This window comes from Parendozoicomonas haliclonae (assembly GCF_900174585.1).
Taxonomy (GTDB): Bacteria; Pseudomonadota; Gammaproteobacteria; order Pseudomonadales; family Endozoicomonadaceae; genus Sansalvadorimonas; species Sansalvadorimonas haliclonae.
This window is the reverse complement of the sequence record NZ_FWPT01000017.1, coordinates 1-48,762: the sequence shown is the minus strand read 5'-3', so window position 1 is coordinate 48,762 and position 48,762 is coordinate 1. Positions and strand designations below refer to the sequence as shown.

41 protein-coding genes are annotated in these 48,762 nt (G+C 51.4%); 28 read left to right on the top strand and 13 right to left on the bottom strand.

What is annotated here, in order from left to right:
- Nucleotides 1-126: 126 nt before the first annotated feature.
- From EHSB41UT_RS23380 to EHSB41UT_RS23320, 13 genes are all read left to right on the top strand, one after another.
- Entirely contained in the window at nt 127-1,848 is a 1,722-nt protein-coding gene (locus EHSB41UT_RS23380; protein WP_133060645.1) for a RodZ family helix-turn-helix domain-containing protein, read from the top strand.
- A 70-nt stretch (nt 1,849-1,918) separates the two neighbouring features.
- Nucleotides 1,919-2,542 (top strand): TetR family transcriptional regulator, encoded by a 624-nt coding sequence (locus EHSB41UT_RS23375; RefSeq protein ID WP_133060644.1) that lies wholly within the window; start codon nt 1,919-1,921, stop codon nt 2,540-2,542.
- Between the two features lie 468 nt (nt 2,543-3,010).
- Nucleotides 3,011-4,360, top strand: coding sequence for an OprD family outer membrane porin (locus tag EHSB41UT_RS23370; protein WP_087113289.1), 1,350 nt, complete (start codon nt 3,011-3,013; stop codon nt 4,358-4,360).
- 209 nt (nt 4,361-4,569) lie between these two features.
- Nucleotides 4,570-5,337, top strand: coding sequence for a helix-turn-helix domain-containing protein (locus EHSB41UT_RS23365; RefSeq protein ID WP_087113288.1), 768 nt, complete (start codon nt 4,570-4,572; stop codon nt 5,335-5,337).
- Nucleotides 5,338-5,559: 222 nt separating this feature from the next.
- Nucleotides 5,560-6,933, top strand: coding sequence for an OprD family outer membrane porin (locus EHSB41UT_RS23360; protein ID WP_087113287.1), 1,374 nt, complete (start codon nt 5,560-5,562; stop codon nt 6,931-6,933).
- Nucleotides 6,934-7,311: 378 nt separating this feature from the next.
- Nucleotides 7,312-8,661, top strand: coding sequence for a reductive dehalogenase (locus EHSB41UT_RS23355; protein ID WP_087113286.1), 1,350 nt, complete (start codon nt 7,312-7,314; stop codon nt 8,659-8,661).
- A gap of 22 nt (nt 8,662-8,683) precedes the next feature.
- Complete coding sequence (locus tag EHSB41UT_RS23350) at nt 8,684-8,986, top strand: hypothetical protein (protein ID WP_087113285.1); 303 nt, start codon at nt 8,684-8,686, stop codon at nt 8,984-8,986.
- A gap of 177 nt (nt 8,987-9,163) precedes the next feature.
- The gene (locus EHSB41UT_RS23345; protein ID WP_165767384.1) at nt 9,164-9,931 is read left to right on the top strand and encodes a response regulator transcription factor; all 768 of its coding nucleotides are present in this window, start codon (nt 9,164-9,166) and stop codon (nt 9,929-9,931) included.
- A gap of 285 nt (nt 9,932-10,216) precedes the next feature.
- Nucleotides 10,217-11,608 carry an OprD family outer membrane porin gene (locus tag EHSB41UT_RS23340; protein ID WP_087113283.1) on the top strand — a complete coding sequence of 464 codons (1,392 nt, stop codon included), beginning with the start codon at nt 10,217-10,219 and terminating at the stop codon, nt 11,606-11,608.
- 276 nt (nt 11,609-11,884) lie between these two features.
- Complete coding sequence (locus tag EHSB41UT_RS23335; RefSeq protein ID WP_087113282.1) at nt 11,885-13,237, top strand: reductive dehalogenase; 1,353 nt, start codon at nt 11,885-11,887, stop codon at nt 13,235-13,237.
- Nucleotides 13,238-13,254: 17 nt separating this feature from the next.
- Nucleotides 13,255-13,548 carry a hypothetical protein gene (locus EHSB41UT_RS23330; RefSeq protein ID WP_087113281.1) on the top strand — a complete coding sequence of 98 codons (294 nt, stop codon included), beginning with the start codon at nt 13,255-13,257 and terminating at the stop codon, nt 13,546-13,548.
- Between the two features lie 162 nt (nt 13,549-13,710).
- Nucleotides 13,711-14,190 (top strand): GNAT family N-acetyltransferase, encoded by a 480-nt coding sequence (locus EHSB41UT_RS23325; protein WP_087113280.1) that lies wholly within the window; start codon nt 13,711-13,713, stop codon nt 14,188-14,190.
- Nucleotides 14,187-15,053 (top strand): LysR family transcriptional regulator, encoded by an 867-nt coding sequence (locus EHSB41UT_RS23320; RefSeq protein ID WP_087113279.1) that lies wholly within the window; start codon nt 14,187-14,189, stop codon nt 15,051-15,053. Before EHSB41UT_RS23325 ends, EHSB41UT_RS23320 begins: the two co-directional genes overlap by 4 nt.
- 50 nt (nt 15,054-15,103) lie before the next feature.
- Here EHSB41UT_RS23320 and EHSB41UT_RS23315 read toward each other — a convergent pair whose 3' ends face one another.
- Nucleotides 15,104-16,792 (bottom strand): carboxypeptidase regulatory-like domain-containing protein, encoded by a 1,689-nt coding sequence (locus EHSB41UT_RS23315; protein ID WP_087113278.1) that lies wholly within the window; start codon nt 16,790-16,792, stop codon nt 15,104-15,106.
- A 164-nt stretch (nt 16,793-16,956) separates the two neighbouring features.
- Here EHSB41UT_RS23315 and EHSB41UT_RS23310 point away from each other — a divergent pair, with 164 nt between their 5' ends.
- Complete coding sequence (locus EHSB41UT_RS23310; protein WP_087113277.1) at nt 16,957-18,954, top strand: pyrroloquinoline quinone-dependent dehydrogenase; 1,998 nt, start codon at nt 16,957-16,959, stop codon at nt 18,952-18,954.
- Here EHSB41UT_RS23310 and EHSB41UT_RS23305 read toward each other — a convergent pair.
- Nucleotides 18,951-20,000, bottom strand: coding sequence for an AraC family transcriptional regulator (locus EHSB41UT_RS23305; RefSeq protein WP_087113276.1), 1,050 nt, complete (start codon nt 19,998-20,000; stop codon nt 18,951-18,953). The genes EHSB41UT_RS23310 and EHSB41UT_RS23305 overlap by 4 nt on opposite strands.
- Nucleotides 20,001-20,104: 104 nt before the next feature.
- Here EHSB41UT_RS23305 and EHSB41UT_RS23300 point away from each other — a divergent pair, with 104 nt between their 5' ends.
- From EHSB41UT_RS23300 to EHSB41UT_RS23285, 4 genes are all read left to right on the top strand, one after another.
- On the top strand, nt 20,105-21,859 hold the full coding sequence (locus EHSB41UT_RS23300; protein ID WP_087113275.1) for an alkyl sulfatase dimerization domain-containing protein: 1,755 nt from the start codon (nt 20,105-20,107) through the stop codon (nt 21,857-21,859).
- A gap of 36 nt (nt 21,860-21,895) precedes the next feature.
- Complete coding sequence (locus EHSB41UT_RS23295; protein ID WP_133060643.1) at nt 21,896-23,767, top strand: DUF1302 domain-containing protein; 1,872 nt, start codon at nt 21,896-21,898, stop codon at nt 23,765-23,767.
- 57 nt (nt 23,768-23,824) lie between these two features.
- Nucleotides 23,825-25,174: a DUF1329 domain-containing protein gene (locus EHSB41UT_RS23290; protein ID WP_087113273.1), complete on the top strand. Its 1,350-nt coding sequence runs from the start codon at nt 23,825-23,827 to the stop codon at nt 25,172-25,174.
- A gap of 115 nt (nt 25,175-25,289) precedes the next feature.
- Nucleotides 25,290-27,221, top strand: coding sequence for an outer membrane protein assembly factor BamB family protein (locus EHSB41UT_RS23285; protein WP_087113272.1), 1,932 nt, complete (start codon nt 25,290-25,292; stop codon nt 27,219-27,221).
- A gap of 73 nt (nt 27,222-27,294) precedes the next feature.
- On the opposite strand, the gene EHSB41UT_RS23280 is transcribed toward EHSB41UT_RS23285, so the two are convergent.
- Nucleotides 27,295-28,395 carry a polyamine ABC transporter substrate-binding protein gene (locus tag EHSB41UT_RS23280; RefSeq protein WP_242667400.1) on the bottom strand — a complete coding sequence of 367 codons (1,101 nt, stop codon included), beginning with the start codon at nt 28,393-28,395 and terminating at the stop codon, nt 27,295-27,297.
- A 28-nt stretch (nt 28,396-28,423) separates the two neighbouring features.
- On the bottom strand, nt 28,424-29,458 hold the full coding sequence (locus tag EHSB41UT_RS23275) for a histone deacetylase family protein (protein ID WP_087113270.1): 1,035 nt from the start codon (nt 29,456-29,458) through the stop codon (nt 28,424-28,426).
- 244 nt (nt 29,459-29,702) lie between these two features.
- On the opposite strand from EHSB41UT_RS23275, the gene EHSB41UT_RS23270 reads away from it, so the two are divergent.
- Nucleotides 29,703-29,861, top strand: coding sequence for a YqaE/Pmp3 family membrane protein (locus EHSB41UT_RS23270; RefSeq protein WP_087113269.1), 159 nt, complete (start codon nt 29,703-29,705; stop codon nt 29,859-29,861).
- 30 nt (nt 29,862-29,891) lie between these two features.
- On the opposite strand, the gene EHSB41UT_RS23265 is transcribed toward EHSB41UT_RS23270, so the two are convergent.
- Genes EHSB41UT_RS23265 through EHSB41UT_RS23255 form a run of 3 tightly spaced genes read right to left on the bottom strand, consistent with a single transcriptional unit; the run spans nt 29,892 to nt 31,778 of the window.
- Nucleotides 29,892-30,251 carry a hypothetical protein gene (locus EHSB41UT_RS23265; RefSeq protein WP_087113268.1) on the bottom strand — a complete coding sequence of 120 codons (360 nt, stop codon included), beginning with the start codon at nt 30,249-30,251 and terminating at the stop codon, nt 29,892-29,894.
- A 34-nt stretch (nt 30,252-30,285) separates the two neighbouring features.
- Nucleotides 30,286-31,203, bottom strand: a complete 918-nt coding sequence (locus EHSB41UT_RS23260; protein WP_207626742.1) for a metallophosphoesterase — start codon at nt 31,201-31,203, stop codon at nt 30,286-30,288.
- Nucleotides 31,203-31,778, bottom strand: coding sequence for a hypothetical protein (locus EHSB41UT_RS23255; RefSeq protein ID WP_087113266.1), 576 nt, complete (start codon nt 31,776-31,778; stop codon nt 31,203-31,205). The genes EHSB41UT_RS23260 and EHSB41UT_RS23255 overlap by 1 nt, the downstream gene beginning before the upstream one ends.
- A gap of 180 nt (nt 31,779-31,958) precedes the next feature.
- Between EHSB41UT_RS23255 and EHSB41UT_RS23250 the strand changes: the two genes are divergently transcribed.
- Nucleotides 31,959-32,435 carry a hypothetical protein gene (locus tag EHSB41UT_RS23250; RefSeq protein WP_087113265.1) on the top strand — a complete coding sequence of 159 codons (477 nt, stop codon included), beginning with the start codon at nt 31,959-31,961 and terminating at the stop codon, nt 32,433-32,435.
- A 4-nt stretch (nt 32,436-32,439) separates the two neighbouring features.
- Here the strand turns inward: EHSB41UT_RS23250 and EHSB41UT_RS23245 are convergent, their stop codons facing one another.
- The gene (locus tag EHSB41UT_RS23245) at nt 32,440-33,096 is read right to left on the bottom strand and encodes an aspartate/glutamate racemase family protein (RefSeq protein WP_087113264.1); all 657 of its coding nucleotides are present in this window, start codon (nt 33,094-33,096) and stop codon (nt 32,440-32,442) included.
- Nucleotides 33,097-33,126: 30 nt separating this feature from the next.
- A complete protein-coding gene (locus EHSB41UT_RS23240) occupies nt 33,127-34,098 on the bottom strand; it encodes a LysR family transcriptional regulator (protein WP_087113263.1) in 972 nt (323 codons plus the stop codon).
- 293 nt (nt 34,099-34,391) lie between these two features.
- Here EHSB41UT_RS23240 and EHSB41UT_RS23235 point away from each other — a divergent pair, with 293 nt between their 5' ends.
- From EHSB41UT_RS23235 to EHSB41UT_RS23225, 3 genes are read left to right on the top strand one after another with little or no spacing between them, the layout of a single operon-like run.
- Nucleotides 34,392-35,459, top strand: coding sequence for an alanine/ornithine racemase family PLP-dependent enzyme (locus tag EHSB41UT_RS23235; RefSeq protein WP_087113262.1), 1,068 nt, complete (start codon nt 34,392-34,394; stop codon nt 35,457-35,459).
- Nucleotides 35,460-35,495: 36 nt separating this feature from the next.
- Nucleotides 35,496-36,911 carry a YfcC family protein gene (locus EHSB41UT_RS23230; RefSeq protein ID WP_087113261.1) on the top strand — a complete coding sequence of 472 codons (1,416 nt, stop codon included), beginning with the start codon at nt 35,496-35,498 and terminating at the stop codon, nt 36,909-36,911.
- A gap of 57 nt (nt 36,912-36,968) precedes the next feature.
- On the top strand, nt 36,969-38,543 hold the full coding sequence (locus tag EHSB41UT_RS23225) for an N-acyl-D-amino-acid deacylase family protein (RefSeq protein ID WP_087113260.1): 1,575 nt from the start codon (nt 36,969-36,971) through the stop codon (nt 38,541-38,543).
- A gap of 88 nt (nt 38,544-38,631) precedes the next feature.
- Here EHSB41UT_RS23225 and EHSB41UT_RS23220 read toward each other — a convergent pair whose 3' ends face one another.
- From EHSB41UT_RS23220 to EHSB41UT_RS23205, 4 genes are all read right to left on the bottom strand, one after another.
- Entirely contained in the window at nt 38,632-39,324 is a 693-nt protein-coding gene (locus EHSB41UT_RS23220; RefSeq protein ID WP_087113292.1) for an RraA family protein, read from the bottom strand.
- 97 nt (nt 39,325-39,421) lie between these two features.
- Nucleotides 39,422-40,927 carry a tripartite tricarboxylate transporter permease gene (locus EHSB41UT_RS23215; RefSeq protein ID WP_087113259.1) on the bottom strand — a complete coding sequence of 502 codons (1,506 nt, stop codon included), beginning with the start codon at nt 40,925-40,927 and terminating at the stop codon, nt 39,422-39,424.
- Between the two features lie 12 nt (nt 40,928-40,939).
- On the bottom strand, nt 40,940-41,404 hold the full coding sequence (locus EHSB41UT_RS23210) for a tripartite tricarboxylate transporter TctB family protein (RefSeq protein ID WP_087113258.1): 465 nt from the start codon (nt 41,402-41,404) through the stop codon (nt 40,940-40,942).
- 78 nt (nt 41,405-41,482) lie between these two features.
- Nucleotides 41,483-42,418 carry a Bug family tripartite tricarboxylate transporter substrate binding protein gene (locus tag EHSB41UT_RS23205; RefSeq protein ID WP_087113257.1) on the bottom strand — a complete coding sequence of 312 codons (936 nt, stop codon included), beginning with the start codon at nt 42,416-42,418 and terminating at the stop codon, nt 41,483-41,485.
- Nucleotides 42,419-43,090: 672 nt separating this feature from the next.
- Between EHSB41UT_RS23205 and EHSB41UT_RS23200 the strand changes: the two genes are divergently transcribed.
- From EHSB41UT_RS23200 to EHSB41UT_RS23175, 5 genes are all read left to right on the top strand, one after another.
- Complete coding sequence (locus EHSB41UT_RS23200) at nt 43,091-44,680, top strand: mechanosensitive ion channel family protein (protein WP_242667399.1); 1,590 nt, start codon at nt 43,091-43,093, stop codon at nt 44,678-44,680.
- Between the two features lie 108 nt (nt 44,681-44,788).
- A complete protein-coding gene (locus EHSB41UT_RS23195; protein ID WP_087113255.1) occupies nt 44,789-45,988 on the top strand; it encodes a serine hydrolase domain-containing protein in 1,200 nt (399 codons plus the stop codon).
- Nucleotides 45,989-46,702: 714 nt separating this feature from the next.
- Nucleotides 46,703-47,251, top strand: coding sequence for a hypothetical protein (locus tag EHSB41UT_RS23190; protein WP_087113254.1), 549 nt, complete (start codon nt 46,703-46,705; stop codon nt 47,249-47,251).
- 302 nt (nt 47,252-47,553) lie between these two features.
- The gene (locus tag EHSB41UT_RS23185; protein ID WP_087113253.1) at nt 47,554-47,838 is read left to right on the top strand and encodes a hypothetical protein; all 285 of its coding nucleotides are present in this window, start codon (nt 47,554-47,556) and stop codon (nt 47,836-47,838) included.
- Between the two features lie 419 nt (nt 47,839-48,257).
- On the top strand, nt 48,258-48,626 hold the full coding sequence (locus EHSB41UT_RS23175) for an ankyrin repeat domain-containing protein (RefSeq protein ID WP_087113251.1): 369 nt from the start codon (nt 48,258-48,260) through the stop codon (nt 48,624-48,626).
- The last annotated feature ends 136 nt before the right edge of the window (nt 48,627-48,762 follow it).

Below are 48,762 nucleotides of genomic sequence, written 5' to 3'. Positions count from 1 at the left end.
TTGTTGATTTGTAGTAGTACCACTGACATATAGACCTCTGTATTTGTCGGCAGTGTTAGATTGTTATAAGAAACACCTGCAGTACCTGCCCCGAACCAGACACAGACCAAAACCAATGAACAGATCATGTCACTGTTCCAATCACCACCACTACCTGTTTCATCGACAAACCCATTTGTCGATCCCGGTGCTCAAACGCCACCACCCGTCAGTGACAATCAGCCTGATCCAGTCAATTCTCTGGCGGCACAGCTTAGGCAGTTTCAGCTAAAAAAAACCAACAGTACGCTTTTACCTTCGCAGCAGGGAACCACAGTTCCAGTACCACCAGTAGTGCCATCAGTACCACCTGTATCAACTGTGGGTGCCAGTCAATCAGCAACGCCATCACCTCCTACGATGACGGGTACAACTGTCCCACCCGGTACAGGCAGTATCGTTCAGACTATGGCGGCTCAACTGCAGCAAGGTTCATTAACACCCTTTAATCCGCCCTCTTCGCCACCAACAAATGTCACACCTGACGTCACACCAATTGTAAACCAAAGCGTTCCTTCACCTGCGCCTTCTCAAGCAGTACCTGAACCATCACAGCTACATTCGGATGTCAATTTGCAACTGGCACTAGATGTGCCAACGATCACTCAACGGGTTCAGGCGATTCCTGAGCGGCTATTAACCCGGCTGCTGTTTACTGACTTTAACAATGTTGCGAAATCTGAGCGGGGAAGAGGTGCAACAACACGCCTTGATGCTGATACCGAGCTGATGATTGCCAAGGCGGGCAACCTTTGGTGGGGATTCCTGCACTTTCTGGAATTGATCGAATACAACAGAACAACGAATGGTGCTGAGCCCGATATTCCCTTACTTAGTCATTACCTGCTTAATTTATTTCTGTCCATTAATGTCCTGTTGGAACCACAGACTTTTGACAATTACGACCTTGCCTACAATTACGTATTTACAGATGATTTCCTGACCCGCGATTTTGATACTCAGACGCATGGGGAATTGTTTCGTAAAGACGCCACTACGCTTTCTTTTGAAATCACGCGATTCCAGGCCAATCAATTTGATGGACTGGTTCGCATTCATCAGAATTTTGTTAATTATCTGAGCACCCATACTGATGCTGATGCCCGCGATCTCGCAACCCAGATTGCTAATCACCCGTTGTTGGAAATGAGGCGTGAAGCCAAGTTTTTAAACGATGAACAGCAAACCTATAAAAAATGGATAAGCTTCGACCCTCCTAAATTCTGGCGCGCCAGTGAGGCGATGCCAAACCCTATCCCTCAGACTTCGGTCACGGATAAAATGACCATTGCAACCTATCCTGCGGATCAGATGATTCCCGCGATGCGCTATCTGATTCAGATGGCACTGAGCCGTAAAGCCAGCAATGAAACTGCAATTGATATTTCCACAGACTTCCGCCTGATGATGGAATTTCTGATTCGCCCGTTTCTTAACGAAAGGCAGAACAGCATGAATATCATGACGACCTTCCTGATGATGGCTTTGGGAGATTACCCGATACTATTCCGGGACACGCCTTTCGGTGAAGGAAATTACCACCTGCTGGGAGAATATAATCTTTTAAGAACCCGTATTTCGGCGGGGGCAGATAAACTTTACGACGTTATCATGCAGGATCCCCTGGAGATGGAAGCGACATTGCTTTATCCCAAGGAGAACCAACAGGCTGATGTGGAATACACAGCAACCTTACAGGTACAAAATCCGGCACTGGAAAGAGGCATCATAGCCAATCACAAGAAAAACTTTGGGGCGTTTCAGACTAAAATCCAGAACTTGTCCGCCACACTCAGTTCACCAGAGTAAACATCGAGAGGTATTTGCGGGTTTATTCTCCAAAACCAACTTGGACATATGTTCAAGTTGGTTTTATGATGTGTCATTTCGTGTAGACAATGCTGACGAGCGGTTAATGAGTTACCTGCCCAAAGAGGAAAAGCGTAAAGCGATACTGGATGCCACCCTGCGGCTGGCTGTTGCCCATGGCTTTGCCGGCATTACCGCCCGTAAGGTAGCTGCAGAGATGGGAACAGCTACCGGCACCATTCACCACCATTTTTCTTCGCTGGACAATCTGAAACAGGAAGCGGTCCATTATGCTGTGCAGTCAGCCCATGAATATGATCTGCAGGCTATTGAAGGGCTGTCACCCTACGATGCATTATGCAGACTGTTACTACCATCTAATATTCCCGACCGTGAATTTGATACCCGCATCTGGCTGAGTGCTGCTGATGAGATGTGGCGCAATGAAGGCCTGAAACAGGAATTCTGCCAGGGTATGACCAGTTATACCGACAGCATCGAGTCTCTAATCGAGCAGGGATGCAGTCAGGGGCTGTTCAAGCCAATACTGCCACCTCGCCAGTGTGCATGGAAACTCAGCGGCACGGCTTTTAGCCTGTCCAGTTACACCTATCTGGATGACCCGTCACTGGATCTTCCTGCTGTCGATGCCATTATTCTCAAGGATTTGCAGGTAACACTGGGTATAGCCTGAGTGCTGATTGTTTCCCTTTTCGTACTTACCTTCCCTGCTCTGTCAGGGAGGGGTCGCAATTCAATACCACCTTTAACGCATTTTTAATCTCGCCCAATCCGATTCCACTTCTCACGCCACATTTGTCATTAATCCGTAAATTAATAAATAGAAACAACTGACAAAGCGAACACACAATTCATGCAAAGACAATAACCCGCCAACGCTGAAAACTGACCCATATCAAAATCGGTGCCGTTAACTGAAATAACAGCCGTTTGACTATAATTTTTGATAGTTATTTTTGCCGACGCCCTTCCGATAATCCCCCTCGAAGCCAGACCTTTGTTGCCACGTTATCGCATCAGGCCATAACTCTCTCTACTGACAAACTCCTGGTTTCGGCCTGTCTGATTATTCAGTCTCTCACATCCCGCATTGGCCAGCAGGAAAACAAAGCACACACAGCACAAGGATTGAGTCGTTTCCATGCGTATTCAAAAAACATTGATAGCATTAGCTGTCGGGGCGACCTTTGCCTCGCAGGCAGCCCTCGCCAGCCCATTTGCCCCCCAGGCGAAGAATGATCTTGATTTAATTAACTGGGATACCGGCAGTTCATTTGTTGATGATGCCACCATGGATATTAAATTCCGCTCGGTTACCTATGACCGTGACAGCTATCGCGATCCATCCTTTAAGGAAGGCGTTCCATTTGCCGAGCGTATGGATTCTGCCGTTGCCGTCTGGGCCGATTTCCAGTCCGGCTGGCTGTGGGATTCCATTGGTTTTGATCTGGGTGTTCAGGGCGCCTATGCCCTGGCCAACGATGGTGATTTCAGAACCACCCAGCTTTGGGCCAATAACGATACCCGTAATGCCAGTCAGGTAGGTATTGCCAATATTAAATTCCGCGGTGGCGACAAGGAAGCCGGTTACAATGGCCGTGTTGGTCGCATGATGTTGAACATGCCTTTCGCCAAATCCCGTAATACCCATGCCATGCCAGAAACCTTTCAGGGCGCGCAGGTCAATGGTCATTACAAGATGGTCAGTGGTTATGTGGCCCAGATCGATGGTCACAGCACCCACAAAACCAGTGGCATGAACAAAACCTCCAATTTCTACAACACCCTCAAAACCCCGAACGGTGCAGACTTCCAGCTCGACTTTGCCGGCCTGACCCTCGGACAGAAGGGCAAAACCCCAACCGTCAGCTTCCATTACGGCAATCAGAAAGATTACCTGAAGAAGATGGCGGTCGCGGTAGAAGCCGGTATGCCAATGGGCAAAGGCAACTTTGTTTCTGCTCAAGCGGTTTACCAAAAGCAGGAAGGTGACAAGTACTATGTACAGGGCGACGATCACAAAGCAGAAATGTTTGCTCTGAACCTGATGGTCAAGGTCGGCAAGAACCTGCTGATCAAGGGTGGCTACAGCCAGGTGGGCGATGAGCACTACGACATTCGCTTCAGCGATAACATCAAGAGCGGCCTGAACAACACCACCCAGGGATGGAGTGATTTCAGCCATGCCAATATGAAAGCCGTTTCCATTGGTGGTTCTTACACCCTGACTGAATTTGGTCTGCCGGAACTCTCGCTGATTGCCCAGGGCGCTTATGGCTGGGATGCCGACCTGATGCCGCGCAAGGTGGGCGGCTTTAATGCCCTGACCCGTGACTATGCCTGGGAAGGCGCAGCCGGTATTACCTATGAAGTGTTTAATGGTCCACTGCAAGGCCTGTGGCTGACCACCAGTTTCCAGCGTGACGGCGGCGGTTATACCCACACCCAGGGTGGCCGAATCATTCTCGATTACACCGTTAAACTGTTCTGATAGCCATTGTGTTTCAGGAACCATTCTCTCAGGTTCCTTGCAGTCAGCCGGGCATCGGCTGGCTGCACCCCCGCCTTAAACTGATCGAAAATTGATCTGCGCCTGTCTGTTAATCTTTCTTCTACTGTCTTATATCAAAACCGACGACAGTGTTTTTACGTACTCTCCGCGCCTTGCTGGAAATATGTGTGACAGGAACCCAATCATCAATGTCCATGAATCTATCCGCTGGCTGGATGTCTCAGGAATTTACCCATAAGCGCCCTCTGGACTGCATCAAAGAGAGCCTGATGGCTGAACTTGAGATCATGGGATTTCACTCCTTCACCTACGATGCCATTCCCTTCCGGATCTTTGATGATATCAATGCGCCGGCTGCCGACCGTCTGTTCAAACTCAGTCATATTGCTACCGCCAAAACCTCACTCGCGTCCAGCGAGGATGAGTTCAAGCTGTACAAGCACTACCTTGGCATTATGAAAGAGAGCAATGTCATCCCCAAAAAACAGCAGCTGTTTGAGCGCCCCAATGTGGAATTTATGAACAGCCGTGAAAAAGCCAGACGCGGGCGTGATAACAACTACAACTCCGCTATCACCTGGCCGATCAGTGCCTTCTGCAGCAGCGAATGGGGAGCAACATTCTTCCTGAAAAGCTGGCGTCAGGAAACGGATATGGCACTCTGGTTTGAACATAAAGGCGCAGAGCTGGGCAAACTGCTGTTTGGCTACCATCTTGAGCTGATGCTGCATTACCGGGATCAATTCAACCCTTACCTGCAGCTGGGTGCATTCAGCAAGAAGACCCTCAGCATCATCCGGCTGGCTGCCAATGGTTATTCCGGTAGGCAGATTGGTGAGCAACTCTGCATCACCGAGCGCGGGGTGGATTACCATATTGAACAGTTGAAGCAGAAGCTGCAGGCCAGAAACCGCCTCCACCTGATCAAAATCGCTGAGAAGCTGGAGATCACCTGATCCAGGCTCCCCCTCTCTTTACACAATCCTTTGATAATTTACTGACCTGCATCAACAACACGGAATAGCCGGAAATATCTCTGTGGGATCCTACAGTTTTTTTCCGCCCTGCCCTTTAAATAATGCCTGTGGTTTCACACAAGACCACGAACATCGCATTCCCGGTTTCTCTCCAGCCGGCAGGAAGAAGGTTCCGGGTCACATAAGGACAGAGTTGTTGTCATGCACTTTCAAAAAACCATAATCGCCCTGGCTATCGGCGCAGGTCTGGCAGCCCAGCCAGCACTGGCTAACCCTTTTGCTGCCGATGCCAAACGCAATCTCGATCTGATCAATTGGGAAACCGGAAACACTTTCTTTGATGATGCCAGTCTCGATATGAAGCTGCGCTTTGTCGCCTATGACCGTGACAGCTACCGTGACAATCCGCCCAATATGATGGGCGAAGCCATGTACGACAGTGGTGAACGCAGAGACTCCGCTCTGGCGGTCTGGCTGAACTATGAATCCGGCTGGCTGTGGGATGCTGTCGGTTTTGATCTGGGTATTCAGGGTGCCAAGGCCTTTGAAAACCGTGGCTTTGAGGAATCGACCCAACTCTGGGCCAAGAATGATGTCACCAGTGCCGGTAAGGTGGGTGTTGCCAATCTGAAGTTCCGCTTTGGCGATGAAGAAGCGAGGATTGATGGTCGCGTGGGCCGAATGATTGCCAACCTGCCGCTGATCAGCTCGGATCTGGAAAAAGCCATTCCGGAAACCTATGAAGGTGTCCTGCTGAATGGTCATTACGGTATGGTCAGCGGCTATATGGCCCGCTTTGATGGCTACAGCTCTGAGAAGTCCACCAACCACGAAGATCTCTACGTCTATGTACCAGGGTCGGTTGCCAACCCGCAGACCAAAGATATTCCTCTGGAACTGGCCGGCATCACTCTGGGCAAGCAGGGTGTCACTCCGACCCTGAGCTTCCACTACGGTAATCAGGACGATTACCTGAAGAAATATATGGTCAAACTGGAAGCCGGCATGCCGGTTGGTGAAAACTTTGTGCTGGGTCAGTTCCTGTATCACAAACAGGAAGGCGGCAAGCTCTATGGTGACAAGTACGCACCGGTGGCTGACCACAAAGCCGATATGTTTGCCATTAACCTGATGGCAGAAGTCGGTCAGTCCCTGATGCTGAAAGCCGGTTACAGCCAGGTAGGCGATGATCCTTATGATCTCACCTTCAGCAACCAGATTCTCGGCCTGGATAACAACACCACGCTGATCTGGAACGACTTCAACCATGCCAATATGAAATCGGTCATGATTGGTGGTGCCTACTCTCTTGCCGGCTTTGGCCTGGAGGGTCTGTCTCTGGTCGCCCAGGGCACCTATGGCTGGGATGCCGAGATCATGGAAGCGCCAACCGGTGGCCTGATGCCGCTCACCGAAGACACCGCCTGGGAAGGTGTAGCCGGCTTAACCTATGAGGTCTTTGAAGGCCCATTGCAGGGCCTGTGGCTCAATGCCTTATACAACCGCGACGGTGGCGGTTACTACAACCACCGCGGCGGCCGCATTATGATGGATTACACCATCAACTTTTTCTAACACAGCTTTTCACACAACACACTTCGGGGCCTGACAAACAGGTCTCTCACCTCTGTTTGTAAACCGCCAGCCTGCCCGGGCTGGCGGTTTTTCCCCATCGTAAATATCTGACGACATCACCATACAGAAGCAGGAAACCCTGAGACTGTATCTACGATGTGCCGATAATATCATTACGTTCTCTTTAGAAAAGATGGTTTGCATCGTATTAAGCGATAGATCGTCGTCTACCCCTTTCATGGCGGTTTTGCTCTGACTAACCATTGATCTGAATCAGCATTGCCACTCGCCATCCGTTTTCCTATGGGATCCCACAGTTAGACAGATGTCGGTTTTTCCGACAATTCCACCATCCTTAACCAATATGCGAAACCGGTAATGAGTGATCGTAATAATGATGCGGAAGCCCCTGTGCAGGCCACTGGCATCAACCGTCGTGGCTTATTGAAGTTCAGCGCCTTTGGCGGTCTGGCTGGCGCGGCTACCGCTCTGGCTGCTACCACCCCGATGAAGGCCATGGCCAGCACTTCGGCCACGGAAGAAAGCAATGCCCATCTGTTTACCGAACATGATGAGTTTCCGGTCAAGGTCGCTGATGATTACCAGCGCTACCATCAGGAAAGAACCGCGTTCCACTATTTCTACAAGACCAAGGGCACGCCATACATGCCCCTGCCGCCGGATGAAAGCAAGCCGGGCTTTACCGTGATTGACAGCGCGCTGGCCGGTGCCGGCTGGGATTTGTGTGATCGCCTGAACGGCATGTCATCCAACACCGGTTACGATGTTGGCCTGTACAACTGGGACAACCCGACTTATCCGCAGCAATATCCGTTTGAGTCCAAAGAGCTGGCTGCCAACGTAATCAAGCGTGCCGCCCGCACCTTTGGTGCCAATCTGGTCGGCATTACCCGCCAGGATGACCGCTGGGATTATGCGTCTTTCTATGATGCGATCAAGAACGAAACCAAAACCTGGGACGACTTCCCGTTCAAACCCAAGACTGTCATCGTCATGGCGATTGAGTCCGACTACGAAGGTCAGTCCACCGCACCGTCTGCCACCAACGACGGTATTATCGGTGAAGGCTATGCTCGTATGTCTTATGTCGCCTATGGTATGGCGTCCTTCCTGCGCAACCTGGGTTACAAGGCAGTGGCCTCCGGTAACGATCTGGGCATGAGCGTCCCTTACGCCATGGCTGCAGGCATCGGTGAAGCGTCCCGTATGGGTCTGCTGGTGACCTACAACATGGGCCCGCGTATCCGTCTGATGAAGGTGTATACCGATCTGGAATTTGTCGAGTACGACAAGCCGAAAACCTTTGGTGTGCGCGATTTCTGCGAGCGCTGCAAGCGCTGCTCCGACGCCTGCCCGTCCAAGGCTATCTCTGTCGCTGACAAACCAAGTCTGTACCCGCCAGCGGATCACGATGCCGCCACCAATGCTGTGGGCATCGAGAAGTGGTGGACCGATTCCAAGAAGTGTCTGCAGTACTGGAACGACAGCGGCACCAACTGTGGTACCTGCGTAACGGCCTGCCCTTACAACAAGCCGGACTTCTGGCAGCACCGGATGATCGAGAAGATGAACTCCCTGATGCCGGGACCGCTGCACACCTTTATGCGCGAGATGGATATCTGGTTCGGCTTTGGCGACACCTTCGACGAGAAAGCCGTGGCCAAGTTCTGGGATCCAGCCGGTCGTAAATACGACGGTCGCGGTTAATTCAGAGTTCAGGAGAAATCATATGTTTTTGGGTATTTTTACCGGTATTGAAGTCCTGTTCTTCCTGCTGGGTGTAATGACGACTCTGGCTCTGGGCAGCCTGATCTGGCTGAAACTCAGCCACGACATCAAACCGGGTCAGCTGTCCCTGTTTGGCATCGGCCTGCTGGTGATTATTGCCGGTATTGCCTGGTCGGTCAGCTCGGTGCTGGAAGGTGAGCCTCAGGCTGGCAGTATGGGGATGATGGTCATTATTCTGCCTAGCCTGATTCTTTCCGCCATTGGCGGACGTCAGGTGTTCAACGGTCTTCGTCAGACAGCATAACCCTCTTAAGGTCGGGCCTCTCGCGCCCGGCCTTTTACTATTTAGCCCCGTTTATTATTGTCAGCCAGCTGAACTCTCCTCTCTTTTGTCTGCTCCAGATCAAAAAACGACACATTCTACCTGTTGCATCATGCGTGCTTTTTAGAGAACCCTCAGTTCGCTTTGATGGGGGGACGTATGTCCGCTGCCGTAAATAACCACCTGATATCCCAGACACTCAGTACCAAACGCTCCCTCAACGACATCAAAGCTGCCCTTATGGCCGACCTTGAGCCGATGGGATTCCATGCCTTCACCTATGAAGGTATTCCTTTTCGGGTTATTGATGATATTCATGCCCCCTCGGAAAGCCGCCTGTTCAAACTCAGCCATATCGCCAAAGCCAAAACCTCTCTGTCATCCTGCGAGGAAGAGTTTCAGCTGCATAAAGCCTTCCTCAGCCATTTGCGGGAGGGCGACCTGACTCCACGCCGAGACCAGATTTTCAGCCAGCCGGTGTTTTACTTTCTCGAAAACCTTGAGGTCGCCCGAGCCCACGGCGACACCAACTTCAACTCATCGATCAGCTTGCCCATTACGGCCTTCTGCAGTTCCGAATGGGGCACGATGTTCTCCCTGAAAAGCTGGCGTAAAGAAACCGATATGCAACGCTGGTATGCCGATAAACAACATGAACTGTGCAGCCTGCTGTTTTCCTACCATCTGGAATTCATGTTGTTTTACCGTGAACTGTTCAATCCCTATTTACAGATGGGTGTCTTCAGTCAGAAAACCCTGAAAATCCTTCGCATGGCAGCGGATGGGTACACCGGTAAGCGGATATGCGACCAGCTGTGTATGTCAGAACGCGGCGTAGATTATCATTTTGAACTGCTGCGGCAGAAGTTACAGGCCAAAAACCGTCTGCATCTGATCAAGATTGCCGAACAGCTGCAAATCACCTGAGAGAACAACGCAGGCCTCCTTTCTCTTCCGGGCGAGCATGATATACATCAACACTGTCTGCCATTCCCACAGTGGCAGAAGTGTTTTCATGGAATTCCATAGTTCTCTTTCCCCACCGACATTTCAATAATGCCAGTCAGCCAGGGATGCCATGCCGGTTTCGATAGATCTCTCACATGGATATCGAAGCCTGCAATCCCCGGGATTAACACAGCAGCAAACAGATCCCCTGATACGGCCGGCAGGATATCTGTACACAGCCACTAACACACTGAGTTGTTTGTCATGCACTTTCAGAAGTCCGTTATTGCCCTGGCCATCGGCGCCAGCCTGGCAGCACATACTGCTTTTGCATCACCACTGGTCTCGGAAGCCAAAAGAGATCTGGGCACCTTTGATTTTGATTCCGGCTTTGCCCTGATCGATGATGCCAGCCTGGATATCAAGCTGCGGATGGTGGCTTATAACCGGGACAGTTATAACAAGCCGATGAATGACTTTATGAAGCCGGCTGCATCCATGTATACACAGGCGGAACGCCGTGATGCGGGTCTGGCTGTCTGGGCCGACTTTCAGTCCGGCTGGATGTGGGATTTCATCGGTTTCGATATCAGTGCCCAGGGCGCCAAAGCCCTGCAAAATGACGGATTTGCACCTACTACACAGCTTTGGGAACACAACGATATCGACACCATCAGCCGTATCGGTGTCGCCAATATCAAGTTCCGTGGTGGTAATGAAACTCTGGGCTTTGATGGTCGTGTCGGCCGGATGATTCCCAATCTGCCAATGATTGCGCCAGAAATGGATTCCGCCCTGCCGCAGGTACTGGAAGGCGCGTTGATCAACGGCCATTACAAAATGGTGAGTGGCTATGTCGCCCGTATGGAAAAAGCAGGTCACTACCAGTCCAGCCAGATGGACAAGATGGGCACGGACATTAACGTGAATCCTTTCACCGGCGTGGGGGAATTCAAAGAAATCCCTCTGGAAATGGCCGGTATCACTCTGGGTAAGCCTGGTGAATCAGCCAATATCGGCATCCATTACGGCGAGCAACAAGATTATCTGAAGAAATGGATGGTCAAAGCGGAGGCCGGTCTGCCGATGGGCGAAGAGAATTTCCTGATCGGCAGTCTGGTCTACCACAAGCAGGAAGGTGGCAAATATTACAACCCATTCCTGGGCGGGAAAAACTATGAAGCCGATATGTATGCCCTCAACCTGACCGGCCTGATGGGTGACAACCTGATGCTCCGTGGCGGCTATTCCCAGGTGGGTGATGAGGCGTACAACGTAACCTTCACCAATGAACTCTACAACCGCACTAACCACACCACCATGATCTGGAACGACTTTAACCATGCGGAGATGAAGTCGGTGATGTTTGGTGGTGTCTACAAGCTGAGCGCCTTCGGTCTGGATGATGTCTCCCTGTTGGCTCAGGCCGCTTATGGCTGGGATGCTAAAGCCACGATGATCCCTATGCCTATGAATGGTCTTCTGCCACTGACCGATGATTACGCCTGGGAAGGTGTGATTGGTGCGACCTACGAAGTGTTTGATGGCCCTCTGCAGGGGCTGTGGCTGAATGTCTCCTACAACAAAGACGGCGGCGGTTACAGCAATACCCACGGCGGTCGGGTGATCCTTGATTACACTGTCAAAGTCTTCTAAGCACTCATCTGTTATCATACTCTCGAAATCCGCTCGCCTTCCCGGCAGCGGATTTTTTATTTTCAGCTTGCGTAATTTCCCCACCGGCCAAGCCATTCAGACACCCCAGCGATCAAGAGCATCTCAGCAATACCTGGACGTTCCCAAGCCTCCGAAACCATTGATATGTATCAGCATTGCTATTGCTCTCTGGTCATTTTCATGGAATTCCATAGTGGTGATAGCGGCTGAATCTTCCGACCATAACGCGTCATTTCTCTCAACGTGATCCCTCTTATGAGTGAACAATCCACACCTGTTTCTGAAGCCGTTCAGGCCCACGGCATCAACCGCCGCGGCCTGCTTAAATTTGGTGCTTTCAGCGGACTGGCTGGTGCTGCCGGCGTTCTGGCTTCAACAGCTCCAGCCCAGGCTCTGGCCAATACACCGGCTGCCAGTGAAGGCAGCAATGCTCACCTGTTTACCGAGCATGATGAATTCCCGCTGAAAGTCGCAGACGACTACCAGCGTTATCACCAGGAACGGACGGCATTCCACTATTTCGCCAAGAAATACGGCAACCCGTACAACCCGACCTACACCGATTTTTCCAAGCCCGGTTTTACCACAGTTGATCACGCTATCAATATGGCGGCGTGGGATCTGTGTGACCAGCTGAACGGTTACTCTTCCAATACCGGTTTTGACATCGGTCTGTACCGCTGGGATAACCCGGTGTGGCCTCAGAAGCATCAATTTGAGAACAAACAGGATGCGGCCAATGCGATCAAGCGTACCGCCCGTATGTTTGGTGCCAATCTGGTCGGTATTACCCGTCAGGACGATCGATGGGATTACGCCTCCTTCCTGGATGCCGTAAAGGGTGAAGTCCGCACCTGGGACGACTTCCCGTTCAAACCAAAAACCGTCATTGCCCTGGCTATTGAGTCTGACTACGAAGGCCAATCCACTGCACCGTCCCTGACTAACGACGGCATTATCGGTGAAGGTTATGCCCGTATGTCCTATGTGGCTTACGGTGTGGCGGCCTTCCTGCGGGCCATGGGTTACCACGCGGTGGCTTCTGGTAACGACCTGGGCATGAGTGTTCCTTATGCCATTGCTGCCGGTATTGGTGAAACCTCCCGTATGGGTCTGCTGGTCACCTATAACATGGGGCCGCGTATTCGTTTGATGAAGGTGTATACCGACTTCGACTTTGTTGAGTACGACAAGCCAAAGACCTTCGGTGTCCGGGACTTCTGCGAACGCTGCAAGCGCTGCGCCGATGCCTGCCCGTCCAAGGCGATCTCCTTTGAAGACAAGATGTCCCTGTACCCTCACGAAGGCCATGATGCCGGCACCAATAATGTGGGTATCGAGAAGTGGTGGACCGATTCCAAGAAGTGTCTGCAGTACTGGAACGACAGCGGCACCAACTGTGGTACCTGCGTAACGGCCTGCCCTTACAACAAGCCGGACTTCTGGCAGCACCGGATGATCGAGAAGATGAACTCCCTGATGCCGGGACCGCTGCACACCTTTATGCGGGAAATGGATATCTGGTTCGGCTTTGGTGACACCTTCGACGAAAAGGCCGTGGCCAAGTTCTGGTCGCCTGAAGGTCGTAAATACGACGGTCGCGGTTAATTCAGGAGAAAACGACAATGTTTCTAGGAATCTTTACCGGCATTGAAGTGCTGTTCTTCCTGCTGGGCGTCATGACCACACTGGCACTGGGCAGCCTGATCTGGCTGAAACTCAGCCACGGCATCAAACCGGGTCAACTGGCTCTATTCGGCATCGGCCTGCTGGTGATTATTGCCGGTATCGCCTGGTCGGTCAGCTCGGTTCTGGAAGGCGAACCCCAGGCCGGCAGTATGGGCATGATGGTGATTATTCTGCCGGGTCTGGTGCTCTCAGCCATTGGCGGGCGGCAGATCTTCAGCGCAATGCGATAATCTGATCAAGCAGGCAGGGATAACTCCCCGCCTGCTTTACTGCTGCAGATCAATAACACAACCCGTCCGCCCACCTTATCCTTACACTATCTTTACTTTCACCCGTAAAAACGATGGTGAGCCCCGCGGCCTCTTCAACCGTTTTCTGAGCAACTTCCATTGATGAATAACACGATCACTATTCTTCCGGCTCAGCCTGCTGATGCTGACACTTTGGCCCGGCTGGCCTTTGCCATGGAATCCGAACTCTGGGACGGTGAAACAGGTGAGCGCACAGAACAGGATTACCGGGATGCCTGCCATGCCCTGCTGGAACAAGACAACAGTTTCTGGGCTTTATTGGCGAAAGACGAGCAGGGTCAAGTCATCGGGATGATCACTATCAGCCTGAATGCAGCCCTCTATGCCGGCGGCTACTTTGGTGAAATTATGGAGCTCTATGTTGAGCCGGAGTGGCGTTCACAGGGTATTGGTCAGCAACTGATTACCGCAGCGCGCCAACTGGCTGAAGCCAAAAGCTGGCCATTCCTTGAAGTGGGTGCGCCGCCGCAGCCACGCTGGCAAAAGACTCTGGCCTTCTACCAGCAACAGGGCTTTCGCGAGATAGGCCCAAGGCTGGAGCTGGTTACCGAACGCCCGTGAAGAAATACACGCTGGAACAGTTAAAGGCCTTCAGTGCCGCCGCCGAGCAGGGTTCCTTCTCGGCAGCGGCCCGCAAACTGGGCAAGCCACAATCGGTGATCAGTACCCAGATTCAATATCTGGAAATCGAACTGGGTTTTGATCTGTTTGACCGCAGCCGTCGGAACCCGGTACTCACCTCCCGGGGGCGGGCTATCCTGCCGGAGGTGAACACCCTGCTCCAGCAAAACAGCTGGCTGGATCAAATCACCGATAACCTGCTGTCTCTGGATGACTCACTGTTGTCTATCGCTGTAGAGGATGTGGCTCTGGGGCTGGGCCTGGAACAGGTGGTTATGGATCTCAGCCAGCGCTTCCCGGCGCTGCAGCTGGAGTTCCTGCATCCGGGTACGGACGAAATTGTAGAAATGGTGGCCAATGAACGCTGCCATATTGGCCTGATGAGTCTGCCGAAAAAAGCACTCCCGGATACCTTGAAAGTCCGTCACCTGAAACAGGGGCGACTGGCCGTGTTTGTTGCGCCTAATCACCCGCTCGCAAAAACTGATCGGGTCTCACTGGCTGAGTTAAAGAAGCATCGGCAACTGGTGATCCGTGATCGTCAGCATCTGGAACGCCACCGTATTTCCCGGGACGCCTGGTTTAATGAAAGCCTGTTCAGCATTGTTCAGCTGGTTCGGATTGGTCTGGGCTGGTCATTACTGGATGAGCAGATGCTGGAGAGTGAAGTGGTCAGTGGTCGTCTGGTCAAACTGGAAACCGATACGATGCTCGAGATTACCGAACCGGTGCATATGATCTGGAAGGCCAAGAGCGAAGCAAACCCCGCCATCCTGCAGTTTGTTAACGCGCTGCGTATCTGATTGCCGTTAACGCTGAAGAACAGGCCCAAGCCTGCTCTTCAGCTCATTCCTTATTCCAGCACCCGCAGCCGCACAATACTGCCGGCACCCTGCTCATAGAATGCAGCCGGTGAATTGGCATAGCCGGTCCACAGATCACCCTTCTCATCAAAGTAGAGTTCGCGGACAAAGCTCAACCGGGTTGGCAGACGATAAACCAGAGATGCACCGGTCTCCGGATCCAGTCGCATAATCGTGTCGGAATTGGAGCCAGCCACCCAGACACTGTCGTCCTTCGGATTCACCGTCAATGCATAGTGCGCATCACCACGACCGGTTGGCAGATCAAAGGCGGTCCACTCCTTTGAGGACGGGATATAACGATAGACCTGTCCCTGGGCAAAAGCAGGAATCCATAACTGACCTTTGGAATCAATGCGGAACCGGCGCGGACCATTAAACGGCGTTGGAATCTTTTCAAAGCTTTCCGTGGCCGGATCAAAGGAAGCAATGGCACTGCCAAACCACTGGCCGACCCAGATTTTGCCATCCGGGGCGATATCAATCCCATACGGGCATGGGAGTTCCTCGATATCCCCCAGAGTGTTGATACCAAACAGCTCGCGGGTTTCATAAACCAGTTTGATAAACGGGGGAAAGGTCATCATGCTCTGCCAGAGATCCTTGGCCGGCAGATCAAAGTAATTAATATCCCCGGTCTCGGCATCTATATTGGCCAGCTGGTTGGAACCACACATAGTGAACCAGGGCTTGCCATTAGCATCGGCCCTCATGGTGTGGGGATACACGCCTTTGTAGAAAGGAACATTGAAGACATCCATCTCTTCACTGGCCACATCCAGCTTACCCAACATATTGCCGGCGGAATAAATAAACCAGACATTCTCGCCATCAAAGCTCGGCAGAACGGTATGCATACTGTTGGGGTTTTCCGGGCGGGACTTCGGATCATCCAGTGCCACCATCTCATCGGTCTCCGGATCCAGGCGCACCACCAGACTGGTACCGGCATCCGCCGCATACACCCGTCCTTCCGGTCCGGGAGCCACATCGTGGGGGACGGAACCACGTGGCATCACCCATTCGGTAATCTCAACCCGGGTTTCTTTACCTCTTGGTGCCACCGGCATACGCGGGAAACCCAATGGACCACTGGTGTCGTAGGCTTTGATCAACGCTTCGGCGATCTGATCCTGGCTTTCTGCGGTAATCCGCGCACCTTTGTGCGCCATGCGGTTATAGATCACCTCCCAGTTCTCTCGATTCTGGGCCCAGCGCGCTTCAATATTGCCCTGGGTATGGCAGGTCATGCAGTTAACCCGGAAGGCCTTGAACGCTTCTTCATCATCAAACTTGATGCGTTCCGCCCAGACATTGGCAGGCAGCTGCATTAACAGCTCACCTTCTGTGGCAGCCTCAAGGGAAAAGTTATGGGCAGTACCAGAATCCTCTGAAGCCGTTGGAAATGGAATAATGCTATCCCTATAGCCAATCAGCCGTGCGCGCAGATCAAAGGCACTGTCTGGTATTTCGGTAAAGGTGTATTGCCCCTGAGCATTGGTAAACAGGGTGGTCTGTTTTAAGGGAGATTTCTGAAGAAGGCTGATCGAGACACCTTCCAGCGGCTGCCCCTGACTATCCGTCACAGTACCGGTTAACGTGTCCGCCATGCCATAACTGGCCGGTAATCCCAGCCCCGCCACCAGTGATAGGCGTATGGCTGTTTTCAGCAGATTCATGGCTGTTTCCTTTTTATTATTGGTTGCCACTTTCTATTTTTGATGACCGCTTTCGTCTTTATTCTCGGACGCGACGGTCAAAGACAATCGCGCCATGATAACATGGCACGCCTGTTCTGTATTCGACCATGGCCGCTTATTAAAGGGCGGCCCCGGGAACAATTATGATAATAAAAAAGTTTGTCCCTCTTCTTGGCGCTGTACTGATAACGGGAGTTGCCACGACTCTTTACCTGCAATCCAAGCCTCAATCCGTTTCTTTAGGGGCTGGACCTGATGCTGGCTGGTCCCATCACGCCGGCAATGAAGGCGGGCAAAAGTTTTCCCCTCTTAAACACATTAATACCCGTAATGTGCAGGATCTGGAGATTGCCTGGCAGATTCATACCGGTGATGCAGAACGCTACAGCGCACTGATGAAGCACAGTAGTCTGCAGGTCACGCCTATTCTATTACCGGAACAGGCAGGCCGCAGTCTGGTATTCTGCGCAGCCTTTAATGATGTGATTGCCGTTGACCCGGAAACCGGGCAGGAACGCTGGCGCTACGATGCCCGTCTGAATACAAAGATTAAAAACTCGTTCAAATGCCGCGGGGTGAGTTATTGGCAAGATGTTGAGGCAGACGATGGTGCTGCCTGCAAACACCGTATCGTTTCGGCAACCAATGACCGCCGTCTGTTATCACTGGATGCCATAACCGGTGAGGCCTGCCCGGACTTTGGCGGCAATCCTGTTCCCGGCGAGATGGCGATCTATTCCGGTGAAGGCAAGATGAAGGGTTACGCCTTCAGCTCCTCACCGCCGGTTCTGGTAAACAACACCATTGTCGTGGGTTCCCAGGTGATCGACTTCCATTATTCCAATCCCCCCAAAGGCACCGTGTTTGGCTTTGATGCCCGTACCGGACAACAGAAATGGGCCTTTGAACCCATTCCGACAGACCCGAATGACCCAGCCGCCAAAACCTGGCCGGACAATCCCACCGCCAAATCAGGAGGTGCCAACGCCTGGGCACCACTGTCGGTCGATTCCGAACGTAATATGGTGTTTGTGCCCACGGGCTCGGCAGCGCCGGACTGGTATGGCGTCAACCGTCTCGGCGATAACCTCTATGCCAACTCTCTGGTGGCACTGGACGCCACAAGTGGCAAGGTGCTTTGGCATTTCCAGTTTGTTCACCATGATCTGTGGGATTACGACACCCCGGCACAGCCTATGCTAGTTGACCTTGAGCGTGATGGTCAGAAGGTGCCGGCTGTCGTGCAGGTCACCAAACAGGGCATGATATTTACCTTCCACCGGGAAACTGGTGAACCGCTGTTCCCTATTGAAGAACGTCCGGTTCCCACCTCGGAGATTGCCGGCGAGCAAACCTCGCCCACCCAGCCGTTTGTCTCCCCACCCGCGCCCTTACTCAAACATGGTCTGACGACAGAGGATGCCTGGGGCATCACGCCCTGGGATCGTGGCAGCTGTGAACGACAGATTGCTGAAGCCCGCAGCGAAGGGCTGTACACCCCTGTCGGGGAAAGCCGCCCGACTGTGCTGATGCCGGGTGCGCTCGGAGGTATGAACTGGGGCGGTGCTGCCTTCTCCGATGACGACCAGATTCTGGTCACCAATGTAAATACCACCGCCCTGCTCGGGCAGATGGTGCGCATTGAAGATAAGGACGAAGGGCAGGAAAGCTTTGTTGGCTCCTTTGTCAGTATGAAAGGCACACCCTACGCGGCCAAGGTGACACCGCTGATCTCCAACCTCGGCATCCCCTGTGTTGCACCGCCCTGGGGCAAACTGGTTGGAATCAATATGAGGTCTGGCGAGATCCTGTGGGAATCCGCCCTCGGCTCCATCCATGAAATGGGCCCGGTGTCCCTGCCCTTTGAAATTAATATGGGCACGCCAAATATGGGGGGCCCACTGATGACAGCCGGCGACCTGATTTTTATTGGTGCCACGATGGATCGCCGCTTCCGCGCCTTTGATAAGAACACCGGGAATCTTCTATGGAGCTACGAGCTACCGGTGGATGCCAATGCCAACCCGATGACCTACCAGATCAATGGACGTCAGTATGTGGTTATTGCCTCCGGCGGGCACCAGATTCTGCCCCGTCCAACCGGTGATGTCATTACCGCCTTTGCTCTGCCAGCCGATTAGACACTGGCCGCATTGCGATAGTCTTTCGGTGCAACACCGGTCCAGCGTTTGAAAGCCCGACTAAAGCTGGCGGAATCAGAGAACCCCAGGGTGTGGGCGATATCTGTCAGCGGTCGAGTCGTGGAGCGCACCTCTTCCAAAGCCTGCTTCTGGCGCAGCTCATCCAGCAACTGGCGGAAGTTCAACCCTTCAGACTGCATTTTGCGCTGCAGATTACGGGGGCTGGTATCCAGCGCCTGTGCCAGAGCTTCCTGGGTCGCCCGCCCTTCATTTAAAAGGACCGACAGCCGCTGGGTCGCCCGACTGAGAAAATCATTATTTAAGCCATCCAGATATTGCACCAGCAGCTCACTGTTGGCTTTGGCGATGGCCGGGTTTGCCGTCGGCAAGGCCCGATCCAGAACCCGCGGATGAAAACGAACAATAAGCGCCTTGCTGCCAAACGTGATCGGACAACCCAGCGCGGCCTGCCAATGCTCGGGTTGCTCAGGCGCAGGACGTGGCAAAGAGATCGATAGAAAATCATCAGCCTCCATAGCCATAAACTCCTGCATAAAGCGCACAGTAATGGCCGCTGTTGCATCAATCGCTTCAGGGCATGGCATAAAGCAGTTTTCACGCACACGCACAACCAGCTCGGCACGACCATTCGCGGTATCAAACTCAGCAATCATTGCGGTACTGATCACGGCGGAAAAACGCAGAAATGTGTCAAAGGCCTCCCGGACGGTATTCGAGGCCTGCATGGCAAAATAAAAGGCATGAAGGTGGGTAATGTGAAAGCGTTTGGCCACTTCCAGGCCGATATTGGCTAAGCCTGTTTCCCGCACGGCTGCCTGCCAGAACACAGCCATCCGCTGCATGGGAATACGCAGACCCATGCGAGACAAGAGTTGAGGATCAATTCCCGCTTCCGACAATAGCGGATCAACGTCAATGCCTCTGGCCTGCAATGTTCCGGCCAGCACCAAAGCCACACCATTCAGGGTGGTGACCTCATCATCAACAATAACGGGCTGGCGGGATAAGTCTTGCTTGCTTGTCATCTCAGATCAAATTTCTGTCCGATAGGGTCAGGTCGACATCTGCGATGAGTTATACCATACCAGCGCACTATAAAAAAAATTAAACGCTACTGAGCCTGTTGCTGATGATTATAAAAAGAAGAGCCGCTCTTTTACCTCTTTCTTTATCTGCCGTGCTTGTTCTCGCCGGTTGTGGCCAGAACCAAACGCCTGAAACCCAGGCCAACACCCGCAAAGAAGTTCACCCGCTGCTGAAAGCGCACTCCTATGAGTTTGAGCGCAAGGTGTATCAGGTAACCGACAATGTTCATGTTGCCGTCGGCTTTGGCCTGGCCAACTCCATCATGATTGAAGGCGACGATGGCATCATTATTGTCGATGTTATGGAGAGCCGTGAAGCCGCTGAAAAGGTCATGGCGGAATTCCGCAAAATCACCGACAAGCCGGTTAAGGCGCTGATCTATACCCATAACCATGCGGATCATATTCTGGGCGGCAAGGGCTTTGCCCCCGATGGTGAGGTGGACGTTTACGCCCATGCGACCACCGATGCCTATATCAACCGCATCGTTAACCATCTGCGCCCGGTCATCACCACCCGCAGCAGTCGTATGTTCGGCAATATTCTCGAACCCGGTGACCAGGGGCTGGTGAATGCCGGCATCGGCCCGGCACTGGATGCCGGTCATGGCGGTGGCACCCCCACCCTGCTGCGCCCGACCAAAACCTTTGATGACACGATGAATGTTGAGATTGCCGGAGTGCAGCTGCAGCTGGTGCACGCTCCCGGTGAAACCAACGACCAACTGTTTGTTTATCTACCGGAGCAGAAGGTACTGCTGCCCGGAGACAATATTTATAAAGCCTTCCCCAACCTCTATACCATCCGGGGCACAGCCAACCGTGATGTGATGCAGTGGGTTGGCAGCCTTGATCTGATGCGTGAGCTGGCACCTGAACATCTGGTACCCAGCCACAGTCGCCCGATCAGTGGTCAGCAGCAGGTGGCGGAAACCCTGACCATGTACCGTGATGGCATCCAGTATGTCCATGACCAGACCCTGCGCGGCATGAACCAGGGCCTGACCGAAGACCAGCTGGTCGAAGCTGTGAAGCTGCCTGAACCGATGGTCAGCCATCCTTACCTGCAGGAATTGTACGGCACCGTTGAGTGGTCTGTGCGCAGCATCTTCAATGGTTACCTTGGCTGGTTTGATGGTGATGCTGCCACCTTGTCCAAAGCACCGCTGCAGCAGCGGGGTGAAAATATGCTGGCCCTGGTTGGCAAAGAGAAACTCCTGCTCTCTGCCCGGGAAGCCATTGATAACCAGCAGAACCGCTGGGCGCTGGAATTGATCAGCTACATGTTGTTTGTTGAACCGGACCACCAGCAGGCCAAGGCCATGAAAGCCGAAGCCATGCGCAATATCGGGCTGGCCACCATTAACCCGAACGGTCGTAACTACTACCTGACTCAGGCGATGGAGCTGGAAGGCTTCGTCTTCCCTCCCGAAGAAATTACCGATGAAAAGCTGGAACTGCTGAAGAGCTTCCCGGCCGGTAACTTTGTCCAGGCCATGACAGTCGCACTGAATCCCGAGAAGAGCGCCGGTGTCGATACCAGCCTCAACTTCAATTTCACCGACCGCGACCAGCAGTTCACCCTGCATGTGCGTAACGGGATTGCCGAGTTTGTTCCCGGCCCCAACCCACAGGCCGACATTCAGATCGCAGTCGCACTGGACGACTGGGTTGATCTGGTGGCAACCGGTGAAGGCTTTGCTCGTGCCCTGGCTAACGGCACTCTGGAAGTGGAAGGCGGCCTGACAGCCCTGCCCGGTCTGGTCAGCTTTCTGAGCATGTTTGATCCAATGCGCTAATCACAAACAAAAAAATAACAACAATAGGAAACAACTGTGACTAGAAGATACCCTCTTCACCCGCTCTCTCTGGCCGTGCTGTTGAACTCAGCACTGGCCTCAGGCACTGCCATGGCCATCAGCTTTGATGGTCTGGACGGTGAGCTGACTGGCACCCTGAATACGACAGTCAGTGCCGGTATCAGCATCAGTACTGCCGACCCGGATAGCCAGCTTTATTCCCATGGCGACAGTAAAAGCCTGTCGATCAAACCCGGCACCGGCGTAGGCCCGAATGCCGACAATGGTCGTTTGAATTTCGCCAAAGGGGATGTGATCTCCAACCAGTACAAAGGGCTGACGGAGCTGTCTCTGGAATACCGTAACTACGGTTTCAAAGGCAGCGTGAAATACTGGTATGACCACTGGCTGGAAACCAAAAGCGGTCGTTATACAGAGTTCGACGACAGCGGCTTTGACGATATGGCCAGCTTCAGTGGTATCGAACTGCTGGAAGCCTATGGCTGGACTTACTTTGATATCGGCAATATGCCCGTCGATATCCGTCTGGGCAAGCAGGTACTGAGCTGGGGTGAAAGCACCTTTATCCAGGGTAGCGTCAATGTCATCAACCCTGTCGATGCTGCAGCCTTTAATCGCCCCGGTGTGGAAATCAAGGAAGGTTTGCTGCCGGTTGAGATGCTGTACGGCAGTATCGGCCTGACTCCGGAAGTGACTATGGAAGCTTTCTATCAGCTGAACTGGCGACCAACAGTGCAGGATGGCTGTAACACCTTCTTTGCCGCCACCGATGCCATTCAGCCTGGCTGTGGCCCGATCTTTACCAGTGCCACCTTGTCACCGGAAGAGCAATCGATGATTACCCCACTGGGCGGCAATGTGATTATCGATCGCACAGCGGATAAGCTGCCAGGCGACAATGGTCAGTGGGGTGCGTCCCTCAAGTACTATGCCGAAGCTTTGAACGGTACCGAGTTCGGCCTCTACTTTATTAACTACCACAGCCGTCTGCCTTACCTGAGCGCAGTGAATGCCGACCAGAATCAGTTCCGTCCACTGATGCCCAATCCTCTGGCTCCGGGGTTCTTTGGCCCGGCCGGTGATATTGATTTCTATGTACCGGCCATCAACCACCCGCAATTGGGCACCATCCGGCCAGCCGGTTTTGTGCAGGGCGCCACTTACCATGCGGTCTATCCGGAGAATATCCGTCTTTATGGCCTGAGCTTCAACACCAGTCTGGATAGCGGCTGGTCCCTGTCCGGTGAAGTCACTTATCGCCCGAATATGCCTCTGCAGATTAACGTCAATGATCTGTTGGCTTCAGCCGCAGCAGGTGGCAGCACGCCTGCCGATTACGGGCAACTGACCGAAGGCTATGTGCGCAAGCCGGTTACCCAGCTGCAGATCACTGCCATCAATACCTTCCCGCAGGTACTGGGAGCCTCTGAACTCGCCCTGACCGGTGAAGTCGGCTTTATGCATATCGGTTCACTGGACGACGGTAACCGTTATGGTCGTTCCGCGCTGTTCGGCCGTGGTGATACCACCGGTACCGGGGTGTGCGATACCGATCCAAGAACCACTGATGCTTTCTGTACTGATGAGGGTTACACGACGGCAGACAGCTGGGGCTATAACCTGAATGCCACGCTGATCTACAGCAGTGTGCTGCCCGGCCTGAATCTCATGCCGTCCCTGTCATTCCGCCATGATGTCAACGGCTATGCCTACCAGCCCGGTGGTGCCTTTGAGGAAGGCCAGATGGCTGCCACCCTGAAACTGGGCGCAGTGTACAAGGACAACTATAAGGCCGACCTGTCTTATACCAACTTCTTTGGCAACAACGATTACAGCAGCCGCGATGACCGTGACTTTGTCAGTGTCAGCGTAAGTGCGAGCTTCTAATGACGGCGTATAAACCGGTTCCCTGAGCCAACAACAATAAGAATCAGAGACGAACTTATGAACACAAACATTCTGGCCAAGAGCCTCGCGCTCAGCGCCTTGCTCGGTCTGGCAACAACAGGCCATGCGGCATCAAGCAACCCTCTGGAAGCCAAGGGGCTGACTCCCGTTGGCGCCGAGCTGGCAGGTAACAAAAGTGGCACCATCCCAGCCTGGACCGGTGGCCTGCCCGCTAATCAGGCAACCATGGCTGAAGATGGCTCCATGGTGAACCCCTATGCCGATGATAAGGTTTTGTTCACTATCACTGCCGAGAATCTGGACCAATACCGGGATCAGCTTTCCGCCGGCCAGCTGGCCATGTTTGAACGTCATCCGAAGACGTTCACCATGAATATCTACCCCACCCGTCGCAGCGCCAGCTATCCGGAGTCGGTTTACCAGAACACCCTTAACAATCTGGGCAAAGCCCAGCTGCAGGATAATGGTAATGGCCTGATTGGCTTTAATAATGGCGTGCCCTTCCCCCAACCAGAAAATGGCTTGCAGGCTATCTGGAACCATATGCTGCGCTATCGGGGTGACAGTGTTGATATGCACTTGAATCAGGTCATTGCCGAGGCCGATGGCAGCTACCGGGAAATTCTCAAGCAGACAGTCTGGAACTTCTACCCCAGCATTGAAGGGCTAGAGGACGATCACAACCTGCTCTACTACTACAAGTCCAAGGTGCTGAAACCTATCCGTATGGCCGGTGAAGTCACACTGGTGCATGAGCCGGTCAACCAGATTGCCGAGCCACGCCGTGCCTGGAAATATATTCCCGGACAGCGTCGTGTGCGTCGAGCTCCGAACATTGCCTATGACAACCCGGCCGCCTCCAGTGACAACCTGAAGACCTCCGATAACATTGATATGTTCAACGGCGCGCCGGATCGCTACGAGTGGACGCTCAAAGGCAAAAAGGAACTCTATATTCCTTATAACAGCTATGCCCTCTATGATCGCAATGTTGATACCGCCGACATGATCCAGCCCGGCCATATCAACCCTGAACTGGTGCGTTACGAGCTGCACCGGGTCTGGGAAGTGGAAGCCACGCTGAAAGACGACGCCCGTCACATCTACGGCAAGCGCACCTTCCACATTGATGAGGACAGCTGGCAGATTGCCCTGGCCGATCTGTACGACAGCCGCGGTCAGATCTGGCGTGTGGGCATGGCTTACAGCCTGCAGTTCAACCCGGCCCAGGTGCCATGGATGGCAACGGAAGTGTTCTACGATATGAACTCCAACCGTTATATCACCAATGGCCCTGCGGGCAGTGGTGACAACAGCCTGATCTTTGGCAAAACCGCCAGCAAAACCGACTACACCCCTGCAGCCATACGTCGTTGGGGACGTTGATTCTCCATCTTCTGCAATTGAAGACATGTCAGGGCAATCCCGTTTCGGGATTGTGCTGACATCTACACGCCCCAACGCCTAAACAAATCCAGAGAAATACTATCAGAGAGACGCTATGGCTAAAAAAAGATGGATTGCCGGGACTGTGGCCGTTGCCGCCACAGCTGTCGGTATCGGCTTGAACAGCTATCTGAAAACCCCGAAAACATATAAACACCCTGCCGTAAGCCAATGGCAACCGGAAGGCACGCGTTTTTCACCGCCCGAACATCCGGTGCTGGGTATAAACGATACCTTTCGCTCAATCCATGGCAGCACCCGCAACTCCGATGAAGTGTTGACGGCAGTCTCACCGGCGGTTGAACTCGACTGGATTGCCGAGCCTGAGATGTTTACTGCCGAAGGTCCATCCATTGATCGTCAGGGCAATATTTATTTCAGCCCGCTCACCCCGATGGAACCAGTGGTGATGGTCAGCCTGGATCCAAAAAACGGTGAACGACGCTGGGCCATTGAAGGCAAGCCCTACAGCCAGGGCGGCGGCACACCGCTGGTTCTGGATGATCCCGACAATCCGGGGCAGCAGATCATTTATCTGACTCTCTATGAACGTGCCCTCGCCGTTCGTCAGGATGGCAGCATTATCTGGGATGTATCCACTGGCCTTAAAGAACCAAAGCCGAAACCGGGGAAAAGCCGGAACGCCCATAATTTTGGTGCCAGCTACCACCCTCAGTCCGACAGTATTTTCGGGCTGTTAATTGACGGCAATATGTTTGCTCTTGACAGAAAAACCGGAGAACGAAGACTGGTCGAACCCTTTGTGGTCCCGGGCGCACCTGCAATTGGTTCCGGAACCGGTCGACCAGCACCCTGGCTGATCGAGAAAACCGACCAGACCATGAAAGAAGCCTATGGCGAAGATCCCCAGGCACCAGGCCGGTTCAGTAAGGTAGCCGATGTCATCTATGGCGGTGGCGTAAAGGTGGCCAATTATTTCTCCATTGATCCGAATACCGGACGGATTTGGGTTGCCGCAACTGCACCAGATGAGGCTGATGCCGTGGAAGATGGCAAGGCCGGTAATGGTGCCCTGTATGCCATTGATATGGTGGAAGCCGCCGATGGCCGTTATCGTCTGGAAGTGGCTGCCAGTACCTATTTCGAGGGCGGCAGTGGTTCAACCCCTGCCCTGAGAGCCGATGGTCAGCGTGTATACGCCTCAGATGACAATGGTCACTTAATTGCCCTGGACAACGACCTGAACGAACTCTGGCGTGTAAACGTCGGTGAGCAGATACCTGCCTCTATCACCGTTGCCTCTGAAAACAATGAACTGTTTGCCATCACCACAGGCTCACTATTCAAGATCAAAGACCATGGCAAACGGGGTGAGATTGTCTGGGAAGCCAATCTCGATATGTACCCCGAGATGCTGGGTTACCGAAACCTGAATATGCTGACTGCCACCGTGACTGCCAATGGCATCGCCGTCATGCTCGGCAGCGGCTATGAGAAAGGTACGGTCAGACTGCCGATCGAGATAGGCGTTGGTCTGCTGGATCGTGAAACCGGCGAGGTGATTTCCTACACCGAAGGCGTGGAGGAATCTGTGGCCGCCACCATTACCGGCCCGGATGGCGGCTATTATATCGCTCACTCCCCGATTCGCCGTTCCATCAGCCGTGCCCTGTTCGGGCCTTTGGTCAGCCCGTTAACCGGTGGAATTGCCCGCTACAAGCCTGTACGTAACCACCTGTTGATGCGGGATACCTTGTGCGCGGCGGATAAACGACTGAGCAACGCCCTTGCACAGGCAAGCAGCGCACCGGCTTCCAGTCAGGCTAATGTGGTACACGCCGATGTTCTTCTGCGTCAGGCCAATATCGCGTTAACAGCTGCTACACAGGAAGGTATTCTCGATAAGCAACAACTGTCCGGCTTATCTGACCAGCTAACCGATATTGATACCACGGCTTTACAGCAGGCCAGCACATCCACCGCCAGCCTCTGTGAGCAACTGACGACGATTGCCACCAAAAGCTAAACCTGCGAGCAGGCGGTAAAGAAAAGGCCCGGACACTGAGTGTTCGGGCCTTGTTCTATCAAACCACAGCCGATTAACGGCCCGCCATCTTCACATCTGTCCAGATACGGTTGACCAGACGGGTGGTTTTGGCATCCATGGCCGGGGTGATAAACAGGTTGGCAATCACCTCATCAGACGGATAGATACCCGGATTGTTACGCATGCTTTCGCTGACAAACGGCGTGGCCGCGCGGTTGGCATTGGCGTAGGAGATGGTATTGCTCACCTCGGCAATCACCTCAGGCTCCATCATATAATTGAGGAACTTGTAGGCATTATCCTTGTTCGGTGCATCAGCAGGCATGGCCAGTACGTCGTACCAGACCGGAGCGCCCTCTTTCGGAATAAAGTAACGAATGTCGTTGCCATTTTTAGCATCCCAGGCAGTCTGGGCCGCCTGCAGGGTGCCGCCGGAATAAGCGATGGCCACACAGGTAGAACCGGAGGCCAGCTCTTCCACAAACTGGGAAGAGTTAAAGTTGGCGACATAAGGGACAATCGTCTTCAGTTTTTCGCCCGCGGCCCGCCAGTCGGCATTGGTCGCTTTCAGCGGGTCTTTACCCATGTAGGTCAATACCGAAGCCAGAACATCGGTCGGGTCGTCCAGAATGGTAATACCACACTTGGCCAGCTTTTCGGCATTGCCCTTGTCCAGCACCAGCGCCCAGCTATCAACCGGTGCATTCTCGCCCAGCAGCTCTTTGATCTTGCCGGCGTTATAACCAATACCGGAGGTGCCCCACATATAAGGAACCGCATGGGTATTGCCGGTGTCGTGCAGTGCCAGCTTGGAGAGCAAGCCAGTATCGAGGTTCTTCCAGTTTGGCAGTCGGGTCTTATCCAGCTTTTCGTATACACCGGCCTTGGCCTGATGGGTCAGGAAATAAGACGACGGCACAACCACATCCAGACCGGAATTGCCCACCAGCAAACGGCCTTCCAGTGCTTCATTGCTGTCGTAGAGCCCATAGTTCACCTTGATACCGGTCTGCTTCTGAAAATTCGGCACGGTATCTTCGGCAATATAATGGGACCAGTTGGCTACGTTCAGCTGCTGGTCATCACTGGCCATACCGTTTACGGAAATAGCCAGAGAAATGCCCGCCACCAGGGCACTGAGTGTCTTTTTCAATAGGGTTTCCTCACAGACACAAACAACTTCAGCGACCGCTGAAGCCTTCCAGAACATTGACGGTATTCAGGCCCAGCGCGCCTGTGGCATAACCGCCTTCAAAAACAAACTGGGTGGGGAGATTCAGACCAGCGATCAGCTGCCCCAGCTCCAGATAATTATCCGACTTGAGCTTAAAGAAGGAGATCGGATCCTGCTCAAAGGTATCCAGACCCAGCGAGACAATCACCACCTCAGCACCATAGGACTGAATTGCGGCCAGCGCTTTATCCAACGCTTGGCGGTACAGTGACCAGTCAGTACGGTTAATAGGCAAAGGGAGGTTGAGGTTAAAACCTTCACCCGGACCGACACCGGTCTCATCGGCATAGCCCCAGTAATGTGGATAGTCCTGAGCCGGATCAGCATGAAGCGACAGGAACAACACATCATCACGATCGTAGAAGATCGATTGGGTACCATTGCCGTGGTGATAGTCCACATCCAGAATCGCTATCTTCTTGCAGCCTGAATCGAGATAAGCCTGGGCGGCAATAGCAGCATTATTCAGATAACAATAACCGCCCATCTGATCCGCAGTCGCATGATGGCCGGGAGGACGACACAGGCTGAATACCGAACGGGCACCACCGGCAATATGTTGCTGCCCTGCCAGAGCACAATCCATCGCGGCCTTAATGGCGTTCCAGGTGCCGGGAACAATGGAGGCGGTCATATCCAGGGAGTAATAGCCCAACTGTCCTTCAACATGATCCGGACAACGGGGAGCCAGACCACGCACAGCAAAGCAATAAGGAATGGCCTGAGTGGTGTCAGGGTACATCTGGTGCCAGCGTGGCCAGACGGTCTGCAGAAATTCCACATAGTCCGGGGTATGTACCCGGCAGGCGGTGTCCAGACTAAAAGACTCGGGTGCCAGAATGTCACCCAGACTGCGTTCGCGCAGTCGGTTCAGAACCTGATCAACACGTTCCGGGCACTCAAAACTGGAAACAACTTCCCCGCTTAACACCTCGGTGACGCCGCAGTGTTCAAGCTGGCGTTCGGAATAGAATGTGATCATGGTTTACCGTCACTCTATGAACAGGTCAGGCCTCGGGAGAGCACCCAAAAGACCTTCAGAATTACGCAGGCGCGTGAACTTAACGCAAAACATTCTGCCACGGAATAAGTAGAAGGTTCACAGGGATTGTAAAGATTTGGTATGGCGACAGAGGAGCTCTGCTCTGGTCTACCAAGACTGGTCAGAGCAAATCATCCAGAGCCTGCTAGTGTTGGTTCATTGATGGTGCGATTGGGATCCAGAAATGAATAAAGTCCTATTGGTTATCCTTGCTATTTTGCTGCCACCCGTAGCGGTACTGCTGAATAACGGCGTGGGCAAGGATCTGATTATTAATATCCTGTTGTGTATTGTGCTCTTCGTGCCCGGGGTGGTGCACGCACTCTGGCTGGTGCTGCGTTAATGCCTCCCTTCATCACATTGATAGGCAGGCTCAAAACACCTCTTCAATTACCTCAACGCAGATTTCATTAAAGATCACGCCTTCATCGATCAGAAACCCGACCTGACCATGGTAGGTCTGATACTGATCACGAAAAGCAGTGTCGTCTTCGTCGCAGATCCGAATCAGAGCCCAGACCATATCATCTTCTGTCCCCTGTTCTTCCAATACACCCTCTTCATAGAGGCCGGCCAGATAGGAAAGCAACTGCTGCGTGTAATGGAAAGGAGAAGCTGCAGCAAAACGAGGCGCAGGATTTGTGTCTTTATGGGGTGGTAACTGCCGGATCAGCTGATGGTTTTCATCAACAATACGACCCTGACGTTGTTTATGGTTATAAATCAGATTCATCGAAATAACAGCTCTTTATTCTTTTTCTCAGATTTTATTGCGTGCGTTCGACCCAGACAAAGTTCTCGGAGCGCAGCTGCTTCTCGCCAGACCAGCGATAGGCGGTAAGCTTGCCACCAACCCGCGCCACGCTGTAATCGACACAGGCGACATTGTCAGCCAGCACCTCCGGTGTATCCTTCAGCCAGTAATGGCCGACAAACAGCGGGACAGCATCACGATACCGGTAAATATCGCTGGGCAAAGGCTGATCAGGCAGAGAGGCTTTGCCTGTGCCCACTGTCGCATTGTTCCAATGGGTCGCCTGCTCATCCCACCAGCGGATACGGGCAGCGGTGCGGCGGTTCTGCTTTTTATCAAAGAAGTGGTAGCCCTCTGGCAGTTCCACTTCTATACCTTTCAGCAGATGTTCAACCGCATCAAATAAGCTGTCGTTTGGATCAGAAGCCATCCGGTAGGCTTCCGGAATCAGGCAATTGTTTTCATCCAGCCAATCCTCTACCGCGTCAAAACTCGGGTGATGCCAGACTGCATGAATAATGCGCAGGTCGCCAAGATCAAGAAACAGCGGCAAAGTACGGAACCAGCCGATCACCTCCTGATGCTCTGGTGAGCCGAAAGGAAACTCATCCAGAAACTCCTGATGATCCCTGGTGTTTTTGGGTTTAGTGTGAGAACGCAAATAATCGCCGTTGTCTGCGGGGGTGGCATAGCAGATAGCATTGAATTCATGGTTGCCTATCACCGCCAGCGCTGTACCACTTTCAACCATAGCCCGGCTGATTTCGACAACCCGATGCTGCTGGCGACCGCCATCAATAAAGTCTCCAACAAAGATAACCCGACGTTCCGGGTGACGGTAGGCCGTACCGTTATGCTGATAACCCAGTTTTTTCAGTAACTGCTCCAGCTCATCGGCCTGACCATGAATATCTCCGATGATGTCGTACATCACTGCTCCTCTTGCTTAGAATTATTATTCGTTGAATGTAACTGACTCTCAAGCCAGTTCAGCACATCATCCGGCTGAAGAGCTGTACATGACTCTGGAAGGTGTTGCCGGAGAAAATCACTTTTGGCCTGCTCGGCCAACTCCTGAAAGTGCTGCTCGACTTTGGACAACTGCCGTAAGCCGCTTTGGTAATCACGCTGACTTAAAAGACCTTCGGCAAACTGTTGCCGGGCCTGCTGTTTTTGGTGTTTGACTGCGACCAGCTCTTCACGGGTTCCATCCAGCCTGTCGCGAAGGCTGTCAGGCTGCTGATAAGCCTCACACAAGTCTGACGAATGCTCTTTCAGCGAACTAACTGCCCGGTAAAGATCGCTCAGCAGCTGGCTGGCAAGCGCATCCCATTGTTTATCCCGATAATCCTTATGCCCTGCGGCAAGACGGGGAATATGAGGTGCGCCAAGCTGGAAACCTGCCCAGGGATGGCTAATAGCAACCACCAGATCCGAGGCGGTACGCAAAGTGATCAGCCCGGTGACCGAAACCTGATCAATAGTCAAAGAAAGTGGGGATGTCATAGTTACTCTCCGATTTAGCGAAACTTTTATAGCGCCTGCAAGTAGGAATAAATGAGCGCTGGGAAGCTATTACCTTAATCAGACCTAAATAGGCAGTCAACCACACTCACTATCAGACCTTGGTCGAATAGTATGCAAAAGTCAGGAAATCTATAGTAGCGCCATGGCACAGGAGGAGTTATGGCACGTTATTCATCGATTATCGCCCGACACCGAAGGCAGGTTGCCCCGTCCTATCGTAAACCAGCCTATAGTCACCTTGGCTCGCAATTCCAACCGATGAAGAGCCACGCTCGCCCGACGGTTCAGGTTTTGGATGCCAAAAAGTTTCTTCGCCAACACTATGTTGACAAGCCAAGCCTCTCGGAAAATGAAAAGTTCATAAATGCCCGTACTATTAACCAGCTTTGTGAGCTGGCTGATAATGATCCACAGGTCAGGTACTTTCTTGGCAAGCACCCTTATATTGCCACCTGGCTGATGAACCAGGGCGATATTAATGAACGGGATGAAGTGATCGCGTGTTTGCGCAGCACCCCGGTACCGGTGCTGGAAGAGAAACTGGAAAGCCTGACCAGTGCCTTGTCATCCATGACGCTGATACCCGCCTCACCGACACGCATGCAAACTAATCTGCTGGAGATTGAGCAGGCCTGAACCTTCAGAACGCGCGCATAGCCAGCCGGGTTACTGCCATTCCCAAACCGGCTGTTACCGGCTCAATCACCGGCATGTTCAATGCGTCTTCCAGCTTCTTGCTGTAACTGGCCATTCCGGCACACCCCAGTACGATAGACTCCGCGCCCATAGCCTTTAACTGTCGGCCACGGTCAATAAGGGTTTCCAGCCCCTGGGAGTGAGACATCATCTGCGCAGTCGGAATCTCTGCCGGTATCACCCCGGCCAATCGCTTTTCCAGCCCAACACCTCGAATCTGTCGTAGTTCAGCGTTATAGGCTTCTGGTCGTGTAGAAATAATTCCGAAGCGTTCCCCCATATTCAGCGCCAGCGATAATGCCGCCTCACAACAGCCAATTACCGGCATGGTGAACAGCTCCCGAGCGGCACTCACCCCAGGATCAGCAAAGCAGGCGATCACAGCCGCATCAATATCCTTTTTTCTTGAGCGAATCAGATCACACACCGGCGCAGACACCGAATCAATATCGTATTGCGTATCAATGGCCAGAGGTGCCTGTTCGAGGGTGGCGAATTCCAAAGTGATATTCAACCGACGCTCCAGAGGTTTCAACACCTGGGCAATACCGAGAGTGAACGCACGGTCACTACTGGGGTTTATTATCTGAATATGAGGCATAACTCACCTGCCATTCCAGGAAACTGATTTTTATAATTCAGTATGAACTCGCGCTGCGGCTAAATGTTTGTTCATATGTTGGCAAAAAGCATGTTCAGCTTCACTCAACGGGGCCTTGGGGTTCCAGATCATATACAGCTGGGTCACCGGCAGTGTCGATTCCAAAGGCAAAGGCCAAAGCATTCCCCGAGCTACATCATCAGAAACAAGATGCGTAGGTATCAGGCCAATACCGATACCGGTGATAATCATGCGTTTCACTTCTTCGACATTACAGCCAACCGCTCTCACATTTCTGGCAAGAGACACCCGCGCCAATAAATCAGCAATGGCCCCACGATGCTGATCGCCTTTGAGATCACCGGTAAACGTCACAAACGCCTCATTTCTCAAGGTGTCATCACTGACGTTTTTACACCCGAACAAAGGGTGAGATGGGCCGCAATAGAGTCCATACCGTTCGCTACGCAGAAAGATCTTCTCCAGCTCTCCAGGGACCCGGCCATCATAAAGGCCAGCGGTAAAGCGGCCGGTCATGATCTCTTCAAGGATTTTCTCGGTGGTATCCACTTCTATTGAAAGGGTGACACCTGGTGCCTTCTTGAAAAAGTCTCCCAATGCGCTGTCCAGCTGGGAGCAGGAGACGTTGCTGATCGCGCATAAACGGATATGTCCACGTAAGGCGAGTTGATCATGCTCAGAGATCTGGGCCAGCCGCATTATCGTGCCATAGATGGTTTCCGAATATTTAAACAGACGCTGACCAGTATCCGTTAATTGAAACCGACCATGGCCACGCTCAATCAGAGTCGTGCCCATAAACTCTTCCAGTCGTTTTAATGCCGCACTCACTGTTGGTTGTTGCAGACATAAACGATTGGCGGCTGCGGTAATTCCCCCTTCCTGAATAATAACGGTATAGGTTCTGAGAAGATTCCAGTCCATATTCCGAACAAAGTGATCAATTTCTTTGCTGGTAATGGAGTTCAGTTTATCGGGCATAGAATAAACCCTTGCGACAACCGTGTTACGACCTTTATTTAAACTTGCACGATTAATTCACGAAAAATACTACGGCAAATACCTAACCTGATATTTACTCAAACATAGACTGTATAAATGGTTTGATTTATTGACGTTCATCAAAAACCAGATGTACTGATCACCAATCAACCATTTCTCCATCGACACATAGATTTCATCTATATTGATCATCCACAGATACAGTTTTCTCGCTGAAAAGAGTTATGGAATATTTCATGGCAACTGATTTCATTGTTGTGCAGTAATTCAAAATGTATCCATGTGTTGAAATATCAAAAAAACTTTTGAGGCATAACACGCAGACAGTGATTGAGCTGTGCAAACCGTTCGGAATTAAACCGGCTGGTGTCACCAAGGCATTTCTTGCGGATCCAAATATTGCCGGCATCATGGTTGATTCTGGAATCACCGTACTAGCGGATTCACGGGTTGAAAATCTAAAACGCTTGCAGGAGCTGCCCGCAGAAAAGCTGCTCCTGCGTATCCCCATGTTGAGTCAGTGTGATGATATTGTGAACACAGCTGACCTCTGCCTTGTCTCTGAACTGGTCACGATAAAAGCCCTTAATGATTCCGCAGAAAAAAACGATAAAATTATCGGCATTATCCTTATGGTTGACCTTGGGGACTTAAGGGAAGGCATCTTTGACAAGGAAGAACTGTATGCAACCGTGCAGGAAGCACTGGCCATGAACCATGTTGCCCTCAAGGGAATTGGAACCAACCTCAGCTGCTACGGAGGCGTACTGCCAAGCCAGGAAAATATGGAACAGCTCTGTAGTCTGGCGGGGAATATAGAACAGAGATTCAATATCAAGCTCGATATTATTTCCGGTGGCAATTCAGGCACTATCAGCTTATTTGCCAAGAAAAATCTTCCGGCGCGTATTAATCAAATACGACTAGGCGCTTCTATTGCCTGCGGCATTGGACTCAATGACAAACCTATTGAACCCTTATCGACCAATGTTTTTACCCTTGTACTGGAAATCATCGAATTAAAATACAAACCATCAATTCCAATGGGAGAAAGAGGACTTGATGCCTTCGGCAACCTTCCTGAATTTGAGGATAAAGGAATAAGACTCAGAGCGATTTGTGCCATTGGACGACAGGATATCGACCCTGACAATATCTCCCCTCAGGAGTCAGGTATAGATGTTCTCGGAGCCAGCAGTGACCATTTGATTCTTGATGTGACCGATTTTAATGAGCGTTCTCCGCTGAAAATCGGTGATCATTTACGCTTTAACCTGAGTTATGGCGGCGTTCTTTCCGTCATGACGTCCCCGTTCGTGTCAAAACTGTTCATTGAATAATTTTTCGTAGTAATTATTAAATAACGAGACGTGAATATGCCATTCAAACTGTCCATGCCGACTTCATTCGGCCTGCTTATTATTCTGCTGTTTTTCTTTGCAGCACTGACTCATGTTCTGCCTGCCGGTCAGTATCAAAAGGAGTTTAGCGATGCTCTCGGCCGAGAGGTGCCCGTTGCCGGCTCTTACCAATATACCGAAGCGTCTCCGCAAGGACTGGCGGATATCGTTTTGGCGCCAATTGCCGGCTTCTATGATCCTTCCACCTACGCAGCAGCGGCTATCGATGTCGGTCTGTTTGTCCTGATGATCGGTGGTTTCCTGGGCGTGGTCACCAAAACCGGTGCGATTGATACCGGCATAGCCCGCGTGACCGCCAAACTTCAGGGGAAAGAGATCTGGATGATCCCGATCCTGATGATTGTGTTTGCCCTGTGCGGCACAACCTTTGGTATGGCAGAAGAAACCATTCCCTTTTACGGTCTGCTGATACCGGTGTTTCTTGCTGCGGGTTTTGATGCCCTCACCGCAGTCGCGGTTATTATGATCGGTGCCGGCATTGGCACCATGGGTTCCACCATTAACCCGTTTGCCACTGTTCTCGCTTCCAACGCTGCCGGAATCTCCTTTAAGGATGGCATGGAACTGCGTCTGTTTATCTTTGGTATTGGTCTGTTCGTCTGCATCTTCTGGGTGATGCGCTATGCCATTAAGGTGAAGAAAGACCCACAGAGTTCTTTGGTCGCCTCGTTCCGCGAAAGTAATCTGGCCCACTTCCTGGGTGATAACCAAAATCAGAATCAGGAAACGCCTGAACTCACCAAAACCCAGTCTCTGGTTCTGGCCCTGTTTGCCTCCACATTCGGCATTATGGTCTGGGGTATTACCGCCGGTGGTTGGTGGATGGCCGAGATGAGCGCCCTGTTCATCGTCATGGGTATTATTATCGGTTTCGTTGCCCGTCTGGGAGAGCAGCAGATCGTTAACTCGTTTGTTGCCGGTGCTTCGGATCTGGTCGGTGTTGCTCTGGTGATCGGACTAGCCCGGGGTATCGTCGTGATTCTGAACGACGGCGCCATCATAGATACACTACTGAACTACGCCGAAAGCGTGGCGGTAGGCACCAGCTCTGTCGTCTTTATTAATGTCATCTATATCATCGAAGCCCTGCTCTCCTTCGTGATCAGCTCTTCGTCCGCTCTTGCAGTGCTCTCCATGCCCATCCTTGCCCCTCTGGGAGACTTTGCCGGCGTGGATCGTTCGCTTGTAGTCACCGCCTTTGTCACCGGCATGGGTGTTGTCCATATGGTGACACCAACCCTCGCCTTCCTTATGGGTGGCCTGGCGATTGGCCGTGTGCCTTTCTCGACCTGGGTCCGATTTGCCGGCCCTCTGCTGCTGGTACTGTCGGCCATCAACATGACCATTTTGAGTATTGCGGTCCTGATGTAACACCACACATCAATCGCTTAACGGAATAACACTCACTCTGAATGTGAAAATAACACCATGAAGACTCTGATTAAAAACGGGACCGTTGTTGATGGCCTGAACAATCCGGCCGAGTTCCTGGATGTACTGATCGAAAACGACAGTATTATCGCTGTTGGCAAGGATATTCAGATTCCCGTCGAAGAGATCATTGATGCCTCCGGCCTGTACGTGACTCCGGGCTTTATTGACACCCACACCCATACCGATCTTGCCAACTTTATTCCAGAAGGCATGAAGCCCAAAATCATGCAGGGCATTACCACCGAGATCGCCGGTCAGTGTGGTCTGGGCGTCGCCCCTGTGCCTCGGGAGAAACAATCCACCTTCCGCAGCCGTCTGATTATTGGTAACCCGGATATTCAATGGCGCTGGGAAACCTTTGCCGAATACATGACCGCTCTCGAACACCATGGACTCGAAAGCAATATCATGCCGTTTATCCCCCACGGTGTTTTACGTTGGGTGGTGAAGGGAGATTCCAGTGAATCCCTGACCGCAGACGACAAGGTACAAATGGCCGAACTGGCTCGTGCCAGCTTCAAAGCCGGGGCCAAAGGTCTGAGCCTGGGGCTGATTTATCACCCGGCCCTGTTCTCCAAAGAGGAAGAGCTGCAGGTGATGATGGAAGTCGCCGCCGAGTTTGATCGCCCGGTAGCCGTTCACCTGCGCAGTGAAAGCGACACGATTATTGAAGCCATTGATGAGATTGCAGCACTGGCCAGGAAAACCGGCTGTCGTATTCACCTCTCCCACCTGAAGCTGATGGGTGAACGCAATGCCTGGAAGCTTGACGACCTGCTCAAAAAGGTCGATGAGTACGGCTACAGCTTTGATCACTACCCATACAACTATGGCAGCACCACCCTGTTCTCGGTCTTGCCGCCCTTCCTGTTCGACGAACGCAGCTACGAAGAAGCACTGGAAGATATTACCCTGCCAGATGTTCGTGAAACGATTAAGGACTGGTTCTCCGAGAAGATTCTTCCGGATCCGTCACTCTCCTGGGACAACGTGCCGGCACTGACTGGCTGGCATAACGTCACCATCACCAGTCTGCAAACAAAGGAGAATGAAAAGTATCTGGGTAAGACCATTGAAGCCTGCGCCCAGAAAACCGGTCAGGATCCCGTGGACTTTATGCTCGACCTGCTGATTCAGGAACGGGGCCAGGTGATGATGATCAATCATTACATGGACATCTCACTGATGGAGACCATCCTGCAACGGCCTGACGGCATGATTGGCTCGGACGCCTTGATGACCGGAATTCCCCACCCTCGGGTTTATGGCGCCTATCCACGTATTCTGAACCAGTATGTGTTTGGCAGTCAGATGCTGTCACTGGAGCTGGCGATTCATAAGATGACCGGACTCGCCGCCAAAACCTTCGAGATACACGACCGAGGCGTGATTCAGGAAGGCAAGAAAGCCGATATTGTGATTTTCTCTGACCAAATCACTGACCATGGTACGGAGTCCCATCCCGATCAGTTTGCCTCCGGTATTCATCACCTGTTTATTAATGGACAAAGCAAAATTAAAGAAGGTATTTATCAACCAACCCGTGCGGGTGTGGTGTTGAAAGCTTAACTGCCTTTCTAATTAGCTCACATAAATAAGCCCTGTCACGTTCAACGTCACAGGGCTTGTTTTTAGACACATTCCATCAGCGACAGCTTTACATCACACCGAATTTGGCAAAGGCATCAACAGTACTCATACCATCCTGCAGCGCCTTCAATACCAGATTCTCAGTCGCCGCCTTCTCGAACGCAGCCTGAAAGGCTTCATCGGCCACCTCATGAGGAATCACCAATACACCATCACGGTCGCCAAAGATAATGTCCCCATCACGTACACGGACTCCGTCTACTTCAATCGGTACCCGCCAATCGATAACCTTGCCGCGTACACCCTGATCCTGGGCATAGCTGCCGAAGGAAGCAATCGGGAAGTTCAGACGCTCAATTTCCGTGGTATCCCGATGGAAACCATGCACCACGGCACCGGCAGCTCCACACATAATCGCCCGCGTAGACATCAATCCGCCCCACAGGGCGTAACGGTGGGAACTGCCGGAACAGATATAAACCTCGTTCTTTTTCAGATCATCCAGCGCCTCAAACATCAGACCAAAAGGCTTGTTCATCAGCGGGTTGTTGCCTTGCACCTCGGCATCAAACACATCCGCTTCCAGAACCGGCATGGCCCGGCCAAGGATCACAGCCTCCTGCTGCACCGGTTTCAGGTAAGGGCTCAGAAACTGATGGGTGTAGCCCATCTTATCGAGCACATCACCCACCACCGCCACAAACAGCTGCTCTCTGGCCATGGCAAACAGTTCATCATCATTGGTCCAGGACATACTCATAGGACACATCTCGTATTTTTCAGGTATAAAAAAACTGCCCATCAAATATAAAAAGCGTTTATATCCAAGGGGCAGTTCCGTTTTAAAGGTTCAGAGATCAGGCTGCGGCAGCCTGCTCCTGTTCCGATGCATTCACCTTTTTCTTGATCCGCCAGGTGCTGTAGATAGACAACGCTGCCAGAGCAATAAAGACCACTACGATCGGACGTTCATAGAGGAAACTCCAGGAACCTTCATACATCATCAAAGACTTACGCAGGTTGGTTTCCGCCATCGGGCCAAGGATGATCGCCAGTACAATCGGCGACAGAGGAATTTCACACTTGGTCAGCAGATAACCCAGGAAACCAAAGCCCAGTGCTACGCCAACATCAAACATACTGTTGTTCATGGAGTAGGCACCGACCACCGCCAGCATGGCGATCATCGGCACAATCAGCACCTTCGGCACTTCCACAATACGACAGAACAGCTTGATACCCAGCAGCCCCACAATCAGCATCAGGAAGTTGGCAATCAGCATGGAGCTGAATACGCCATAGACGACATCCGGACTGTTCTGGAACAGCATGGGGCCGGGAGACAGGCCCTGAATGGTCAGCGCGCCCAGCAAGACCGCAGCCACTGCATCACCTGGAACACCCAGGGTCAGCAGCGGCACCAGTGCACCACCGGTGACACCGTTATTACCAGCTTCCGCAGCAGCAATACCTTCCAGAGAACCTTTACCAAACGTCTCCGGCTTTTTACTGCTGCGACGGGCTTCGTTGTAGCAGACGAAGGCGGCAATATCGGCACCGGCACCCGGCACAGAACCAATCAGCGTGCCCATCAAGCTGCTTTTCAGGCCAGACGGCAGGAACTCACGAAACTCCTTGCGACTCACAAAGCTGTGGCTGAACTTCTTAATGGCATTACCAGCGCCAAGATTCAGCTGTTCGGCCTGCAGCAGACATTCGGAGATGGCGAACAGACCGATCAGAACCGGGATAATGGACAGACCGTTGTACAGCTCCATTACGCCAAAGGTGTAACGCGGGGTACTGGTAATCGGATCCAGGCCAATACACGCCACGATCAAACCGAGGAAACCGCCGATCAAACCTTTGGTCATGCTCTTGGCGGAAATACTGGCAATAATGGTCAGACCAAACAGTGCCAGGGTGAAATACTCCGGCGCACTAAAGCGCAGGGCAAAATTCGCCAGCATTGGCGACACCGTGATCAGCATAATAGTGCTGACCAGACCACCCAGAAACGAGCAGATCACCGAAATGCTCAAGGCTTTGGTGGCATAACCCTGCTTCACCAACTCATGGCCATCAATAGCGGTAGCGGCAGAGGCCGGTGTACCCGGGGTTCTGAGCAGGATGGCGGGGATGGAGCCACCATAGATCGCGCCGACATAAACACCAATCAGCATGGCCAGGGAAGCTCCCGCGCCCATACCGAAGGTAAACGGCAGCATAATGGCAACACCCATGGTCGCCGTGAGGCCGGGGAGCGCACCAATCGCGATCCCGCCGGTAACACCCGCCAGCAGGAACGGGAACACATCCATCTGGAATGTGGCCAGGATACCCTGGAGAAGATACTCGAACATTGTGGTGCAACCTTACTGGAACAGACTACCGGCCGGCAGGAAAACCATGAAGACTTCAGCAAAGATGTAACTCAGAGCGAAGGAGAAGACAGGTGCCGCCAGATACCAGGTCCAGCGTCTGACACCCAGCAGAAACAGGATCGCCATAAAGCCCAGAATCGTGGCCGGCAGATAACCGATCAGCATCATACCCAGGCCATAAACCGCCAGCACCGCAAAGACCATCAGAGCGCGCTGCCAGTTGGCAGGCTCGGCCTCGGCCTGGTCATCACTGGCAGTACGCCATTCAGTGACCAGCTGCATAATGCAAAGGCCGGCCAGGATGAAGCAGGTCAGAATCGGGTAAAAGCCGGAGCCGATGGCGTGCATATCACCCGCTTCCTGGAATTGAGTGGCCAGAAAGAGGAAAACAAGGGCGAAGAGCAGGATAGCCCCGTAAATCATTACGGAGAATCCGTGGCGAGACTTAATATTCATAATTCATGTCACGGATGAGAATGGACAGAGGACAGAACAGAAACGGGTGTTTCCAAAATCTGGAAACACCCGCGTAAATTACAGCTTCTCGATGATCGGCATCAGGCTCTTGGTGTCTTCACCGATAAACTTGGTGAATTCCGCCGCGCTCTTATCTTCGATAAAGAAGTTACCCTTCTCCATGAAGGCAACGAAGTCTTTGTCAGCAACAGCTTTGCCAATAGCGGATTCCAGCTTGGCTACGATTTCATCTGGAGTCTTCTTAGGTACAGCAATACCACGCCAGGTACCGGAAACCACATCAAAGCCCAGCTCCTTCATGGTTGGAACTTCCGGCATGGAAGCCAGACGCTTCTCAGCCATAACCGCCAGAGGACGCAGCTGACCGGATTCAACCTGAGACTTCACTTCACCCGGGCCGGTGATAGTGAATTCCACATGGCCACCCATAACCGCGGTGGAAGCTTCTGCAGCACCGTTAAATGGAATCTGGTTGAAGGTTACGTCCTGGTTACGCTCGATAGCCAGCGCATAGAAGTTTGGCTTGGCAGTAGAAGCGAACTTCACGCTGCCCGGGTTAGCCTTGGCCTTCTCAATAATATCACCCATGGTCTTGTATGGGCTGTCGGCTTTCACGGTCACCAGAGCCGGGTCAAAGTTCACCAGGCGCACCATCTTAAACGCTTCGCTATCCACCTGCATCAGGCCCAGCTTAGGCAGAGAGACAATTTCACGGGTAATCATGGTGATGGTGTAACCATCAGCACGGGAGTTGGCGCCAGCAGTCATACCCACGGCACCGGCACCACCGGTACGGTTCATAATGGCAATCGGCTGGCCCAGATGTGGCTCAGTATATTCAGCCAGAGCACGCGCAACAGAGTCAGTACCACCACCGGCGCCAAATGGCACAATCATACGAATATTACGGGCCGGATAATCAGCAGCCATGGCAAGAGAGGAACCAAGGCTTAAAGCAACAACGCCGGCAATGGCTTTCAGTGACTTTTTCATAAGTTGCGTATTAACTCTTATGAGAATTGAAACGAGCGAAATCAACCGGTGGTATCAACCGGCCAGAAAAACAATGATTTCATGATCTTCAGATGGGGAAATCTGATCAAAAAATCAGCATTCGTATCTCAATAACAGGATGCAAGACCTTCAAAGATGAATACTCAACTGAATAAACAAAAAATTAACAGCTTGTTGAATCAGACTTGTATAAACACCTAATAAAAACCTTTCAGAAGCACAATGACAATGTTCCGCCATCCCATGCAGCGCCACATTAGTGAGTCTGTTTTTTTGAGTCAATCAGTAAATGGAATGCCGTTCCACAAAATAACAAATAGGTAATTTTTGTTTGCTTTGCATCAATATTTCACACGCACATGACTTAAAGGGTGAGTCGGTTTTATTAAATTCCTGTTTGATTTTTCACCAAATGTTTGATCAACAAGACAACAAGGTTTCTAAGAATCTGCCCTTCCGAACGGGCATTTCAAATCTACAATTACCGACTTTGGATCACCTTTTCGGAGAGCCGTTATGGTCCGATCAGTATTGGGACCCCTGTGGTTTATCATTGTTTCTTGCCTATCGATCTGCCCCCTGGCTCTAGCAGAGCCCACAGAGAATACACAACCACAAGCCCTTATCTCACTGGAGAAAGAAAAAACGGCAGTGGTAAAACAGATCACCGTCACAGACAAACAAGTCACCCAGATGGAGCAGGCTCTGGGGAAAACCACCTATGAGCTGACCCGAGACCTTATTCGTCAGCAGGCAGCGTCTGACATCCGCAGGATGAGCGATAAGGTAAATGCCTTTATCGAAGCGGTCGAGAAAGACAATACGCCAGAAGCCAAAGCTTTAGGGATCGACGTTGTTAAAGCGGAAAGCCGCTTCTTCGATAACCGACTGGTGTCAGTATCCAAAGACTTACGAACCCTGTTTGAACAATACGAATCATCAGAAGCGGAACAAAAGCTGCTGGTGTTGTTTAACATTGATGACTTTTATCAGCACATCAACTGGCTGATGGCGGAGCGCCAGAGAAATCTTAAACTGCTAACGGATTGGGGCGTAGATACTGCCGCCAGTATTCAGGCATTGAATCAAGAGATTACCCGTTACGCCGAATTTATGGCCGGCTACCTCCGCACCAATGCCCGGCAGGAAAAACTCTTACAGGGAGAACTGGACACCCTGCCCGCCGATGCCCGCAGTGCTCTGGAAAACAAGATCGCCTCACAAAATCGGCTGGTGCAGAGTGCCGTCACCAACCTCAAACAGGTTGTGCTGCTAATGGAAGAGCAGAACCTGCCGGTCGACCAATTTAACGAGCTGATATTCCAGACTACCGGCAATCTTGCTGAAGCCGTAGTGAATATTGGCACTCTCAGCACCATTATTGGCAGTGTATGGGAAGATGCCACCCTTTGGTTACAAACCAATATTGGCAATATTATTTCTCGGTTGATGCTGTTCGCTCTGTTAATTCTATTTGTTGTGCTGCTGGCCCGACTCGTGCGACGAGGCATATCACGAGCCGTAACCCATAAGAAGGCGCGCTTCAGCACATTAGTGAAAGACTTCTTTATCAGCATGGGCGGCAATCTGGTTATTGTGTTCGGTCTGCTGTTTGCTCTGGCACAAGTTGGGTTGGATCTTACCCCCCTGCTCACTGGTTTAGGTGTCGCCGGTATCGTGATTGGTTTTGCCCTGCAGGACACCCTCTCAAACTTTGCCTCTGGAATGATGATTTTGATCTACCGCCCTTTTGATGTGGGGGATTTTGTTGAGGCCGGCGGGGTATCCGGAAAAGTCGGAAAAATGAGTCTGGTTAATACGACAATTCGTACCTTTGATAATCAGGTGTTTATCGTGCCCAATGCCAAGATCTGGGGAGATACCATCAAGAACATCACCTCAGAACGTATACGCCGGGTCGATATGGTGTTTGGTGTCGCCTACAGCGATAACATCGAACAGGTAGAGAAGGTGCTGGAAGATATCGTGACCAGCCATCCGAAAATCCTGAAAAATCCACAATATATGATTCACCTCCATGTGCTGAACAGCTCATCAGTAGACTTTATAGTGCGCCCGTGGGTGAAAACAGACGACTATTGGGATGTGTACTGGGATATTACCCGGGAAGTGAAAATGCGCTTTGACCGGGAAGGCATTACCATCCCATTCCCGCAGCAGGACGTTTACCTTCATCAAATTTCCAGCACAACTGCGGAAAAGCCAGAAACACCAACCTGATACATCTAACTGCAAGCCATATTATCTTCGCCCACCGATGCGCAAGCATCGGGTTTTAGATAAAATGGCTTGCGAATCCTGCCTATAAAAACAACAGGGATATATCCTATGAAAAAATGGATCATCGGGGTGCTGTGTGCGCCACTGATTGCCTTCGGCCTGTTTTACGCCAGTTCCGATGAAGATATGCGCCGCTCCCTGCGCCATCTCCCGACCGATAAAGATGTTCTGTTCTGGAGCATAGAACAACGGGATGCCGCGTTTCGAGTCCTGGACCGCTGGCCAATACTGGTGAAAGCACGCTCGATACCATCTGGCAGTAAGACACGCCCTCTTCCCAAAGGTGAACCTCTTGAACTCCCGTTTGATATTAAAGCCCATATGGAGAGCCAGAGAACCGCAGGACTGGTCATCGTTCACAACGGTAAAGTCCGACTGGAAGAATACGGTCTTGAATTTGGCCCAGAAGGAAAATGGACCAGCTTCTCTGTAGCAAAATCACTGACATCCACCCTGCTCGGTGCTGCAATCAAAGATGGCTATATAAAGAGTGTTGATGAACGGGTATCCACCTACATTCCTGATCTTAAGGGTTCGGCTTACGACAATGTCACAATCAAACAGCTCTTGACCATGACCTCCGGGGTGAAATGGAACGAGGATTATGCTGATCCAGAATCCGATGTCGCACGATTTAATAGCCACAAAGCTGAGTCCGGCATGGATACCACCGTAAGCTATATGCGCAATCTACCGGCCGAAGCAGAACCGGGCAGCAAGTGGGTTTATAAGACAGGTGAAACTAACCTGATTGGCGTATTAGTCAGCTCGGCAACCAATAAAAACCTTTCCGAATATCTCTCAGAGAAAATCTGGAAGCCTTATGGTATGGAACAAGATGCTAGCTGGCTGCTAGGTTCTACTGGAGAAGAAATCAGCGGCTGCTGCATACAAGCCTCAACGCGAGACTTTGCCCGAATTGGCTTATTTATTTTGGGTGGAGGCAAGGTAAAAGATGAGCTGGTCGTCCCCGAAGGCTGGATTGCAGAAGCGACAGCCAAGCATGCAGATATCGGAAAGCCAGGTGAAGGTTATGGCTATCAATGGTGGACTATGGGCGATGGCGCCTTTGCAGCACGTGGTATATTTGGCCAAGGGATCTTTATTGATCCGAAACGACAGTTGGTAATTGCAATCAACAGCAATTGGCCTCAGGCATCAGACCGCCAAGGCGGAGATTATGGTCAGCAATTAACAGCGCTATATAGAAAGGTACAAGCGGCGATTGATGCTGAAGCAGTGCTCTAAATCTGTACGAGATAAATAATACATTTAGCTCAGTCATATTTGGTTTGACTGGGCTGATTGATTGAAGATTTTTTGTGTATCAATGGCGAAACCGTGAACTCCTGATAAGTATTTAACTACATGATGTCGTATTTCTTACATTACGATACAATTCTGGGCATAATAGCGGATCATTAGGGATTCCGAACCACCCAGCACAGAATGTCTGCAGTGCGTGAGCGGCGGCGGTAGCGTATCTGATGATTTAAAAATCTTAAGTTCAAACTGATTTAAATCAGTATTCCTGAATAAAATAACGGTATCTATAACTCCTATCATTGATAATGATCTAAGCCAAGAGCTAGCAATAACAATCATTTAAACTGCAGAGAGACGCATACGCGGAAACCGAAATCTTAGATTTGGTGGCTATAGAGTGTTCGCATATGCAAACTTCTAGAGATTTGAAGGATACACACCATTATCAGCTCTTTTAGATCACCAAATACAACGCCCTTAGCTTAAGCGACATATATGTGAAAAACGAAAGACGGCATACCGCATAAGTAAACACGATCTCATAAAACACCCTCAAGCCTATGGGACAGCCATAACTACATAGCTGTCATATTTTCCAAATACAGTATGTTATGCGACCTTCGGTCGTATATGCTGCTGTTATGTTTTCTTCAGTTCCGCGTTCTGCATCAACGCCACGTTGTATAGAGTGAAAATATGAATGAACTTCTTGCAATCATTGAAGTAGATAAAAATAACAAAGTCCTTTGTGGTGCCCCTGAATGTAAAAGAAGTATCTTTAAGCGGATTCATGTTATTCGTGAGAACGGAAAGATTAATATACTTGGTGAGAAATGTTTTATCGGAATTCACGGTAAAACTCTTGGCAAAGAAAAGCCTAAGCTAACCGGAAACACTTATAGAAAGCTTACCGAGGAAGAACGTGAGTTACTCCTGCTAAATACTGAAAAGCTAATAGAAAAGCTTGAGCATGAGTATCAAAACTCCGAGGCAATAAGTGATCCATACACTGAACGCCAATTTTTCCATGAAGTTCCAGACCAGGATAATGGCGACAAGAAAGAAACTAGTTTAGAAAGCAAGCCGAGCCATGATGTCGGCCGTGAAGTACAATGCCTATACTGCGGATATCCATTTCTTACTTCACTTAGACATATGCCTGCAAAAGGCTACAAGTGTGGCAAATGTAAATCTTTGAACATTCAAATGTCACTTGAAAAAATTGCTTCAAAACAGAAAACATAACAAGTGCGTCAAGAAGGGACGCCTTCGGCGCCCCTTACGCAGGCGTTACCCGAGGTTAAGCATTAAACGGATTGGAGAGTTGGGAGAAAGACAGGTGTGCCCTACGCCTGAAAATCAAATAATTATCGCACTCCGAAAAACACCAAATATTAAGCATCGCAATATACGTCTCGCAACGCTCAAACAAGCAGTCAAACATTGTGCAAAAAGCACGGTCTCTGCCGTGCCAATCCCCGGGTAACAAGAGCTTCAAATGGGACGCCTCCGGCGCCCCATAAGCGGGCGTTACATGCTCATCAGCCATGAAATTTAACTTCACTATTTTTGACTGGATTTTCATCGCCTTTGGTTTTTTACTGGCATTGTCCGGTTACTATTCAATAGGGATAAAACATAATATTTCCGAAGCTCTGGCTTTATCTGGCGCTTGGACCATTGCAATCTTCTTCTTTATATCCTTGATTTTTGGAATATCCAGAGGAATTCCGAGAGAGAAAATAAAATTTTCAAAAGAGTATTTTTTATTTTCCATAGTGGTAGCAACAGTATTTTTTATCGCCGCGTTAATTACATCTAAAATTCTTTAAATCTTAAAACAGTGAATAACATTAAAAATTTTCTTTTAAATACTGAAGTGAAACGATGGAAGCTATGGCTTGAGATAATCGCTGTCTTCGCAATGTCGATTTTGAGCTTAGCTATTTTCTATCATACGTATGGGAAAAGTGTCGCAAGCACGACTCTTATACACATGTCAGGACTCGCACTAGCCATGCAATACTCAGCCATGTTTGTAGCATTTTGGTATCTCCTAAAATTCAAAGTTCCATACATCGCCAGGTTCATGATTAGCTCGTTGCTTATGTTATCTTTCCTGTGGTTCTCACTATTTCTAGTATTAGCCAAAAACCCTTAACCCGAGCATCCGTGCAAATCGCATGTAACAAGTAAATCCACCGGACGCCTTCGGCGCCCGCTTCGCTCGGTGATTTAAGCGTTAAATGCTATGAATAACATCGAGCATATCCTCAAAAAAATCGAATCCACGCCTGATTTCTTTGGTCATACGATAAATTCTGTCAATTATCGAAATGGCTATGGAGATACTCCTCTTCACATTTTGGGTAACTGGGGAGACTGTGATTCAATCAAGGCTTTAATAGAAGCTGGAGCCAATATTAACGCTATTGGAGAAGCTGGCTTTACGCCACTACATTGTGCCAGTGAGCAAAATCACCCAGAAGCAATCTCGCTGCTTATCGCATACGGTGCAAAGTCTTTAAGCGATGAAAATGGCCTTACACCGCTAAAGCTTGCGGAATTGCTGGAAAACAACGAAGCAGTGAAATCACTCAAACAAGCATTTAACAAGTGAATGGTGTTTGTCGCTTCGCTCCTGGGACGCCTGCGGCGCCCCACATTCAGGCGTTACCCGAGGTTAAGCAGTAAAGGATTTGGGCAGTTCGGAGAAAGACAGGTGTGCCCTATTCCTGTAATTAAAATGATTATCG

Coding starts and splice junctions, on each gene's coding strand:
- EHSB41UT_RS23365 (WP_087113288.1), top strand. CDS start 4,570: ATGTCCATGAATCTATCCGCTGGCTGGATGTCTCAGGAATTTACCCAT.
- EHSB41UT_RS23205 (WP_087113257.1), bottom strand. CDS start 42,418: ATGAAAAAGTCACTGAAAGCCATTGCCGGCGTTGTTGCTTTAAGCCTT.
- EHSB41UT_RS23230 (WP_087113261.1), top strand. CDS start 35,496: ATGCCATTCAAACTGTCCATGCCGACTTCATTCGGCCTGCTTATTATT.
- EHSB41UT_RS23185 (WP_087113253.1), top strand. CDS start 47,554: ATGAAATTTAACTTCACTATTTTTGACTGGATTTTCATCGCCTTTGGT.
- EHSB41UT_RS23265 (WP_087113268.1), bottom strand. CDS start 30,251: ATGAATCTGATTTATAACCATAAACAACGTCAGGGTCGTATTGTTGAT.
- EHSB41UT_RS23275 (WP_087113270.1), bottom strand. CDS start 29,458: ATGATCACATTCTATTCCGAACGCCAGCTTGAACACTGCGGCGTCACC.
- EHSB41UT_RS23190 (WP_087113254.1), top strand. CDS start 46,703: ATGAATGAACTTCTTGCAATCATTGAAGTAGATAAAAATAACAAAGTC.
- EHSB41UT_RS23345 (WP_165767384.1), top strand. CDS start 9,164: ATGTCCGCTGCCGTAAATAACCACCTGATATCCCAGACACTCAGTACC.
- EHSB41UT_RS23240 (WP_087113263.1), bottom strand. CDS start 34,098: ATGCCCGATAAACTGAACTCCATTACCAGCAAAGAAATTGATCACTTT.
- EHSB41UT_RS23195 (WP_087113255.1), top strand. CDS start 44,789: ATGAAAAAATGGATCATCGGGGTGCTGTGTGCGCCACTGATTGCCTTC.
- EHSB41UT_RS23355 (WP_087113286.1), top strand. CDS start 7,312: ATGAGTGATCGTAATAATGATGCGGAAGCCCCTGTGCAGGCCACTGGC.
- EHSB41UT_RS23290 (WP_087113273.1), top strand. CDS start 23,825: ATGAACACAAACATTCTGGCCAAGAGCCTCGCGCTCAGCGCCTTGCTC.
- EHSB41UT_RS23330 (WP_087113281.1), top strand. CDS start 13,255: ATGTTTCTAGGAATCTTTACCGGCATTGAAGTGCTGTTCTTCCTGCTG.
- EHSB41UT_RS23245 (WP_087113264.1), bottom strand. CDS start 33,096: ATGCCTCATATTCAGATAATAAACCCCAGTAGTGACCGTGCGTTCACT.
- EHSB41UT_RS23350 (WP_087113285.1), top strand. CDS start 8,684: ATGTTTTTGGGTATTTTTACCGGTATTGAAGTCCTGTTCTTCCTGCTG.
- EHSB41UT_RS23270 (WP_087113269.1), top strand. CDS start 29,703: ATGAATAAAGTCCTATTGGTTATCCTTGCTATTTTGCTGCCACCCGTA.
- EHSB41UT_RS23325 (WP_087113280.1), top strand. CDS start 13,711: ATGAATAACACGATCACTATTCTTCCGGCTCAGCCTGCTGATGCTGAC.
- EHSB41UT_RS23215 (WP_087113259.1), bottom strand. CDS start 40,927: ATGTTCGAGTATCTTCTCCAGGGTATCCTGGCCACATTCCAGATGGAT.
- EHSB41UT_RS23175 (WP_087113251.1), top strand. CDS start 48,258: ATGAATAACATCGAGCATATCCTCAAAAAAATCGAATCCACGCCTGAT.
- EHSB41UT_RS23210 (WP_087113258.1), bottom strand. CDS start 41,404: ATGAATATTAAGTCTCGCCACGGATTCTCCGTAATGATTTACGGGGCT.
- EHSB41UT_RS23360 (WP_087113287.1), top strand. CDS start 5,560: ATGCACTTTCAAAAAACCATAATCGCCCTGGCTATCGGCGCAGGTCTG.
- EHSB41UT_RS23260 (WP_207626742.1), bottom strand. CDS start 31,203: ATGTACGACATCATCGGAGATATTCATGGTCAGGCCGATGAGCTGGAG.
- EHSB41UT_RS23370 (WP_087113289.1), top strand. CDS start 3,011: ATGCGTATTCAAAAAACATTGATAGCATTAGCTGTCGGGGCGACCTTT.
- EHSB41UT_RS23225 (WP_087113260.1), top strand. CDS start 36,969: ATGAAGACTCTGATTAAAAACGGGACCGTTGTTGATGGCCTGAACAAT.
- EHSB41UT_RS23255 (WP_087113266.1), bottom strand. CDS start 31,778: ATGACATCCCCACTTTCTTTGACTATTGATCAGGTTTCGGTCACCGGG.
- EHSB41UT_RS23305 (WP_087113276.1), bottom strand. CDS start 20,000: ATGACAAGCAAGCAAGACTTATCCCGCCAGCCCGTTATTGTTGATGAT.
- EHSB41UT_RS23235 (WP_087113262.1), top strand. CDS start 34,392: ATGTATCCATGTGTTGAAATATCAAAAAAACTTTTGAGGCATAACACG.
- EHSB41UT_RS23310 (WP_087113277.1), top strand. CDS start 16,957: ATGATAATAAAAAAGTTTGTCCCTCTTCTTGGCGCTGTACTGATAACG.
- EHSB41UT_RS23285 (WP_087113272.1), top strand. CDS start 25,290: ATGGCTAAAAAAAGATGGATTGCCGGGACTGTGGCCGTTGCCGCCACA.
- EHSB41UT_RS23315 (WP_087113278.1), bottom strand. CDS start 16,792: ATGAATCTGCTGAAAACAGCCATACGCCTATCACTGGTGGCGGGGCTG.
- EHSB41UT_RS23300 (WP_087113275.1), top strand. CDS start 20,105: ATGATTATAAAAAGAAGAGCCGCTCTTTTACCTCTTTCTTTATCTGCC.
- EHSB41UT_RS23220 (WP_087113292.1), bottom strand. CDS start 39,324: ATGAGTATGTCCTGGACCAATGATGATGAACTGTTTGCCATGGCCAGA.
- EHSB41UT_RS23340 (WP_087113283.1), top strand. CDS start 10,217: ATGCACTTTCAGAAGTCCGTTATTGCCCTGGCCATCGGCGCCAGCCTG.
- EHSB41UT_RS23380 (WP_133060645.1), top strand. CDS start 127: ATGTCACTGTTCCAATCACCACCACTACCTGTTTCATCGACAAACCCA.
- EHSB41UT_RS23335 (WP_087113282.1), top strand. CDS start 11,885: ATGAGTGAACAATCCACACCTGTTTCTGAAGCCGTTCAGGCCCACGGC.
- EHSB41UT_RS23250 (WP_087113265.1), top strand. CDS start 31,959: ATGGCACGTTATTCATCGATTATCGCCCGACACCGAAGGCAGGTTGCC.